Source organism: Herbiconiux ginsengi, from assembly GCF_900107435.1.
Taxonomy (GTDB): domain Bacteria; phylum Actinomycetota; class Actinomycetes; order Actinomycetales; family Microbacteriaceae; genus Herbiconiux; species Herbiconiux ginsengi.
In genome coordinates this window covers 619,780-675,967 of sequence record NZ_FNPZ01000003.1, presented here as the reverse complement: position 1 = coordinate 675,967, position 56,188 = coordinate 619,780, and the positions used below count along the sequence as shown (strand labels likewise).

The following is a 56,188-nucleotide window of genomic DNA, read 5'->3' as shown; positions in this document are numbered from 1 at the left end:
TCAGGAACACCCGGTCGAACCGCTCCTCGTAGGCCGTGTTGCCGGCGGCGATCGCATCGGCCAGGTCGGCGTCGGATGCCTCGGCCGCGGCCTGCTCGCCCCGGCTGAACCGCTGCGACCGCCCGTCGCCCTGGGCGCGTTCGCCGATCCGCGGATGGTGCGCGAGGGCCGCATCGACTTCGTCGGGCGTGAGTGACGCCGCCACCCGATCCGCGGTCGCCAGCAACTCGGCCGGCGTCGCGTACGGCGCCCCGCCGGCGACCTCGGCGACGAACCGCTCGACACCGAGACACGAATGCAGGGCCTCGCGGAGCTCGGCGGAATCGATGACGGCAGCGGAGGAGTCGGCCATGTCGTCCAGCTTACGATGAGGAGGTGACGAGCCCTGCCGATCCCCCGAGCTCGCCGGCGCTGCCCGGAGCGGTGGGTGTGCTGCTCGCGGCCGGCGCCGGGCGGCGGATGGGGCGGCCCAAAGCTCTCGTGGTCGGCGACGACGGCGAACCGTGGCTGGTGCGCGGCGTGCGCGTGCTGCGGGAGGGCGGATGCGCCGATGTCGTCGTCGTGCTCGGCGCCGAAGCGGCACGCGCCCGGGCGCTGCTGGCGGCCTCGACGCCCAGCCGCTCGAGCGGCGCCGGCACCGGCACGGATGCCCGTTCCGGCAACCCGGCCGACGCACCCAGCTCATCCGACACACCCACCGCACCCACCCCACCCGACCAGGCCGACCCACCCACCGCATCCGACCCACCCGATTCGTCCCCTCCGCCCGGCGACATCCGCATCGTCGAGGTCGCGGATTGGCTCGAAGGCATCGGCGCCTCATTGCGCGCCGGTCTCGCCGACGTCCGGAATGCCGGCGAAGCGAGCACCGCCGCCCGCTTCGCGGTCGTCACCCTCGTCGACCTGCCCGAGCTGCGCCCCGAGGCGATCCGCCGCCTGGCCACCGGAGCCACGGAGACCTCCCTGCGACAGGCGTTCTACGCGGGACGCCCCGGACATCCGGTGGTCATCGGCGCCGCCCACCTGGACGCCCTCCGCGCGACGCTCCACGGCGACGTCGGTGCGCGCCCCTACCTCCGGGCCAACGGGGCCGAAGCCGTCGACTGCACGGATCTCGGCGGTGGAGACGACGTGGATGCGCCGCCCCTCCGCGCGGGCTGATGCTCCCCCGCGACTTCCCCGGGAATCGGGAAGTCCGAACCGCCGTCAGGCGTTGAATTGCGACATGACAGCAACCGGACTCACCACCATCGGATTCATCGGCGCCGGCCACATCGGCAGCCAGCTCGCCCGCCTCGCCGTGGCACACGGCTACTCGGTCGTGCTCAGCAACTCGCGCGGACCGGAGACCCTCACCGAGCTCGTCGAGGAGCTCGGTCCGCAGGCCACCGCTGCGACCTCGCAGCAAGCCGCCGCCGCGGGTGATCTCGTGGTCGTAACCGTGCCCTTCAAGAACTACCTCGACGTGCCCGCCGCGCCCCTGGCCGGCACGATCGTGATCGACACGAACAACTACTACTGGGAACGCGACGGCCGCATCACCCCGCTCGAGGAGCAGACCACGACCGTCTCCGAGCTGCTCCAGGCACACCTGCCCGGCGCGAAAGTGGTCAAGGCCTTCAACAACATCATGGCCGCCGACCTCACCGTCGACGGCTCGCCCGCCGGCACTCCCGGCCGCCGCGCCCTGCCGATCGCGGGCGACGACGACGCGGCGAAAGCCACCGTGACCGCCCTCCTCGACGAGTTCGGCTTCGACGCCGTCGACGCCGGTCCCCTCGCGGAGGGCTGGCGCTACCAGCGTGATACGCCCGCCTACGTCACCCGCATGACCGCGGATGAGGCGCGCGAGAAGCTCGCGCAAGCCACGCGATAGCTACTCCAGCTCCCCCAGCCCGTCCAGCAACCCGTTGATCGCCGCGATGCGCGTTCGGCTCTCGCGGGTGCGGGCGGCCAGGGCGTTGCTGGCGAGCACGTTGACGAGGCTCATCGCGCTCGCGTAGCTGTCGAGCGCCGACACGCTGTCGATCGGGCACTCCAACCACACGGCCGCGAACTCCGCATACCGCCGCGCCGACGCGTCGCCGATCAGGATCACCGGCACCCCTCGCGCCGCCACCCCCGCGATGAGGGCGCCGAAGCCGGCCGGACGCCGCCGGAATCCGAACAACACGACGGCGTCTCGCGCATCCCGGTCGGCGAATTCCTCGGCGAGCGTCTGCCCGGGCTGCGGTGCCAGGTGCACCCCGGCGCGCGACTGCGCCAACTGCTCACGCAGGTGCAGCGCGAGCGCGTAGCTGTTGCGCAACCCCACGACGGTCACCGAGCGGCTGCGCACGAGCAGCGAGGTCGTCTGTTCGAGGCGCTCCGGCCCGAGAGCGTCGAGACAGCGCCGCAGGTTCTCCACCTCGCGCACGAGGTGGGCCGACAGGTCGGCGGATGCGCCGGGTGCGATCCCGCCCACCGGAACGCCCGACGACCGCAACGACCGCGCGTGCTCCCGCACCTCCTGCGCGTTCTCGAAGCCGAGCCGCCGGAACAGTCGTGACACCGTGGCCTTCGAGACCCCGCTGCGCTGCGCGAGTTCGGTGCCGGAGTAGACCGCGAGATCGCTGAGGTGATCGAGGATGAAGTCGGCCGCCCGCTGCTCCTGCGGCGACAGCTCGCCGTAGGAGCGGTCGATCCGCTGCCCGATGTTCATGATCTCCGTGGTCATGGCTCAGACTCCGTGCGGCGGCGCAGCCGGGGCGAGCGTCGCCTCCGCCGTCAGGGCGTCCTCCGCATCCGCCAGAGCGAGCACCGCGCGCTCGAACGCGTCGATGGTCTTCGCCACGTCGTCTTCGGTCACGTGCTCGGCCGGGTTGTGACTCACGCCGCCTTCGCAGCGCACGAAGAGCATCCCGATCTCCGCGATCTCGGCCACCGCCATCGCGTCGTGCCCGGCCTTCGAGAACAGAGACATCGGGCGGTGGTCGCCGGTCGAACGGATGCCCTCGGCGATCACCCCGCGCAGCCGCGCGCTGCAGACCGCGGCCGGCGCGGAGTGGGTCTCAACACTCTCCCAGCGAAGGCGGCGCTGACGGCAGATGTCGGAGAGCATGTCCTGGATGACGGTCCAGATACGATCGCGTTCGCTGTCGTACTCGCCGCGCAGGTCGAGGCTGAACTCGACCTTGCCCGGGATGACGTTGACGGCATCCGGAAACACCTCGAGGTGCCCAACGGTGGCGATGAGCTGGGCCGAGCGGGCGATGCGCTCGATGGCGATGATCGCATCCGCTGCTCCCGCGAGAGCGTCGCGACGCCGCTCGTAGGGGGTGCCGGAGTGCCCGGCTCTGCCGATCACGGTCACGAGGAAGCGACGGGCGCCGGCGATCGAGGAGACGATGCCGAGCGCCTTGTTCTCGTCTTCGAGGTATGGTCCCTGCTCGATGTGGGCCTCGAGGTAGCCGATGAGCTCGTCGGGGCGGCGGGCAGCATCTCCGATGCGCGCAGGGTCGAGGCCCCACGCGGTGAAGGCATCGCGCAGCGAGACGCCGTCTTCGCCCCGGAGCTCCCACCACGCGTCGTCCCAGGTGCCGGCGAGGGCACGGCTGCCGAGCAGGGCGCGGCCGAAGCGCGTGCCCTCCTCGTCGGCGAAGGCCACCACCTCGAGCGCGAAGGGCAGGCGGCGGCCGGATGCCTGGATGCGCTGCACGACCGCGATGGCGGTCAAGACGCCGAGGATGCCGTCGTACCGTCCGGCCGAGGGCACCGTGTCGAGGTGGCTGCCGAGCAACAGAGCCGGAAGCCCCGGCACGACACCCTCGAGGCGGCCGCACTGGTTGCCCGCGGCGTCCTGCCAGGTGGTCATGCCGGCCTCGGTCATCCACTCGGCCGCGAGGGCGTTGACCTCGGCGTGCTCCTTCGAGAGGTAGACCCGTTCGATCAAGCCGTCGGGGAGGGAGGAGTGTGTGGCGAGCTCGTCGCAGCGCGCGAGGATGCTGGAGGCGTCTGTCATTTGGCGTCCTCGTAGAGGTCGTAGGCCGCACCGACGCCACCACCGCCGACGACGGGGGCGCCGTGGCGGCGGAGCACCTGCTCGAGGGCGGCGAGGGTCGTGAGCACCGCATCCGTGCGGGCGTTGTAGCCCATGGTGCCGATGCGCCAGACCTTGCCGTGCAGCGGTCCGAACGAGGTGCCGATCTCGATGCCGAAGTCCGTCAGCAGCTCCCCGCGCACGGCGTCGCCGTTCACCGCATCCGGGATCACCACCGCCACCACGTTGTTCATCTTCACCGCGAGATCGCCGAACACCTGGAGCCCCAGACCGTGCACCCCGGCGAGCATCGCGGCGCCGTGCAGCCGGTGGCGCTCGACCGCCGCGTCGAGACCTTCCTCGACGAGCAGTCGCGCGCACTCCCGAGCCCCGTAGAGCATCGTGGTGGCCTCGGTGTGATGGTTGAGGCGCTTCTCGCCCCAGTAGTCGAAGATCATCGCGAGATCGAAGTAGTTCGAGCGGATGCGCGTGTGCGCGATCTCGGCGTCGCTCCCGGCGATACCCGCCTCGATGCTCTTGCGGCCGTTGATCACCTCGACCGCCTTCGCCGAGAAGGTGGCGGGCGCCGATCCCGAAGGACCACCGAGGCACTTCTGGAGGCCCGCGGTCACTGCGTCCAGACCCAGCGCATCCGTCGCGAATGCGTTGCCGCCGAGGGAGGCCGTGACGTCGGTGTAGAACAAGACGCCGTGCTTCTCGCAGAGCTCGCCGAGTCCCTCGAGCGGTTGCGCCACCGTGGTGCTCGTGTCGCCGTGCACGACGGCGAGGAGCTTCGGCCGGGTCTCGACGATGGCCGCCTCGATCTCGGCCTCGGTGAACACCGTGCCCCACTCGCGCTCGATGACGTGCACCTCGGCGCCCACCCGCTCGGCGATCTCGCGCAGGAGGTGCCCGAAACGGCCGAAGATCGGCACCAGCACGCGGTCGCCGGGCGCGACGAGCGACACGATCGCCGCTTCGATGCCGGCGCGAGACGTGCCGTCGATGAGCAGCGTCTGCTCGTTCGCGGTGCGGAACACCGCGCGGTACAGCGCCATGGTCTCGTTCATGTAGGCCGTCATCGCCGGGTCGTACTGGCCCACCAGCTGCGCCGACATCGCCCGCAACACCCGCGGATCGGCGTTGATGGGCCCCGGGCCCATGAGCAGTCGCGGCGGCGGGTTGATCGGCTGGCTGGAAATGGCTGCTCCTCGGGGCGTCGGCGAAATACCTGTTTCTCAGATCCCAGTCTACGAAACGAACGTTTCAGCCGTGTTACGGGTCGCAAGCAGATCGACGCGGGTCACTCCCCTGCCAGCACCTCGGCGACTCCCGCGGCCAGGTCGAGCAGCGCGAGGTCAGCACCCCGCGCGCCGACGAAGCAGAGCCCCACGGGCGCAGACCCTCCCGGAGCCGGCACGCGCATGAGCGGCGCCGACACGGCGGGATAGCCGCCCGTTCCCGCGACGGCGGTCATCCGCAACGTCGCCGCCCGGGCCGCGCCGATCACCTCGGGCGGGGCGTCGAGCGCCGGCGCCGGCGACGACGCCGACGGAAGCAGCAGGATGCGTCCGGCGAGCACGGCGTCGAAGCGGGCCCGGGCCTCCGCGAGTCGCGCCCGTGCATCCGTCTCCTCGGCAGCCGTGATGCGGGAGGCGATGTCGAACCGCTCGGCGATGTCGGCTCCGAGCACACCCGGATGCGCCGCCACCCACTCCCCGTGGCTCCGCCAGGCCTCAGCACCCTGCACCGTCCGGAAGCCGGCGAACACGTCGTCGAGGTCGCCCAGGTCGACGCTCTCGACCTGCCCGAACACCGGATGCGCGACCAGCGCTCCGAACGCCGCCTGCACGTCGTCGTCGCAGCTCGACACCAGGTCGGCCGAGACGACGTATCGCGGTTCGAGCGCGCTCGGCGCTCCCGCCCCCGGCTGCCCGCCGTCGGCGGTGCTGCCCTGCGCGCCTCCGCCCACCACGTCGGCAGCCACCCCGTCACCAGGCCCACCCCCGCCGACGGGCGTCGGGCCGGGGGCGCCCGCGAACGTCGCCGCCGAGGCGGCGCGGAGGGTCTGCGGCGAGCGCGTGATCCAGCCGATCGTGTCGAACGAGGGGGCGAGCGGCAGCAGTCCGCGGGCGCTCACCGACCCGTGCGTCGTGCGCAGTCCCCACAGCCCCTGATACGAGGCCGGCACCCGGATCGATCCGCCCGTGTCGGTCGACAACCCGATGGCGGCCTGCCCGAGCGCGACCGCCGCCGCCGGACCGCTCGACGAGCCACCGGGAATCGCTCCCGGCACGGCGGGGTTCGGCGGGGTTCCGTAGTGCACGTTGCGCCCGGCGATGCTGTAGGCGAACTCGTCGGTCTGCGCGATCCCCTGCACCGACGCGCCCGCCGCCCGCAGCGCCGCGACGGCGTCCGCGTCGGCCGCCGCGAGCGTCGCCTCGGCGAGGAACGCGGGCACGCCCGCCCCCACGGCGAACCCCGCCACCTCGTACAGGTCTTTCACCGCCACACTCAGCCCAGCCAACACGCCCTCACTCGATCGCGCGGACACGAATGGTCGCTCGTGCGCCGAAGTGGCATCATTCGTGCCCATGGGATGCGGCGGCAGGAGCGGCGCGCCCACGACGCGCCAGACGGCGCCGTTCACGGCGGGCGCCGCGCCGGTGACGTGGGCGGCCGCGATCGTCCAGCCCGCGGCATCCGGACTCCGCCGCCAGAGCTGGGTCTGCAGCCCGGTGCCGCCCTTCGCGAAGGCGCTGACCGAGACCACGAGAACCGAGGCCGGGTCGAGCACCCGCAGGTGCAGCTCGACGATCGTGCGCGGCGGCACGCCCCCGCGGAGGCTCCGGAACGCGCTGATGCGGTCGTGACCCACGAGCAGCCCGGAGGCGTCGCCCCGCAGGGTCGCCGGTCCGGGCGCGAACCACCGGTCGAGCGCGTCGAGATCGTTCGCCATGAGTGCCGCTTCGTACCCGCGGAACGCCGCGAGCACCTCGTCGAGTGCCACCGACGACAGGATGCCGGCCCCGTCGAGCGAGGTCACGCCGGCCGGGAGCGCCTCGACGGGGGCACCCGCGCCGGCCTCGGCGGGCAGCCCGCGCTCAGCCACGAGCAACCCCGCCCGACCCCGCGTGCCCTCCCGACGCATGGCCCACGCCCGCGAAGTCGGCCACCCGGATGCGCGCGTGCACCCCCTTCACGATGTCGACCACCTGCGAGATGTCGAAGTCGGTGGCCGCGCTGAGATACGCGTAGGCGAGGGTGCGATCCATCCCCCACCGTGCCTCCAGCAGACCGAGCGCCGCGCGCACGCAGTTCTGCACGGCCACGTCGAGGTCGCGGTCCATGCCGGTCGGCACCAAGAACTCGCTCGTCTCGGCGAGCGGCCCGGCCAGGTCGCCGAAGCTCGCGAGGGCATCCGACCGGTCGACGAGGTCGAACCGCACGGTCACCCGCAACGACGCCTCCATCGCGGTGAGCGCCACTTCGCCGTCGCCTTGCGCGAAATGCGGATCGCCCACATAGGCGAGCGCCCCCGGTACCTGCACCGGCAGATACAGCGACGACCCCACCGTGAGCAGGTTGATGTCGATGTTGCCGCCGTGCGGACCCGGCGGCACCGAATGGGGCCGCTCGGAGCCCGCGACGGCCACACCCATGATGCCGAGGAACGGGTTCAGCGGAAAACGCACCGACCGCTCCCCGCCGGGCACGAGCGGAAGGGTGCCGAAGCGGATGCCGCTCAGCGCATCCTGCACCTCGGCGAAGACGCTCACGTCGGCCGGCCCGAGCGGCATCTCGCCCACCAGGGCGCCTTTGCCGTGCCGGTTCGAGATGACGCCGTACGGCACGCGAGGGGTGGTGTCGAGAACGGTCATCTTGAGGAGGTCGCCGGGCCGCGCACCCCGCACGGCGATCGGTCCGGTGACGACGTGCGGCCCGTCGGCCGAGCTGCGGGGGTAGTCGGAGGCGGCGAGCGCGATGGCGTCTTCGAGCACGAAATCGCGCGAGACCCCGTGCGAACCGAAGAAGGCCACCGGATCGCGTCCCTGGTCTTCGAGAACGCCCTCGTGACTGATGGTGTCGATCGTCACGTCGGTGCCCGGATCGATCTCCAGCACCGGGCGGTCGGTGGCGCAGGGCAGGCGCCCCCAGAGCACGTTGTGGCGGCTGGCCGCGAGGTATTCCGTGGCGCGGATCTCTCCCGCGCCGGGTTGCAGGGCTGCCAGCATCGACATGTCGCTTCCGTTCTCGTCCGAGCGCCCAGGCGAATCCGACTCACCGGCGATCATCCCGACAGTATCGCCCGTTTGCACCGCGACGGATGCACGGGCTACCGTTCAAGGCATTGTTTGCACGGCTGAAACCGGTGTTCACACACACGAAACGTGCACGATCAACACCCGAATCACTTCACCGACAGGACGACCGTGCTTCAGAGACTCCGCGCCAAGCGCGACAACCTCCACCTCGCGCTGATGCTCGCGCTCACCTTCTCCACCGGCATCGTCGACGCGGTGGGCTACCTCGGGCTCGACAAGGTCTTCGCCGGCAACATGACCGGCAACGTCGTCATCCTGGGCATGGCACTCGCGGGGGCCGATGACCTCCCCTGGGTCGGCCCGTTGCTGGCACTGTTCGCATTCATGGGTGGCGCCGTCGTCGGCGGCCGCGTGCTCCGTCCGGTCAAGGCCGGATGGACGACGCGCACCACCGCGACCTTCGCCGTGGTCGGCGCCATCATGGCGGGGCTCGCGATCGCGCTGTTCATCCTGAACGGCAAGCCGCCGCAGCCGTGGGAGCTGCTGGTCACCGTCTTGCTTGCCGGGGCGATGGGGCTCCAGGCCGCCACGGCGCGGCACATCGCGGTGAAAGACGTCACGACCGTCGTCGTCACATCCACGATCACCGGATTCGCCGCCGACTCACGCCTCGCCGGAGGCAAGGGCCAGCCCTGGTTCCGTCGCGCGGCCGCGATCGTGCTCATCGCGGCCGGCGCCGGTGTGGGCGCCCTGCTGCTGAGCCTGCACATCGGCTGGGGTGTCGCCGCCGCCGCCCTCGTCACCCTGGTGGCGGCCCTGATCGGCCACCTCGCCGCCCACGCGAAGCACACGCCTCCCGCCCCCGCAAAGTAGAACTCCCCCGCGCCCCCAAGCCGCTCCCACTCGTCCCGAAGCGGGCAAAAACTCCGGATTTGGGCCGATTAGGGACGAGTGAGCGCGGGCTCAGTGGCGCGAGGACTTCGCGAGGGACAGGTAGTGGGCGCGTTGAGGAACTCGATCAGCCCCGGGCCTCCGGCCGTGCGCACCACCCAGCCCACCGCCTTCTGCACCACGTCGGCGGGGTCGTCGACGAGCATCCGCGCCAGCCGGAATGAGTCGGATGCGCCGAGCGCGCGAGCTCGTCCAGAACGTCGCGCGGGTGGTCGACCAGGTAGTCGCCCAGCACATGGATGGCGCTGCGGTCGACGAGGTCCCAGGTGTCGATGCGGTCGTGCCGGCGCAGATACAGCTCGAACAACTCGTGCCGCCGCGACGGAGTCGTGCTGCGAGCCCGTGCCTGGAAGTCCATCACGCTCACGGCCGCGACGCGGGCCTCGTGCACCGGGCTCTCGAGCAGCACCTCGATCTCGTCGAGCGGCAGGGCCGTACGCTCCTTGGCGAGCGCGAAGATCTCGCCCATCCGCACGCCGATGAACACGTCGTCGCCGCGTTCGGCCAGCGGGAAGTAGCGCTCGTACTTGGCGAGCTCCGCATCCGACCGACGCGCGTCGAGCTCCGAAAGGAAGGCCGCGGCGGTGAGCTCCATGCGCCCAGCCTAGGTTCGGGGCGCACGCGGGCGGTAGGGGCGCTGGTCGCGCGGGCAGAAGTACGACGAGCGGTTCATGAACTGCTCGCGCGTGATGGGCGTGCCGCAGCGCGGGCACGGCTGGCCCTCACGCCCGTAGGCGTTCAGGCTGTGGGCGAAGTATCCGGACACGCCGTTCACGTTGACGTACTGCGCGTCGAAGCTGGTGCCGCCCTCGGCCAGTGCCTTCTCGAGCACGATCCGCACCTCGGTGAGCAACTCGCGGGCCCGTGGCCGCGAGAGCTTGTCGCTCGGGTACTCGTAGTGCACGCGCGCCGCCCAGAGCGACTCGTCGGCGTAGATGTTGCCGACGCCGCTGATCAGCGTCTGGTCGAGCAGCGCGCGCTTGATGCCGGTCTTCTTGCGTGCGAGGGCCGCGAAGAACGCACTGTCGTCGAAGGCCGGGTCGAGCGGATCGCGCGCGATGTGGGCCACCTGCGCGGGAACGGAGGCGCGCCAGGCCTCTCCGTGTGGTTCCAGCCCGAGTTGTGCGGCGAAGCCGAAGTAGCCCCCGTCATGGCCGTCGGACGTGGGGAGGAGCCGGTCGACGGCCATCGAGCCGAAGATGCGCTGGTCGACGAAATTCACCCAGAACTCGCCGCGCTCCGGATGCTCGATGTGCAGCCGGATGCGCAGCAGACCGTCTTCTTCGACACCGGGCGTGCGCAGCAGCACCTGCCCGCTCATGCCGAGGTGGGTGACGAGTGCCTGCGCGGGCGCCCCGCCGCGATCCGACAGCGGGAACCAGAGGAACTTGCCCCGCCGTCCGGCGGCGAGCATCCGCCGCCCTTCGAGCAGCCCGTCGAAGGGGCCCTCGAGCGGGCTGTGCCGCTTGAGCGAGCGCTCGTCGAACACCTCGACCCCGGTGATCAGGGCCCCGGTGACGGCCGGCTCGAGGCCCGCGCGAACGACTTCCACCTCGGGCAGCTCGGGCACGGGTGTCTCCTAGGCCTGATCCGCACCGGCGGATGCGCCGAGCAGCGCGAACGCGGCGGCCGCGGCTCCCGACTCGGCCTGCTTCTTGCTCGACCCGGTGCCGGTCGCCACGACCGGTGTGGGGCCGGCGATGGTCACCGTCGCCACGAAGGTCTTCTGGTGGTCGGGACCGCTCTCTTCGAGCACGTACACCGGCACCTCCAGACCGAGTCGGTTGGCGAGCTCCTGCAGCGAGGTCTTCGGGTCCATCGACACCCCGAACCGCAACGGATCGTTGGCCAGGGGGGCGACGAGGCGCAGCACGAGCGCGGTCGCGACATCCGGACCCTGGTCGAGGTAGGTCGCCCCGATGATGGCCTCGACCGTGTCGGCGAGGATCGACGCCTTGTCGCGCCCGCCGGTGAGCTCTTCGCCCCGGCCGAGCTTGATGTACTCGCCCAGCCCGATGGCGCGGGCGATCTCGGCGAGGGCGACCGTGCTCACCAGGGAGGCCCGCCGCTTCGCGAGCGCCCCCTCGTCGAGGTCGGTGAAGGTGGTGTACAGCATGACCGTGACGGCCTGCCCCAGGATCGAGTCACCGAGGAACTCGAGGCGCTCGTTCGTGGGGATGCCACCGTGCTCGTAGGAGTACGAGCGGTGGGTCAGTGCCAGATCGAGCAACGCGGGGTCGAGCTCGATCTGCAGGGTCGCCAAAAGGTGCGACCCGGTCTCCTCGATTTCAGAAGACACGAATCGCACCCTTCAGCTGACTGCTAAACGTCGGCGACCTTGCGGCCCTTGTACTCCAGGAACAGCGGAGTGCCGGCGGAGTCTTCGACAACCTTCGCGCGGTGCGGGAGGCTGTAGGTCGTCTTGCCGTTCTCGACGGTCTTGACGAGCGTGGGGACCTCGGCCTTCCACTGCGAACGACGCGCGTGCGTGTTGGAACGTGACTTCTTCCGCTTCGGAACAGCCATTGTTTTCTCTCTTCTACTCTGTCGGCACCGTGTTGATGACACCGTGACCGGCGGTCAAGACCCCGTGACTAGTTGTCGTCGGTGTCCGTGTCTCGGGAAGCTGCCACTGTATCTGAACCACGCAGACCGGCGAGCGCCGACCATCGCGGATCGATCACCTCGGGTGCTGGGGCCGCCGCATGATCGGCCAGTCGCTCGCCCGTCACCGGGTCGAGGCCTGGGCAATCCGGCGTGCAAACCGGCTGGAACGGCAGTGCCAGCACCACCGAGTCCCTGATCAGAGGTTCGAGATCGACATGGTCGTCGTGAACCTCGTAATCAAAAGCTTCGTCAGAAGAATACGCGAAAAGCTCCTGGAATTCGAGTTCAAGCGGAATGCGGATGTCGCGGAGGCAGCGCCCGCACTCCCCGGCAGCCTCTGAAGTGACCTCCGCACTGACCAGGATGCCTTCGTGCACCGACTCCAGACGGAGGTCGACGTGCAGGGTTTCGCCGGTTTCGACGGCCACGAGGCCCTCGCCCAGCTTCTCGGTGACGGGGATGTCGAGCGTGTGCTCTCTCATCTCGCCGGGCTTGTGGATGAGATCGCGCACGTTGACCGTGTAAGGGGTCTTCTTGAATGTGCTCACCGAGAGATTCTACCGTCGATCAGACGGGACTCAGCCGATGCCCAGCCGGGCGGGTCGGCGATGGGGCCCCGGCGCGGGGCGGCCTAGGGGCGGGGCGGGTTGCGGTGGAGGTTCGCGGCGACCACCGCATCCGCTTCGGCGCGCAACGCGTCGACGACGGTGCGCACGGCCAACCGTTCGGCACGGTCGGGTCGCATCAGGGCGAAGATGTGACGTTCGGCCACCACTCCCCGCAGGTTCTTCAGCACGATCTCGCTGCGATAGGCGCCGCCCGCCGTGTAGCAGGGCAGGATGGCGATGCCGAGCCCCGCGGCCACGAAGGCCTCGGTCACCCGCGTGTCGCCGAAGCGCTGCACGACGTTCATCGGCGAGCCGGCGGCGGCCGAGATGTCGTGGATCGTGCGCTCGAAGGGGTAACCCCACGGCACGCCGATCCAGCGTTCCCCGATCAGGTCTTCGGGGTCGAGCAGCTCTTTCGCGGCCAGCGGATGCCCCGGCGGCAGAGCGATGTCGAGTGGCTCCGTCATCAGCTTCACGGCCGTGACGTCGGTGGTGGGCCAATTCATGGCGGCGGAGGACGCGGTGTGGGCGAGCACGATATCGAAGTCGGCCGTGAGGGCCGGGAAGTCGTCGCTCTCAGGGTCGCGGTCGGAGCAGTGCAGAGTGAGGCCGCCGACGGCGTCGAGGCGGTTCACGACGCCGGGCAGCAGCATCTGGCCGCCGGTGGGGAAGGTGGCGAGCGACACCTCGCCGGTCGGGTCGTTGCGGAACTCGTCCCAGAGCGCCGTCGCCTGCTCGATGGCCACAGCCACGTCGGTGGCGCTGCGGGCGAGCGCCCGGCCGGCATCGGTCAGCACGATGCCGCGGCCGGCCTTCTCGGTCAGCGGCAGGCCCGCCTCCCGCTCCAGGATGCGCAACTGCTGCGAGACCGCGGAGGGCGTGCGGTGCGTCGCGCGCGCGACCTCGGTGATGCTGCCCCGCTCGGCGAGTTCACGCAGCAATTCGAGGCGACGCAGATCCATGTAGGGACTCTACAGGAATAGCAAAGAACTCTGCGATTGTTCTACAGCTCTCGCGCTGCCATCGTGGCTCTGAGCCCTCCGACGGGGTTCACGAGGAGGAGTTCACCATGGTCATCGCGCTCCTGCTGTTCGGCGCCCTCGGGGCATGCGGTATCGCGGCGAGCGTGGTCGTGATCGCCCGCGACGGCTACCGGGCGGCCCCCACGCGGGGCACCGCCCGGGCTCAGTCGACGTCGCCGACCGCGCCGAACGCCTCGTCGTAGATCGCCAGCGCCCGCTCGACCTCGGCATCCGTCACGACGCAGGGCGGCACCACGTGCAGCCTGTTGTCGGCCGTGAAGGGCAGCAGCCCACGCGCGAGCAGAGCGGCTTTGAGGGCGCCGACTCCCCCGGCCGAGAGCGGCGCCCGGGTCTCCGGGTCGCTCACCAGGTCGAGTGCCCAGAAGACGCCGACCCCGCGCACCTCGCCGATGATCGGGTACTTCGCCGCAAGAGCCGCGAGCCCCGGCTCGAGCAGGTCGCGCCCGATGTGGGCGGCGTTGTCGACGATCCCTTCGTCTTCCATCGCGTCGAGCGTGCCGACGATCGACGCCATGGCGAGCGGATGCCCGGAGTAGGTCAGGCCGCCCGGGAAGACGTTGTCGTCGAAGATGTCGGCGATGGCGGGCGAGATGATCACGCCGCCGGCCGGCACGTAGCCCGAGTTCACGCCCTTCGCGAAGCTGATCAGGTCGGGCTCGACGAGTCCGCCCTCCTGCTCGGCGAGGGCCTGGAAGGCGAACCACGACCCGGTGCGGCCGAATCCGGCCATCACCTCGTCGAAGATCAGCACGATGCCGTACTCGTCGGCCAACGCTCGCACACCCGCGAGGTAACCGGGCGGGGGCACCAGCACGCCGGCGGTGCCGGGGATCGTCTCGATCAGGATCGCCGCGATCGAGGTCGGCCCCTCGGCCTGGATGACCCGCCGAAGGTGGTGCAGCGCCCGCGCCGACTCCTCCTCGACCGAGGCCGACCAGAACTCCGACCGATACGCGAACGGCCCGAAGAAGTGCACGTGCCCCCGCGCGTACTCGTTCGGCACCCGCCGCCAGTCCCCCGTGGCGACGATGGCCGCCCCCGTGTTGCCGTGATAGGAGCGATAGTGCGACAGCACCTTGTCGCGCCCCGTGTACAGCCGCGCCATCCGGATCGCGTTCTCATTGGCATCCGCCCCACCGTTGGTGAAGAACACCTTGCTGAACGTGTTCCCCGCCCGCGCCAAAATCCGCTGGGCAGCCTTCCCCCGAGTCAGATTCGCATGAGCCGGAGCAACAGTGGTGAGGACATCCGCCTGCTCTTTGATCGCAGCCACCACAGCCGGATGCTGATGCCCGATGTTCGTGTTCACCAACTGCGAAGAAAAGTCGAGGAATTCGTTCCCCTCGAAGTCCCACACCGTCGACCCCAGTCCCCCGGCGATCACCATCGGCTTCAGAGTCGCCTGAGCCGACCAGGAGTGGAACACATGTGCACGATCCAGTTCGAGCGCAAGCTGCTGGTCTGCCGGGTCAAGATTCATGGTGCTGCCTGTTTCTCTCTCTCGTTCGATGTTTCTTGGTAGTCGATTCCGGGGCGGTGTTCGCCCTCCGCCGCCTTTGAGCTCCGCTCAACCCTTAGGCGGAGGGTGAATACCGCCCCGGAATCGACGGGCGTGACCTACTGGCCACCCTCCTTGAGAGTGACCGTGATCGGCTTGAAGTCCGCCCCGTTCACGTCCACCCCTTCATCCTTCAGCTCCGAGAGCGCCTTCTCCACGTACTCGTTCGAGAACGCGGTCTCCGGCGGGTCGGACGTGATGATGGTCGCGCCCGTCTCGTTCTCGGTGCCCTTGGCGATGGAGACCGTCTGGTCCCATTCGTCCTGGTTGATCATGCCGACGCCGTTCTCGGAGGGCCAGATCAGTTTGTTGACCTCGTTGGTCATCCAGAGCTGGTGGCTCTCGCCGAGCTGCGATCCCGACGCGGTCACGATCTTCGCGGCCTCTTCGGGGTTGTCGCGGGCGTAGGCCCAGCCCTTGATCGAGGCCTTGATGAACTTCACGGCCGTGTCGGCGTAGTCGGAGTCGCTGGCGAGGCGGTCGGAGTCGGCCCAGATGGCGTCCTGGAGCATCGCGGTGCCTTCGTCGTTCCAGTTGATGACGTTCAGCTCCTCGGGCGTGTACAGCTCGCCGGTGGCGGGGTTGACCGTCTCGAGCACCTGAGCGTACTCGTTGTAGGTCATCGCCTGAGCAGCCTGGATGTCGCCGGCCAGGAAGCCGTTCATGTCGAAGGCCTGCTGCACGAGTGAGATGTCGCCCACGTTCACGCCGGCCTTCTGCATCCCGGCGAAGAGCTCCCACTCGTTGCCGTAGCCCCAGCTGCCGACCGTCTTGCCCTTGAGGTCGGCGGGCGAGGTGATGTTCGCATCCTTCATCGAGATCTGCGTGGTGCCGCTTCGCTCGAAGATCTGCGCGATGTCGGTGACCGCGGCGCCCTGCTCGATCGAGCCGAGCACCTTCGGAACCCAGGAGATCGCGAAGTCGGCGTCGCCGCCGGTGAGCACGTCGATCGGGACGATGTCGGCGGCGCCTTCGAGGATCGAGACGTCGAGGCCTTCATCCTCGTAGTAGCCCTGGTCGAGGGCCGCGTAGTAGCCGGCGAACTGGGCCTGCGAGTACCACTGCAGCTGCAGGCTGACCGGGGTGAGGTCGCCGGAGTCGGCCGAGTCGGTGGAATCGCTCGAGCCGCCGCTCGAACAGCCCGCGAGCGCGAGCGCGGTGACGGCGAGGGCGCCGACGCCGCTGATGAGACGGGTGCTGTGTTTCATGTTGCTCCTCCTTCTTGGTGGTGCCGGATGGTGCAGACCTAGGTGTTCGGGCTGTAGTGCCGCGTCGCGATCTTCTCGATGGCGAGGGTGACGCAGTAGAACACGAGCCCGACGATGATGGCGCCGAGCACGTAAGCCCAGGCGAGGCTGTAGTTCGAGCCGCTCGCAGCGGAGGTGATCGACTTGCCGAGACCGCCGATGGGGCCGCCGAAGTATTCGGCGATGAGGGCGGAGATCACGGCGAGGCTCGACGCGATCCGGAGCCCCGTGAAGATGAACGGCAACGCGCCCGGCACGGTCACGGTGCGCGTCGTCTGCCACGCGGATGCCGCGTACACGCGCATCAGGTCGCGATGCACGGGCCGCACCTGCCGCAGTCCCCGCAGGGTGTTGATGTAGACGGGGATGAACACGGCGATCGCGGCCACCAGTTGCCGCCCGGTCTCGGCCGCCGCGCCGAACATCGTGTAGAGCACGGGCGCAAGGGCCACGATCGGCACCACGGCGATCGCGGCGACCACGGCGGCGCTCAACTCGTCGATCACGCGCACGAGGGCGGCGATGATGGCGAACAGGATGCCGGTGACGCCGCCGATGACAAGCCCCACCAGCGCGTTGCCGCCCGTGACGAGCGCGCCCTGCAGCACCGTTGAGAGGTTGGCGCCGAACTCGGTGCCGATGGCGATTGGGCCCGGCACGATGAACGCCTTGATGTCGAAGGCGACGACGAGCAGCTGCCACAGCGCGAGTGCGACGAGGCCGAGCAGCACCGGGGCGAGCACGGTGCGGTAGATGCCGGCAGAGCTCCTCATCGGGTCTCGACCCCCCGGATGCCCACCGGCGCCTCACCGTGCAGCAGTTCGCGCACCTTGCTGACGTTCTCGAAGAAGGCCTCGTTCTCGCGCAGCTCCTCGGTGCGCTCCTGCGCAGTGCCGAGCGAGACGGTGAGCACGTCGCGGATGCGTCCGGGCCGAGGCGACATCACGACCACCCGGTTCGAGAGGTAGACGGCCTCGGGGATGGAGTGGGTCACGAACACGACGGCCGCCCCGGTCTCGCCGGTGATGCGCACGAGCTCGGTCTGCATCCGTTCGCGGGTCATCTCGTCGAGCGCCCCGAACGGCTCGTCCATGAGCAGCAGGCGCGGGCTCTCGGCGAGGGCCCGGGCGATCGCCACACGCTGCTGCATGCCGCCGGAGAGCTGGTCGGGGTAGCTCTCGGCGAAGTCGGAGAGCCCGACCAGGGCGAGCAGCTCGCTCACCCGTGCCTTGCGGGCGGCGCCGCCGACACCGTGCAGTTCGAGCGGCAGCTCGATGTTGCCGGTGACGGTGCGCCACGGCAGGAGGCCGGCCTGCTGGAAGGCGATGCCGTACTCCTGGTCGATGCGGGCCTGACGCGCCGTCTTGCCGAACACGGTGACGGTGCCCGTGGAGGGCGTGTCGAGATCGGCGATCAGGCGCAGCAGCGTCGACTTGCCGCATCCCGACGGCCCGATCAGCGAGACGAACTCGCCGGGCGCCACCGTGAGATCGATGGACTCGAGGGCGGTGACCGTGGCCTTCTTCTTGCCGGTGAAGATCTTGTCGACCCCGGAGACCTGCACGGCGGCATCCGGAACGACAGGCGCTGTGGCGGGTGCGGTGGTGATGTCGGATGCGTCGCTCATGCGGGCACTTCCCCTCGACGGTAACGGCGGAGCAGCACTCCGAGCAGGGCGATGAATCCGGCGGCCACGAGGCCCACCGCGACGGCGCCGAAGATCGGCGCCCAGGTCTTGGCCGGGTCGCCCGAAGCCTGCTGGGCGTACTCGATGATCATGCGGCCGATGCCGCCGCGCAGGCCGATTGAGACCTCGGCCACCACGGTGCCGATCACCGCGTTGGCGGCGGCGAGCCGCAGGGCGGGCAGCAGATAGGGCACGCTGGCCGGCAGGCGCAGCACGAACAGGGTCTTCCACCAGCCCACGCCGTAGCTGCGGAACAGTTCGACGTGGATGGTGTCGGGCGAGTTCAGCCCGCGGAGCGCGCCGATCGACACCGGGAAGAAGGCTAGGTAGGAGGCGATGACGGCCACCGACATCCAGTTCTCCCAGCTGAAATCGCCGAACTCGAGCTGCGAGCCCCAGCGCCGCACGAGTGGTGCTATGGCGATGAGCGGCACGGTCTGGCTGAGGATGATCCACGGCAGCACGGCCGACTCCGCGGTGCGGAAACGCTGCATCAGGATGGCCAGGAGCAGCCCCACGACCACGCCCACCACCCAGCCCACGGCCGCCACGCCGAGACTGAACACGGAGGCCTGCACCACCGCGAGCCACACCGGCATCGCGTCGCGCCCGCCGCCGGTGGGTTCGAACAGGCGGCCGATCATGTCCCAGACGTGCGGCATGGCGAGATCGGTGGTGCGGGGAAGGATCGTGAGGTCGCCGACCACCACCCCGGTCGCCGGGCCGAGCGCCTTGTAGAGCTCCCAGATCGCCACGAGCAGCACCACACCCCCGACGCCGAAGGCGATCCGCTTCGCCGTCTGGTTGGTGCGCGGGCCGCTCGAACCCGCTCGGGAGCGTTCGCTCATGCCTTGGCCGTGATGTGGTCGCGGAGAGCGGGCATGACGGTCTCGCCGTACACGCGGAGGGTCTCCTCCTTGAAGTCGTGCTGCAGGTAACCGGCGAACTGGGTGACCCCGATGTCCTTCAGCTGCTTGAGCTTCTCGATGTGCTGCTCGGCGGTGCCGAGCACGCAGAACCGGTCGACGATCTCATCCGGCACGAAGCTCGTGTGCGTGTTGCCCGCGCGGCCGTGCTCGTTGTAGTCGTAGCCCTCGCGGTCTTTGATGTAGTCGGTCAGCGCCTGTGGAACCTCGCTGTGCTCGCCGTACTTGGCCACGATGTCGGCCACGTGGTTGCCCACCATGCCGCCGAACCAGCGGCACTGGTCGCGCATGTGCTCCCAGTCGTCGCCGATGTACATCGGAGCGGCCACACAGAACGCGATGTCGTCGGGATTCCGCCCCACGTTCTCGGCGGCGGCGCGCACCGAGGCGATCATCCACTTCGCGATGTCGACGTCGCCGCACTGCAGGATGAAGCCGTCGCCCACCTCCCCGGCCACCTTGAGGGCCAGCGGGCCGTAGGCGGCCACCCACACGTCGAGCTGCGATCCGTGGCTCCAGGGGAACTGCAGCGTCGCCCCGTTGTATTCCACCGAGCGCGAGTTTCCGAGCTCACGGATGACGTGGATCGACTCCCGCAGCGTCTTCAGCGTCGTGGGCGCCCCGTTGGTGACGCGCACCGCGGAGTCGCCGCGGCCGATGCCGCAGATGGTGCGGTTGCCGTACATCTCGTTGAGCGTGGCGTAGACGGATGCCGTGACCGTCCAGTCACGGGTGGCCGGGTTGGTGACCATCGGGCCGACCTTGATCTTGTGCGTCTCGGCCAGGATCTGGCTGTAGATGACGTACGGCTCCTGCCAGAGCAGGTGCGAATCGAAGGTCCAGAAGTAGTCGAAGCCGTACTGCTCGCTGAGCTTGGCGAGCCCGACCGTGCGGGCCGCCGGAGGATTGGTCTGAACGACCGCGCCGAATTCCATGTGCTGTGTCTCTCTTTCGGGCGAGTGGGCGGATGCGCCTGCCGGATCGCAGAACAGGCTCAGATCAAATACTGGCTCAGTCCGCGCTTGAAGTACGCGCCATCGCCCTTGCGGCCGAGGTACTGGTTCTCGTCGACGATCTTGCGCCCGCGGGAGAACACGGTGTCGACGTGGCCGTCGATCTCGAATCCCTCCCAGGCCGAGTAGTCCATGTTCATGTGATGCGTCTTCTCGAGCCCGATGGAGGTGTGACCGTTCGGGTCGTAGATCACGACGTCGCCGTCGGCGCCAGGCTGGATGACGCCCTTCTTGCCGTAGACCCCGAACATCCGCGCCGGCGTCGTGGAGGTCAGCTCCACCCAACGCGGCAGGCTGATCTCGCCCATCACCACGCCCTGGTAGATCAGGTCCATCCGGTGCTCCACCGAGCCGATGCCGTTCGGGATCTTCGAGAAGTCGCCGAGGCCCATGTCCTTCTGGCCCTTCATGCAGAACGGGCAGTGATCGGTGGAGATCACCTGCAGGTCGTTCGTGCGGAGGCCGCGCCACATGTGGTTCTGGTGGCCCTCGTGCTTCGACCGCAACGGAGTGGAGCACACCCACTTCGCGCCCTCGAAGTCGCCCCACTCGGGGCTGGATGCGCCGAGCTGGTCTTCGAGGCTCAGGTACAGGTATTGGGGACAGGTCTCCGCGAACACGTTCTGCCCGTTGTCGCGGGCCGCCGCGATCTGCTCCACGGCCTGCTTGGCGCTGACGTGCACGATGTAGAGCGGTGCGCCGGTGAGGTTCGCGAGCATGATCGCCCGGTGCGTGGCCTCCTCCTCCGCCTGCCACGGCCGCGAGACACCGTGGTAGTAGGGGGTGGTCTCGCCGCGCTCGAGGTGCTGCTTCACCAGCAGGTCGATGACGGAGCCGTTCTCGGCGTGCATCATTATGAGCGACCCGTTGTCGCTCGCCCGCTGCATCGCCTTCACGATCTGGCCGTCGTCGCTGAGGAACACACCTTTGTAGGCCATGAAGAGCTTGAACGAGGTGACGCCCTCGTTGATCAGCTCATCCATCGCCGTCAACGACGAATCCTGCACGTCGGAGAGGATCTGGTGGAACCCGTAGTCGATGGCGCAGTTGCCCGCCGCCTTCTCGTGCCACAGCTTGTATTGGTCGAGGATGTTCTCGCCCGCGTACTGCACCACGAAATCGATGATCGACGTGGTGCCGCCGTGCGCCGCCGCCCGAGTGCCTGTCTCGAAGGTGTCGCTGGCCTCGGTGCCGCCGAACGGCATCTGCATGTGGGTGTGCGCGTCGATGCCGCCCGGGATGACGTATTTGCCCGACGCATCCACGACCTCGTCGACGTTGCCCGCGAGGTCGAACCCCAGGAGGGTGCTTCCCGGGGCGAGCACCGCCGCGATCGTGTCGCCGTCGATGAGCACGTCCGCCTGAGCCGTGCCCGTCGCGTTCACGACGGTGCCGCCGGTGATGAGGGTCTTCATGGCGTCTCCCCCTCCTACGGTGCCACGATCTCGCCGTAGGCGTCGGGCCGGCGATCGCGGTAGAACTGCCAGTCGTCGCGGGTGTCCCGGATGGCGTCGAGGTCGAGATCGCGGATCAGTACCTCTTCGTGCTCGCTCGACCCCAGCTCGCCGACGTAGTTCCCGCGCGGGTCGACCACGTAGGAGGTGCCGTAGAAGTTCACGGCGAGGTCGCCGTACTCGTTGTCCTCCTTGCCCACGCGGTTCGGCACGAGCACGAAGTACTGGTTGGCGCCGGCGGCCGCCGGGCCCTCGAGCTCCCACAGGCGGTTCGACAGGCCGGGCTTGGAGGCATTGGGGTTGAACACCATCTGCGCGCCGTTCAGGCCCAGCTCGCGCCATCCTTCGGGGAAATGACGGTCGTAGCAGATGTGAACGCCGATCTTGCCGACGGCGGTGTCGAAGACGGGGTAGCCCAGGTTGCCGGGGCGGAAGTAGAACTTCTCGTAGAACGACTCCAGGTGCGGGATGTGGTGCTTGCGGTACTTGCCGAGGATGGTGCCGTCGGCATCCACGATCACCGCGGTGTTGTAGTAGACGCCGGTCTGCTCCTCCTCGTAGATCGGGAGGATCGCCACCATGTGCAGCTCCTTCGCCAGCGCCGCGAAACGCTGCACGATCGGGCCGTCGGCCGGCTCGGCGTAGCGGTAGTACTTCTTGTCCTGCGTGATGCCGAAGTACGGCCCGTAGAACAGCTCCTGGAAGCAGATCACCTGTGCGCCCTGCGCCGCGGCATCGCGCATGAACTGCTCGTGCTTGTCGAGCATCGACTCCTTGTCGCCCGTCCAGGTGGTCTGGGTGATCGCAGCGCGTACGGTCGTCATCGGCAGTTCCTTTCGAACGACGACCGGAGTGTCCTCGACACCCCGGTTTTGTTATTATTCGGTTTGAACATTTCTCGTGTGTTTCAGCGTGTGACGCGAGCGTAAATATGTCAAGAGTTCCGAGCAAGACATCCACTGATACCCCTCGAAGAATCGGACACGGATGCTCGATCAGATCGTAGACGCAGTCGAATACCGCACACCGGAAGGCATCGCCGCGGCCATCTCGCGGCTGATCCGCTCGGGCACACTGAGCGCGGGCGACCGCCTGCCCACCGTGCGCGACGTCGCCGCCATCCTGGGGGTGAGCCCGGCCACGGTGAGCAACGCCTGGCAGGCGCTCTCGGGCGTCGGGCTCATCACGTCGCGCGGCCGGGCCGGCAGCTACGTGCTGCAAGCGGCCACGGCCTGGATGCCGCCGCACTTCGGAGAGCTCGCCGGATCGCACGTCAGCGCGCGGCTCGATCTCTCGACGGGCACGCCCGACGGCGAGCTCCTCCCCGACCTCACGGCCGCCCTCACCCGCGTGCCCACCCGCGCCGACACCGCCAGCTACCTCAGCGCGCCGGTGCTGCCCGAGCTCGAACTGCAGCTGCGGGCGTCGTGGCCCTATCCGGTCGCTGCGCTCACCATCGTCGACGGCGCACTGGATGCGATCTCCCGCGCCCTCGAGACGCTGGTGCGCTACGGCGACCGGGTCGTGGTCGAGAACCCGGGGTTCCCGCCCTTCTTCGACCTGCTGGAGCACCTCGGTGTCGAGCGCATCCCGGTCGACGTGGATGCGGAGGGCCTGCGGCCCGACCAGCTCGCCCGGGCGTTGCTGCTGAACCCCGTGGCGATCATCCTGCAGCCTCGGGCACACAATCCCACGGGCGCGTCGTTCACCGCGGAGCGGGTGCGCGAGCTCGCCCGGGTGCTGCGCGCGCACGAGCACCTCGGCGATCCGGTGGTGATCGAAGACGACCACTCCGGTGAGATCTCCAGCGCGCCCGCGTTCAGCATCGGCACCTGGCTGCCGCAACGCACCCTGCACGTGCGCAGCTACGCGAAGTCCCACGGGCCAGACCTCCGGATCGCGGCGATCGGCGGCCCCGAGCTCCTGATCGACCGCATCGTGGCCCGGCGGATGCTCGGACCGGGCTGGACCTCCCGGATGCTGCAGACCATCCTGCACGACCTGCTCACCGCGAGTTCCTCGGTCTCGACCGTGCACGACGCGCGGCGGATCTATCAGGCACGGCAGCGGCAGCTCGCCGAGGCGCTGGTGGCGCACGGCCTGCCGCACCCCCCGTCCGATGGCATCAACACCTGGATCCCGGTGGCCGACGAGAAGGCGGCGATCGTGACCCTCGCGGCCGGGGGCATCCGGGTGGCGGCCGGATCGACGTTCGCGGCGGGCGGGCCACCGGCCGGCTCAGGCCCCGACCACGGCACCGGCCAGTTCCTGCGGGTGACCGCGGGCCGCGTGCGCGACGAGTTCGACCAGGTCGGCGCGCTCCTCGCGAGCGCCGCCCGCGCCACCTGAGGGGTGCCGGCCATCCGTCCGGGAAGGGGGCGGCGATGGGGTTGAATGGGGGCGTGAAGGTTACGGTTCTCGCGGGCGGCGTCGGAGGGGCACGGTTCCTGCGGGGGCTGCGCACGCACCTGAGGTCGCGGTATCCGAACGGCGACGGCGGCTCGACCGCCGAGATCACCGCGGTGGTGAACACCGGCGACGACATGTGGCTGACCGGGCTCCGGGTGTGCCCCGACCTCGACTCGATCATGTACACCCTCGGCGGCGCCAACGACGACGAGCGCGGCTGGGGCCGGAAGGACGAGAGCGAGCGTGTGAGCGCCGAACTCACCGCCTACGGCGTCGGCTGGCCTTGGTTCACGCTCGGCGACCTCGATCTCGGCACCCACATCGCCCGCTCCAGCTTTCTCCGCGACGGCCTCACCCTCACCGAAGCCACCGCCCGCCTCGCGGAACGCTGGAACCCCGGGGTGCGCCTGCTGCCGATGAGCGACCAGCCCGTGGAGACCCACGTGGCCATCGAGGTCGACGGCCAGCGCAAGATCGTGCATTTCGAGGAGTGGTGGGTGAAGTACCGCGCGAACGTGCCCGCGCAGCGCTTCATCCAGGTCGGCGTGGATGCCGCCAAGCCCACGCCACAGGTGCTGCACGCCATCGAGCACGCCGACGTCATCCTGTTGGCGCCCTCCAACCCCGTCGTGTCGATCGGCACCATCCTCGGCGTCAACGGGGTGCGCTCGGCTCTCCGAGCGGCCCGGGCCCCGATCGTGGGCGTCTCCCCGATCATCTCGGGCTCCGCCGTGCGCGGCTACGCCGACGCGTGCCTCACCGCCATCGGCGTGGAGACCACGGCCGCCGCCGTGGCGAAGCATTACGGCTCGCGCCAGCGCTCCAGCAACGGCCTCCTCGACGCGTGGCTCGTCGATGAGACGGATGCGGTGAGCGCCCCGGTTCTCGAGGCGGCCGGCATCCGCACCTCCGTCGTTCCGCTCTGGATGCGCGACCCCGCGACCAGTGCTCAGCTCGCCTCCGACGCCCTCGCCGCCGCACTTCACTGAGCCGAGTTCGTTTCGGGAGGAGCTGGGACGAACCGACACCGTATTCGACCTCGGTTTCGCTCAGCTCCTCCCGAAATGACGCGTCAGCCGCTCTGCGCGATCACGAAGATGCAGAAGGGGTGGCCGGAGGGGTCGGCGAGGATCGAGATCGGCTCGTCGGGGTCGTCGAGTTCTTCGCGCAGAATGGTCGCCCCGAGTTCGAGCGCCCGGTCGCGATGCCGCGTCAACTCGTCGAGGTCGGGCACCGAGAAGTCGAGGTGCAGTTGCTGCGGGCGCGGCCCCTCGGGCCAGGTGGCAGGAGCCAGACTCGCCACCTGCTGAAACGCGAGCAGACGCTTGCCGTCAGGTCCGAGCAAGACCAGCCAGTCCTGCCCGTCGGTGTCGGGCGATCCATCGACGGGCGGCTCGTCGCCCGCCTCGTAGGCGAGGCCGAGAAGGTGATGGTAGAACTCGGCGAGTTCGCGGGCGTTCTCGGTGTCGAGCACGACCTGACGGAAGGCGGGATATCCGGTCGATGTCATCACCCCATCGTGGCGCGCCTACCCCCGCAGCGCCAGCAACCCGGCGTAGACCGCCATCGACACGATGTAGAGGGCGATGATGATCGCGTAACCGGCCGCATGCACGCGCGCCGGCTGGTTGCGCTTCACCCACCAGCCGAAGAGCTTGAAGGCCCACGGCACGAAGAACCAGCCGAGCAGCTGCGTCGACACCACGTTGCCGATGAACAGCGACAGCCAGAACGGCACCCCGTGATCGGCGAACAGCGGATCGGCGATGAAGTAGCCCCAGAGGAACACGATCGGGTAGAGCATGAGCAGCACGAGGAGGTTGCTCTTGAACACCGGATCGGGCAGGTCCTTGCCCTTCTGCCCCGACCAGAACCCGAACCCGTAGCTGGCGCGGGTCAGGGTGAGCTGCTCGTTGTAGTCGCGGCCGGCGGCGAGCAGCGCTTTGCGCTCCGGCGACTCGATCCACTTCTCGAGGTGCTCGGGGGTGTCGAAGCTGAGCGCCACCACCCAGTCCTCCTGCACGCCCGGGATCGGGCGCTCGATCTTGTGGCCGAGAAAGCCGTCGAATCGAGACTCGGCGGCCGAGATCTGACGCTGCCAGTCGAGAAAGGCCCCCTCGTCGGCTTCGGGCACCCGGCTCGAGATGAGCACCGACGCCGCTTCGGCCGGCTTCTCGGTGTCCTCGGTGAACAGGTGCACGTCGTCGTTGCCGACGAAGTGGCCCTTGATCTCGTCGAGCAGGGCCAGCCGGTCGGCGCTCTGCAACCAGCCGCGCGCCGAATCGATGTCGCGGAAGCGCTGCACGATCACCCAGTCCACCTGGAGTGGCGGATCGGGCCGGATGACGCGGCGATCGAGGAATCCCGGCCACGTCTCGATCCGTCGCCCGACCTTCTCCTGCCAGGCGGCGTATTCGGCGTAACTGTCCTCGGCCAGTCGGCGGTGCACCACCAAGGCGACCGTCATGCTCAGGCTTTCTTGTAGGCGCGCTCGCCCATCACCCAGGTCTCGTCGACCGCACGCTCGTCGCTCACCATCATGATGCCGAAGAGGAGATCGGAGGCTGCCTCGAGCGTGAGCTCGCCGCCGTCGTGCAGCAGGCTCTGGTGCCACGCGGTGGCGGGCGGGCCCGCGGTCCAGTCGAGGGCCACGAAGTCGGCCTCCTTGCCGATGTCGAAGGTGCCCACCAGGTCGTCGATGTAGAGCGACTCGGCCCCGCCCCTGGTGAGCGAGTAGAAGGCACGGAACGGCGAGAGCTTGTTGCGCTCCGACTCCGCCAGGTCTTGATCGCTCGGGATGATGGAGCCGTCGAGGATGGTGTTGTTGAGCATCCCGACCTTATAGGCGTCTTCGAGCGTGTTCAGCAGGCTGAAGCGGTTGCCGCCGCCCATGTCGGTGCCGAAGTTGAGCAGCACGCGGTGCTCGGGATCGGTCGCCTTGCCGAGACGGAACAATCCGCTGCCGAGGTAGAGGTTCGACGAGGGACAGAACGAGACGGCGGCGCCGGAGTCGGAGAGGCGACGGAACTCGTCGTTCGAGAGCCACACGCCGTGCCCGCCGGTGAACTTCGGTCCGACGAGGTCGTATTTCTCGTAGACGCCGAGATAGTCGTGGCAGTCGTCGTGCAGCGCCAGCACGCCGTGGATCTCGGCCGGGTTCTCGGAGATGTGGGTGTTGATCCAGAGATCCGGATGCTCTTCCTTGAGCTTCTGGCAGGCCGCGAGCAGCTCGTTCGAGGCGCCGAAACCGAAGCGGGGGGTGATGGCGTAGAGGTTGCGGCCCACCCCGTGGAACTTCTCGATCAGGGTCTTCGAGTCGTCGTAGAACTGCTCGGGCGTGTTCGCGAAGTAGTCGGGAACGTGACGGTCGATGCCGGTGAGGCCGCCGATCATCCGCATGTTGCGCTTCGTGGCCTCTTCGAAGAAGACCTCGTTGCAGGTGAGGTTGCCGGTGGTGAAGGTCTGCGCGGTCGTGGTGCCGGAGGCGAGCAGGTTGTCGAAGAAGTGCTTGGTGCCCTCTTCGGCGTAGGCGCGGTCGGCGTACTTGTGCTCCTCCGGGAATACCCACTTCTGCAGCCATGGCAGCAATTGCTCGCCGTAGGCACCGAGCACGCGGGTCTGCGGCAGATGGATGTGGCCGTCGATGAATCCGGGGAGGATGATGCGGTCGCGGATCTCGGTGATCGCGACCCCGGGATGCTTCGGCGCGACCTCGGCGTAGGGACCGAAGTCGACGATCTTGCCCGCCTCGACGACGAGCAGACCGTCGGCGTGGAAGCGCACCGCGGCTTCCTCGTTGCCCACGTGCTTCCACGGGTCGTCGATGAAGTCCAGGAAAGTGCCGCGGATAGCTGTCTCAGCCAAGTCGATCCCCATTCGTCGTGATGGGGCCATCGTGCCACAGCGACCCCGGGGGCGGGTGGTTCGATCGTGCTCCAGAACAGGGGGTAGGCTCGTTCTATTCTGGTTCTGGGTCTGGCTTTGGGCCCTGCTCTCTTCTTATCTCTTTCGATACTTCGAGGTCGTCGCCCATGCCTGCTGATCTGCCCACCCCCACCCGTCGCAAGGCCGAACCGCAGCCGATCGTGCAGGCCTTCGTGCCGAACGCCTCCGCGATCCGCCGGGCGCTGAAACGCGCCGACGAGGGCGTCTCGCTGAACGCCACGGAGGCGGAGACGCTGCTGCACGCGCGCGGCGACGACCTCGACCGGCTGCTCACGGCCGCTTCCCGGGTGCGGGATGCGGGGCTCGAGATCGCCGGTCGCCCGGGCGTCATCACCTACTCGCGCAAGGTGTTCATCCCGCTCACGCACCTCTGCCGCGACCGCTGCCACTACTGCACCTTCGTGCAGACGCCGGGCGGCCTCGCCAAGCAGGGCAAGGCTCCCTTCATGTCGCCCGACGAGGTGCTCGAAGTCGCGCGCCAGGGCGCGGCGCTCGGCTGCAAGGAGGCGCTCTTCACCCTCGGCGACCGCCCCGAAGACCGCTGGCCCGCCGCCCGCGAGTGGCTGGATGCGCACGGCTACGACTCCACCATCGCCTACCTCCGCGCCATGGCCATCCGGGTGCTCGAGGAGACCGGCCTCCTCCCCCACCTCAACCCCGGCGTGATGACCTGGGAGGAGATCCAGCGGCTGAAGCCGGTGGCGCCCTCGATGGGCATGATGCTCGAGACCACCGCGACCCGGCTCTGGACCGAGAAGGGCAACGCCCACTTCGGTTCGCCCGACAAAGATCCGGCGCTGCGCCTGCGCGTGCTCGAAGATGCGGGGCGTTCGAACGTACCCTTCACCACGGGGCTGCTGCTCGGTATCGGCGAGAACTACGAGGAGCGGGTCGACGGGATGTTCGCCATCCGTTCGGCCGCGCGTCGGCACGGGCACGTGCAGGAGGTCATCGTCCAGAACTTCCGGGCGAAGCCGGCCACCGCGATGATGGGCGCCGACGACCTGGAGACGCAGGAGTACGTGGCCGCGGTTGCCGTGGCGCGACTGGTGCTGGGGCCGAAGGCGCGCATCCAGGCTCCGCCGAACCTCACGGATGCGCGCGAGCTGTCGCTGCTCGTGCGCGCCGGCATCGACGACTGGGGCGGCGTGTCGCCGCTCACGCCCGATCACGTGAACCCCGAACGGCCGTGGCCGCACATCGACGACCTGGCGCGGCTCACCGCCGAGGCAGGGTTCACCCTGCGCGAGCGGCTCACCGCGCATCCGCACTTCGTGCGCGCCGAGGAGCCGTGGATCGACCCGCGGGTGCTGCCGCACGTGCGGGCGCTCGCGTCGGAAGACGGGCTGGCCGTCGAGAGTCGCATCCCGGTCGGCCTGCCGTGGCAAGAACCGGAGTGGGGCTCGTCGGGCTCCGGTCGCACGGAGCTCCACACCGAGATCGACACGATCGGGCGCACGGGCGACCGCCGCAGCGACTTCGACGACGTCTACGGCGACTGGTCCGAGCTGCGCGAGCACGTCGGGGCCAACGCCGCCAACGCCACCCGCGCATCCGGCGACCCGGCGGTGCGTTCGGCGCTGCTGCGAGCATCCGTCGACCCCGCCGGACTCACGGATGCCGAGTACCTCACGCTGCTCGGCGCCGACGGCCCCGACCTCGAAGCCCTCGCCGCCCTCGCCGACGAGGTGCGGCGCGCCACCGTCGGCGACGAGGTGGGCTACGTCGTGAACCGCAACATCAACTTCACGAACGTCTGCTACACGGGCTGCCGGTTCTGCGCCTTCGCACAGCGCCGAAACGACGCGGACGCCTACACCCTGTCGATGGAGCAGGTCGGCGACCGCGTCGACGAGGCCTGGTCGATCGGGGCCACCGAGATCTGCATGCAGGGCGGCATCCACCCCGACCTGCCGGGCACCGCCTACTTCGATCTGGCGCGCACGGTGAAGCAGCGGCAGCCCGACATCCACCTGCACGCGTTCAGCCCGATGGAGATCGTGAACGGGGCGGCCCGTACGGGGCTGTCGTTCCGGGACTTCCTGCTCGAGGCGAAGGCGGCGGGGCTCGACACCATTCCGGGCACGGCCGCCGAGATCCTCGACGACGACGTGCGCTGGGTGCTCACCAAGGGCAAACTGCCCGCGGCGCAGTGGATCGAGATCGTCTCCACCGCGCATTCGGTGGGGCTGCGTTCGTCGTCGACCATGATGTACGGGCACGTCGACAACCCCACGCACTGGGTGGGGCACCTGCGCACGCTCTCGCGCATCCAGGACGAGACGGGCGGGTTCACCGAGTTCGTGCTGCTGCCGTTCATCCACATGAACTCCCCCGTCTACCTCGCCGGTGTGGCGCGGCCGGGGCCGACGGTGCAGGAGAACCGGGCCATCCACGCGGTGTCGCGGCTCATGCTGCACGGGCGGATCGACCACGTGCAGACCTCCTGGGTGAAGCTCGGCAACGGCGGAACCCAGCAGATGCTGCAGGGCGGTGCCGACGACCTCGGCGGCACCCTGATGGAGGAGACGATCAGCCGCATGGCCGGCGCCGACAACGGCTCGGAGAAGACGGTCGACGAGCTGGAGCGCATGATCGCCGAGATCGGGCGCACCCCCGTGCAGCGCACCACGACCTACGGGCGTCCCACCCCCGAGCGCGTGGCGGTCGCCCGCGAGTTCGCGTCGCGCGGATTCGCGGCCACCGGCAAGTCGCTGCGCCTCCTCCCCATGGCGTAGCGCCCACCGAGTCGCCAAGACACGCCGCAACGACGAGCCGGATTCCGACAAAATCTGGCGACTCGACGGCGCGCGCCACCGCGTGCGGCGTAAGGTGGCGCGCGAGGAGGGCATGATGGCCGAGTCGCAGAGATCCTACCCGCAGGGCGTCAGCTGCTGGATCGACACGGAACAGGGCGATCCGGATGCCGCGGTCGCGTTCTACGGCGGCCTGTTCGGGTGGACCTTCGAGAACGCCATGCCTCCCGACGCGCCGGGCGTCTACCTCATCGCGCAGCTCGACGGCAGCGACGTGGCCGCCATCGGGGCGGGTGTGCCCGGATCGGTGGCCACGTGGAACACCTACTTCGCCGTCGACGACGTGGATGCCGTCGCGCCCGAGGTCGTGCGGGCGGGTGGGCTCGTGACATCCGGCCCCGAAGACGCCGGCCCCGGCGGCCGCACCGCCACCTGCCGGGACTCGCAGGGTGCGGAGTTCCGCCTCTGGCAAGCCAGGCGTCGGCTGGGCGCTCAGGTCGTGAACGTCCCGGGCGCCTGGAACTTCAGCAACCTCCGCACCGGCGACATCCCGGCGGCGAAGAGCTTCCACGAGCGGCTCTTCGGCTGGAAGTACCTCGACCTCGGCGAGAGCGTGGAGTCGATGATCGCCGTCGAGGGCTACGGCCACCACCTGGCCGACACGGTCGACCCCGAGATCTACGAGCGCCAGGCGGGCGCCCCCGAGGGCTTCGCCGACGTGATCGGCGCCATCCAGCCCACCACCGGCTCCGAGCAACCGAACTGGCAGGTCGTCATCAGCGTCGCCTCCCGCACCGACAGCGTGCGGCGGGCCAAACGGCTGGGCGCGACCCTGCTGAGCACGGAGGATACGCCGTGGACGGATCTGGCGCGGATCGAAGACCCGCAGGGGGCGATCCTCACGCTGAGTGAGTTTCACGAGCCTCGGTAGTCGTACGTCCGTGGCCGGCGGGTGCCGATTCGCCGCTTCCCGCGATGCGCGGCCTGCGGTCGCGCGTCGCTCGCTGCTCGCGCCGCCGCTTCTGCGGCGCGAGGCGACATGTTCGCGTGAGGTCGCTGACGCGGCCTCGCGCTCACCCTGGGTTGTCGAGAAAGGCCCGCAGCCCGCCGTCTCGTCCCGATGTCTCTGGGCGGTTCAGCGGGCTGCGGGCCTTGTCGTTGTGGGGCTAGTTCACGTCGGCGTCGACCCAGTCGAAGGTCTTCGTGACGGCCTTCTTCCAGTTGCGGAGCTGACGGTCGCGCTCGGCGTCGTCCATCTGCGGCGTCCAGCGCGAGTCTTCCTGCCAGTTGGCGCGCAGCTCGTCGAGGTTGGCCCAGAAGCCCACCGCGAGGCCTGCCGCATACGCGGCGCCCAGAGCCGTGGTCTCCGCGACGACGGGGCGCACCACGGGCACGCCGAGGATGTCGGCCTGGAACTGCATGAGGAGGTTGTTGGCGATCATGCCGCCGTCGACCTTCAGTTCCGTGAGGTCGACGCCGGAGTCGGCGTTGACCGCATCCAGCACCTCGCGGGTCTGGAACGCGGTCGCCTCGAGAGCGGCACGCGCGATGTGGCCCTTGTTCACGTAGCGGGTGAGGCCCACGAGCGCACCACGAGCATCCGGCCGCCAGTACGGGGCGAAGAGGCCCGAGAACGCCGGCACGAAGTAGGCGCCACCGTTGTCCTCCACCGTCTTGGCCAGCTCCTCCACCTCGGGGGCCGAAGAGATGATGCCGAGGTTGTCGCGCAGCCACTGGATGAGCGACCCGGTCACCGCGATCGATCCCTCGAGCGCGTAGTGCGCCGGCTGGTCGCCCAGCTTGTAGCCGAGGGTGGTGAGCAGTCCGTTCTTGGAGTGCACGATCTCGGTGTCGGTGTTGAAGATGAGGAAGTTGCCGGTGCCGTAGGTGTTCTTCGACTCGCCCGCGTCGAACGCCGCCTGGCCGAAGGTGGCGGCCTGCTGGTCGCCGAGGATGCCGGCCACCGGCACCTCGCGCAGCAGGTTCGACGGCTCGACCGTGCCGTAGACCTCGGAGGACGACTTGATCTCCGGCAGCATCGACTTCGGAACCCCGAAGGCCTCGAGGATGTCGTCGCGCCACTGGAGCGTCTCGAGATCCATGAACAGGGTGCGCGAGGCGTTGGTGACGTCGGTGGCATGCACGCCACCCTCGGTGCCTCCGGTGAGGTTCCAGAGCACCCAGCTGTCGGTGGTGCCGAACAGCAGGTCGCCCGCCTCCGCCGCCTCACGGGCGCCGTCGACGTTCTCGAGGATCCAGACGATCTTCGTGCCCGAGAAGTAGGTGGCGAGCGGAAGGCCCACGATCTGCTTGAACCGCTCCACGCCGCCGTCGGCCGCGAGGCGGTCGACGATGTCCTGCGTGCGGGTGTCCTGCCAGACGATGGCGTTGTAGACGGGCTTGCCGGTGTTCTTGTTCCACACCACCGCGGTCTCGCGCTGGTTGGTGATGCCGACCGCGGCGATGTCGTGGCGGGTCAGGTCGGCCTTCGAGAGTGCCTGGCCGATGACCTCGCGCACGTTGTCCCAGATCTCGATCGGGTCGTGCTCGACCCAGCCCGCCTTCGGGAAGATCTGCTCGTGCTCCTTCTGCCCCGTCGACACGATGGTGCCGGCGTGGTCGAAGATGATGGCTCGTGAACTGGTTGTGCCCTGATCGATGGCCAGGACGTATTTCTGTTCGGACACGTCTAACTCCTTTGTTATTGATTGGATTCTTGCAAGAACGGAGGCGCTTGTCAGCCTTTGATCAGGTCAGGATCGGAAGTAGCGGGATGGCGGCCCATCCGGCGATCAGTCCGCCGATGATCGGACCCACCACCGGAACCCAGGAATAGGCCCAGTCGGAGCTCCCCTTGCCCTTGATCGGGAGGAAGGCGTGAGCCAGGCGCGGCCCGAGGTCACGGGCCGGGTTGATGGCGTAGCCGGTCGGGCCACCGAGCGAGGCGCCGATCGCGATCACCAGGAGGGCGACCGGGAGGGCGCCGAGCGCGGCGAGGCCGCCCCCGTCGGCGTTGCGGCCGAAGCCGATCACGACGAACACCAGCACGAAGGTGCCGATGATCTCGGTCACCAGGTTCCAGCCGTAGCTGCGGAGCGCAGGGCCGGTGGAGAACACGCCGAGCTTGTTCGCGGCATCCGGTTCCGCGTCGAAGTGCTGCTTGTAGGCGAGCCAGACGAACACCGCGCCGATGATCGCACCGATGAGCTGCGCTCCGATGTACGCGATCACCGTGAGGAAGTTCACGTCGACCAGGGTCGCTTCGGAACCGAAGGTCTTCGCTCCGTTCGCCACCAGTCCGAGTGTCACGGCCGGGTTGAGGTGCGCCCCCGAGGCGTACGCGACGATGACGCCGGAGAAGACCGCGAGGCCCCAGCCGATGTTCACCATCAGGAATCCGCCGTTGAAGCCCTTCGTACGAACCAGCGCCACGTTGGCGACCACCCCGCAGCCGAGGAGCACCAGCAGGGCGGTGCCCACCAGTTCTGACACGAAGTCGATACCGAGATTGTCCACATTGACCTTCCTTCAGGGGCGGCAGCGACGCCGCCCGACTCAGTTGACGGCAGCTGCCGTCGTGTTCGCCGCTTCCAGCACGATGCCGTGGAAGAAGCGGAGATTCTCGGCCGCCTGGGCGCGCTCGTCGGCCAGGCGCTCGGGCGACCAGCCCGCCGCCTCCGCCGCGATGCCGCTCAGCTCGTCGAAGACGCCCTGGTCGAGCGCTCCGACGAAGGCGATGATGCTGCGTCGCAGCACCAGGTCGCTGAGGTGCACGGCGTGCTCCTCGGTCATCAGGTAGGCGATCTCGGCCACGCTGTAACCCGGGAGGGTCGCGAGCGGGGCGTCGGTGACCGTGTCGCCGGAGGTATCGGTGTGGGCGACGATGAAGTCGATCACGGCCGCCGCCTTCGTGCCGTAGCGGCCCAGCAGGATGCGGGCGCGCGCTTCACCGAGATCGGCACCGTGCGCCTTCACCCAGTTCGCCTCCGCCGCCGGGGTCTGCGGAAAGCCGACGCCGCCGCCGATCGCGAGATCGGTGGTGCTGACGGTGCGCTGGCGGCCCAGGAGGGCGAGCGTGTCGTTGGCGAGGTGCTCCGAGAGCGCGCGGAACGTGGTCCACTTGCCACCCACCAGACTGAGCTGCTTCACCGTGGCCGAACCCGCGAAGGAGCCGTGCTCGATGCGGTAGTCGCGCGAGACGAATCCAGGAGCGGTGTCGCCGTGACCGGGCAGAGGGCGGATGCCGGAGTACCGGTAGACGATCTGATCGCGGTCGACGTGGATGGTCGGGAAGACGTGCTTCACGAGTCCGAAGAAGTAGTCGATCTCCTCGTCGGTGGTGACGCTCGGCTCGGCCGGATCGGCTTCGAGGTCGGTGGTGCCCACGAGCACACGCCCGTTCAGCGGGTAGATCAGCACGATGCGTCCGTCGTCGTTCTCGAAGAACACCTCGCCGCCGGCCGTGGCGTCGAACAGCTCCTGGTTGTCGAGCACGATGTGCGAGCCCTTGGTGCCGCCCATGAACTTCGTGACCTGGCCGAGCGCCGCGTTGGTGAGGTCGGTCCAGGGGCCGGAGGTGTTCGCGACGACGTCGGCGGTGACCTTGAAGGTCTGGCCGCTCAGCACGTCGCGCAGCACCACGGCGTCGCCGTTCGCGCCGATCGCCTCGACGTAGTTGGCGGTGCGGGCCTGCGGGCCGGTCGCCAGCGCATCCTGAACCAGGTCGAGCGCCAGACGCTCGGGGTTCTCGACGGCCGCGTCGTAGTAGGTGGCGGTGTACTTCACATCGGGGCGCAGCTTCGGCAGCTTCTGCAGCGACTTCTTGTGGCCCACGAACTTGTGGCGCGGCACGCTGCCGCCGTCGCGCGAGAAGGAGTCGTATCCCAGCAGGCCGAGCTTGATGAGCAGGGCGCCGCGCTCCTTCGGCTTGCCCTGCTTGTGGGTGAGGAAGCGCAGCGGGGCCGAGAGGATGCCCGAGAAGGTCGAGAAGATCGGAATGGTGGTGGGCAGCGGCTTCACGTAGTGCGGAGCGAGGCGGAGGAGGCGGTTGCGCTCCTGCACGCTCTCGCGCACGAGCCGGAACTCGCCGTTCTCGAGGTAGCGCACGCCGCCGTGGATCATGTGGCTCGACGCGCTGGAGGCGCCGCTGGCGTAGTCGCCGCGCTCGACCAGGATGACGTCGACGCCCTGCAGCGCCAAGTCGCGGAACGTGCCGATACCGTTGATGCCCCCGCCGATGATCAGAACCTGTGCCTTGGGGTTCGAACGGATGGCTGCGACCTCGGGCCGGATGTCGGATTCGTGGGTGCTCACTGTGTACTCGCCTTCGTGCTCTCGTGAGGGTTGCGTTGAGGCAATCCATGCGACGGCTACTGTTGTACGACTCTTTTCACATATGATCAAGCGCATTGCACATATGTGCAGATCGGTCGGAGAGGATGCGACGCAGCATGGCGAACGAGGGTCTCGGCAGCGACAAGGTGCGCGACGCATTGCGCGCCGCCCACCTGTACTACATGCAGGATCTGACCATGGAGGCGATCGCCAGCGAGCTGCGCACCTCCCGCTCCTCGGTGTCGCGATTGCTCGGATTCGCACGCGAGATCGGCCTGGTCGAGATCCAGGTGCACTCGCCGGCCGACCGGATCTCCTCGGTGCAGGAGCGCATCCGCGACCAGTATTCGGTGACCGCCCACGTCGTGCCGGTTCCGGATTCGACCAACGAGATCGATCGGCTGGAGCGCGTGGCGATGAGTGCTGCACGGATTCTCGGCCCGTTCTTCGACTCCAACATGACGATGGGCATCGCCTGGGGCTCGACCCTCTCGGCCGTCTCCCGGCACCTCCAGGAGAAGGTCACCCACAATTCCCAGATCGTGCAGCTGAACGGGGCGTCGAACGCGCAGACCACCGGCATCGGCTACGCCAGCGAGATCATGAGCCGGTTCGGCCGGGCTTTCGGCGCCTACGTGCAGCAGTTCCCGGTTCCGGCCTTCTTCGACGACCCGCGCACGAAGGAGGTGCTCTGGCGCGAGCGCAGCATCCGGCGCGTGCTCGAGATCCAGAAGCGCATGGACATCGCGCTGTTCGGGCTCGGCTCCGCCTTCGCCGACGTGCCGTCGCACGTGTACGTCGGCGGATATCTCGACGATGCCGATTTCGAGCAGCTCACGCACTCCGACGTGGTGGGCGACGTGGCCACGGTGTTCTACCGCGCCGACGGGTCGAGTGACGACATCCCGATGAACGCGCGCTCCTCCGGGCCCTCGCTCTCGTTGCTGTCGAAGGTATCGCGGCGCGTGTGCGTGGTGTCGGGGCGGTCGAAGTTGCCCGCGCTCCGTGGGGCCCTGGCGGCGGGCGTGATGACGGATCTGATCGTCGACGAGGCGACCGCGCACTCGCTGCTGGAGGCGTAAGGGGGCGGGCGCACCCGGCGGAGGGGGCTGGACAGCGGCCGGGCCGGACCGGACCGCGGTGGGTCGCTCCGCGCCTCGCCAGGCCCGAGCCGCCGCTCAGGCCCAGACGGCTCGCGTGTGCGGTCCGACGCCGCGAGACAGGGCCGCCGCGAGATCCTCCTCGGTGTCGACGTCGAGTCGCAGCGTCGAGGCGGGAGGGACGTCGAGCACCACATGGCCGGCCGCCGCGTGCCGGGCGGCCGACCCGACGCCGAAGCGCGGCACCAATGCGATGCCGGGCAGGGCGGTGATGAGCGTCGTGCCGCCGCCCTCGGCATCGGGCACCACGGCGAGCGGATGCGCCGAGGCGCGGGTGAGCGCGTCATCGACGTCGGCCGTCACGAGGCACGGGAGGTCGCCGAGCAGGGCGGCGACGGCCACGCCTGCGTCGACGCCAGATGTGGCGGCGGCGCGCCCGTCGACAGCCTCGGCGCGAGCCGCGCGCGTGGCGCGAGCCGCCTCGATCCCGGCCGCCACGGCCGCGTTGAGACCCGCGCCCGGATCGGCGACGATGTCGGCCCCGAGAGCGCGCAACGAGCCGGAGAGCTCGGCCGCGGCATCCGTCACCACGATCACCCGGTCGACCAGCGCCGAGGCGGAGAGCGCCGAGACGGCGTCGAGCGCGAAGGCCTCGACGAGGAGCATCCGTTGCCGCTGATCGAGGCCGGGCGCCATCCGGGTCTTGCCGGCGGCGGTTCCCTTCACGGGAACCACCACGGTCCAGGTCTGTCGGATGTCGCTCACCGGTTCGATTATCCCGCACTACTCGGGGCGGACCGAACGAGACAGAACGATCGGTTCGTTGTGCCCATTCTCAGGAATGATGCACATGCATTGTTTGTTGTAGACAACGTGAGCAGAACATTCCTAGAGATCGAGGGCGAACGCGGAGTCGTTTCGCGGTATCGCCGCCACCCCAACGGCAAGGGATACGTCGCAGTCGGAGCGGAAGTGGACGCGACGGCCTACGTCGACCCCACGACCTACGTCGAGACCGGCGTCCACATCGGACAGAAGGCCTGGCTCGGGTCGGGCACCTGGATCGAGAGCGGTGCCGCGATCGGAGCCGGCGTCTTCGTCGGCGCCAACGTGCACGTGGGCGAGAACGCGCGCATCGGCCGGCGCTCGAAGATCGGGAGCCACACCAAGATCGGCGCGAACGCGATCATCGCCGACGAGACCCTGATCGACAGCGATTCCACGATCGTGCCGGGTGCCCGAGTGGGCCGCGTCGGCGCAGGCTCGGGGTCGTCTTCGGGTTCGACCGAGTCCGATTACGCCAAGGCTGCCTGACCGGCCGGCATCCTGATGAGCATGCCGGATGCGCTCCACGGCGCATCCGGCATCGCCCCTGTTGAAATCGGCCGGTGGCGGCTAGCCTCGGACGATGCGTTCCGAGCACGAACTGCCGGGGAATCCGTGGCCGCACGACATGATGCTCCGCATCGATCCAACGCCGTTCGGGCTGATCGAGCTGCTGTTCGCGCGGGAGCTGTGGCGGTTCGAGATCCGTGAGGTGCCCCCGCTCGACCCGGTGCCCTCGCTCGGCGCGAGTTCGCGTCTGGCATCCGGACCGCGGCTCGGTTCGGGAGAGATGGCCTCGCTGTGGCGGCGGGATTGGGCGCGCGCATGGGAGCAGTTCGATCCGCCCAACCCCGAGGCGACCGGCCCCGACGCCCGCACCGCACGGATGCTCGCGACGCTCGACGACGCGCAGCTGGCGCAAGCGGTCTCGGGAGTGCCCTCCGAGTTCTGGAGCCGGGGTATCGACCGTGGAGCCCTCGGGGCCTGGCGACAGCGGCTCACCGAATCGGATCACCATCCGACGAGCCTCGACGCGACGCCTGAACGGCGATCTCTGCCCGCGCTCATCGCGGCGTGGCAGACCGGCCTGACGGACATCGTGCAGCTGCCGTACGCCGGCTTTTTCGCTGAGCGCATCAACAGCCGCACCCTGGTGGTCTCGGCCACGACCCGCTTCGAGCCGGCACTCTTCACCCGCGCCCTGGCGACACCGTTGCGCGGCGCCGGCCCCGGCCCCGGTCCTGACCCCGACCGCTGACCGGCGCGGCCCAAGCCGCTGAGCCGTTCGGCGACCGCGCGCCGAGCTGCGCGACGGCGGGTGGGCACCGCTCGGGCCCGTCAGCCGAGGCGCCCCACCCTGCCCTCCGAGCTGCGACATCCGGTGCACCTCCCGGTGCCGGCTGGGCAGGCTGACTGCGCGCCGGGCGCTCGACGGGGTATCCTCGCAGCATGACGGCGGAGCGGATGCGCGACAGCGGCTCAGCCGTGTGGCGCGCTCTGGCCGTCGCGTTCGGCCTCGGAGTCGCGTGGCTCCTGACGGCGAACATCGTCGGTGCCGGTGTCGGCGCATCCGCGACCGCAGGTCCAGGCGCCGGCGCCGGAGCGGGCGCCGGCCTGATCGCTGCCGTGGCCCTCGTCGCGGCCACGACGGTCGCCGTCGTCGCGCTGTCGGCCACGCTGCGCATCCTGATCGCCACCATCGTGGCGCTCTCGGGCGCATCCGTCGCGCGCGCACCCGCCGAACGCATCGATCTCCCCGCCACGATCACGCAGAGCCGACCCGACGCCCCCGGGCGTCCGCAACCGCGCGCTCCCGGCCGCCGGCTCGCGGCCGCCTAGGAGCCTCTCCGCGCTTCGCTCGCGCCTCCCCGCCGTCGACCGGCGTGGACGACCGAGACCGAGCATCCGGATGCCCGCGTTCACGCGAACGCACTCCTCGACGACCGCACGTCGGTGTCCTCATCCGTGCTTTCCTGCTCGTCTGGAGTGTCTGTGAACATCTATGCCTTCGGCCCCGTCGCGGCCGCGCTCGACGGAGCGTATTCCGTCGTCCTGTTCTTGTCCGACCTGCTCGTGCCGTTCGCCGGGGTGAATGCCGCAGCCCTGGCGGTCGTGCTCATCACGATTCTCGTGCGCCTCGCGCTCATCCCCGTGGGGCTCTCGCAGGCCCGCGCTCAGCGGATGCGGCGACGCCTCGCCCCGCGCCTCGCCGAACTCCGGCGGCGTCATGCCTCGAACCCGGAACGCCTGCAGCGTGAGACCATGGCGCTCTACGCCTCGGAGAACGCGTCACCGCTGGCCGGATGCCTGCCGCTGCTCATCCAGGCGCCCGTCCTGTCGCTGATCTACGGCCTGTTCCTGCTGCCGGCCATCAACGGGCACCCGAACGAGTTGCTCGGGCACACGCTCGCCGGCGCGCCGCTCGGCACGAGCTTCGCGACGGCGGTCACGAGCGGGAGCGATCCGGTCGGGGTCGCGGTGAGTGCGGTGATCCTGGCGGTGATCGCGGGGATCGCCCTGCTGTCGCGCCGCCAGGGGCTGCGCGCGGCGCTCCTGGTCGCGCCGGGGGCGCCGGGTGGCAGTTCGGCCGGCCGCGGCGGCGCGGGCGGGAGCGGTGCGCCTGTTCCCGCCTTCGCCGGAGGCGGGGATGCCGGAGCCGGTGCGCTGGCGGCGTTCGCGCCGGGCGGGACGGCCACGCGCATCCTGAGCTGGCTGCCACTCATCACGGTGGTGTTCGCATCGTTCGTGCCGCTGGCGGCCAGCCTCTACCTGCTGGTGACCACGGCCTGGACGTTCGGCGAGCGCGAGATCCTGCGCCGCGTCATCGTGTGACCGGCGCCGCCGGGTCGACCGGACTCGACCCGAGCAATCCGCCATCGCGCGCACTCGTCGCATCGACGCTCCTCGGGAGGCCGTTCGTGCCTCGGGAGGCTATTGCTGCCTCCCGAGGCACGAACTCACACCCTCGGACTCACGATGGGCGTCGGCACATTCGGCCTCCCGGACACGAGGCCCCGCGGGCGGGCTCCGAACGGAGCGTCGGGGCCGACGCGAACGAGCGCGGACGGTCGGCGGGGGTCAGCAGTCGAGACCGCGAGCCCAGCCCTCCGCGAGACCCCGCTCGTAGCCCTCGGTGAAGCCCGATTCGCGACCGTCGAGGAGCCCGGCCGAGCGCCCCTCGGCATAGCCCGCTTCCCACCCCTCGGTCAGACCGGCACGCCGCCCCTCGGTGAACGCCGCTTCCTGGGCCGCTGCCAGGGCTGTCTCGTTCTCGCGTGCCAGCGCCTCATCACCACGCAGCTCAGCCAACGCCTCAGCCCGCACCTCCGCGAGAGCGGCCGCACGCGCCTCGGCGAGCTCAGCCTCACGAGCCGCGGCAAGCGCCCGCGCCTCGTCAGCCGCCTCCGCCAGCGCGGCCGCACGACCCTCCGCACGACCCTCTTCGCGGCCGAGGGCGATCGCCTCGTCGGTGCCGAGCCGGAACATGTCTTTCTCGCCCGTGCGGCTGAGCGCACGCGCGGGCGTGTCGAGGGTGTCGACCACGGCGTGACCGTAGCCACGCACCAGAGCCACCGGCATCCCGCTCGCCTTGCCCTTCACCAGATCGGCGGCGGAGGCGAGTTCGTCGCCGACGGCCGCCTGCGTCACGAACAGCTCCTGCCCGAAACTGTCTCGGCTGCCCCTGAGGTCGTCGAGCACGTTCACTCCGGCGGCGCCGATCGCGAGGTCGACCTGGCCCTCGCGCCAGGCGCGGCCGAGCGTGTCGGACACGATGACCCCGAGCCGCACCCCGAACCGCGACCGCAGCCCGGCGGCAAGAGCACGCGCCGACGCATCCGGATCGACCGGCAGCAGCAGCACCGTTCCCGACGGCGTGTTGCTCGAGTCGACTCCGGCTGCGGCCTGCACGATCCCCTGCCGGTTCTCGACGATGCGGGTCACCCCACCGGGATAGGCCCGCGTGGCCACCACCCGCACCGTCTCGGCGGTGATCGCGTCTTCGCGGTCGGCCGCCGCGATGCGACGCCCCTCGGCCTTCGACAGGATCTTGCTCGTCACCACCAGGATGTCGCCATCGGCCGGCCCCAGCTCCGCCGCCACCAGCGCGTCGCCGATCAGCGCCACGAGATCGGCGCCCTCCTCGATCTCGGGGAGGCCGCCGAGGCCGACGATCGTGACGCCGCTCATCGGTGCAGCTTCGGGAGCACGTCGCGGCCGAACACGTCGATCCACTCGCGCTGATTGCGGCCGACGTTGTGCAGGTAGATCTTGTCGAACCCGAGATCGGCGAACCGCTGGATGTGGGCGCGATGCGCATCCGGGTCGCTCGAGATCACGAGACGCCCCTCGAAGTCCTCCGGCCGCACCATCTTGGCCATCTGCTCGAATTCGAAGGGGCTCCGGATGTCGGCCTTCGGAAAACGCATGCCGCCGTTCGGCCACTCCCGCAGCGCGTTGGCCATGGCCTCCTCGTCGGTGGGCGCCCAGGACAGGTGCAACTGCAGCACCCGAGGCATCGTCGACGGATCTTTGCCCGCTTCGCGCGCCCCCTCGTCGAACTTCGTGAACAGCCCGGAGATCTTCTCCAGCGGCGCGCCCACGGTGATCAGCCCGTCGACCGTGCGCCCGGCCCGCCGGGCGGTGACGGGACCCGCCGTGGCGACCAGGATCTCGGGCGCCTGTTCGGGCATCGTCCACACCCGGGTCGACTCCAGCTTGAAGAACGTGCCCGAGTGCTTCACGTCTTTGCCGGCCAGCGACGCGGTGAACAGCTTGTTGATGACGTCGACGGCCTCGAACATGCGGTTGATGCGCTCCGGCGCCTCGGGCCAGTAGCCGCCCACGATGTGCTCGTTGAGCGCCTCGCCCGACCCGAGCCCGAGCCAGTGCCGACCGGGATACATCGCTCCGAGCGTGGCCGACGCCTGCGCCACCATGGCTGGATGCCAGCGAAAGCTCGGCGAGGTCACGCCCGGCCCGAAATCGCCCCGCGTGCGCTCCCCCACCGCGGCGAGCACGTTCCAGACGAACGACGACTGACCCTGGCGCGGAACCCAGGGCTGGAAGTGATCGGCCGCCATCACCCCGCTGAACCCGTGCTCCTCGGCGTAGGCCGAGAGGGCGACGGCTTCGCTCGGATGGAACTGCTCCAGCATCGCGGCGTAGCCGACCTGAATGTTCGACATCGGTGACCTTCCGGTTGTTCTCCTTCGACTATAGGTCGCGGGCGTGCACCGGTTCGCGCCCCGGCCGAAGCTGTGGAGAACGTCGGGAGATCAGTCGGTCGTGTGCTTGAGGAACTCCGCCACCGCCGAGGGCACGTACGGCGCCACGTCACCGCCGAGCGCCGATACCTGCCGCACCAGGGAGCTCGAGACGTGCGCGTGCGCCGGATCGGGCAGCAGGAAGATCGTCTCGACTCCCGCGAGATTGCGGTTCACGATCGCCATGGGCGTCTCGTAGGCGACATCCACCTGCGAACGGATGCCCTTCACGATCGCCGAGGCTCCGACGTCGGTGCAGTAGTCGACCAGCAGCCCCACGCTCCACGAGTTGATGATGATGTTGCCGTTCGCGAGCCCGCGCTCCTCGAGCGACTTCTCGATCAGTGCCACCCGGTGCGCGATCGGGATGAGGGCGTGCTTGTCGGGGTTGTGCACCACCACGACGTGCAACTCGTCGAACAGTTTCGCGGCACGTTCGATCACGTCGATGTGACCGAGGGTGATGGGGTCGAAGGAGCCGGGGACCACGGCGACACTGCTCATGGTCCCAGGCTATCAACGCGGGAATTCCTCCGGTCACATATGACGGGTGAAGTCCCTCCGAGCTTCGGTCGGCACCGGCTCCTCCTCCGCCGGTTGCGCGGATGCGGATGCCACGGCCGCCGCAGCGCTCGCCTCCTCCTGCTCCCGGGCCACGAAGTCAGCGCAGAGCGCGATGGTCGACTCCAGCAGCGCGTGGAGCCGCTCGTCGGGGAACGGGGCGCAGGCGGAGCGCACTCCGTCGACCGACATCGCGATCGTGACGTGCGTCTGCCGGGCCGAGATCTCCGCCCGCCGCCACCGCACGTTGCGGTCGAGGAAGCGCCGGGCCCAGGCCTCGGCCTCGGGCGCGGCGTCGAGCGCTTCGCGGAGCGGCGTGTCGACGTCGATCGGCCCGCTGCCGCCCGCGCGCTCCAAGGCGTCGTGGCACACCAGGGCGCCGACGGCGAGGGCGTGCTGACGATCGATCGACGCGATCGGGATCGCCGCCGACGCGGCCGTGACCGCGATGATGAGATCGAGCCGAGGGTCGTCGGTCGTCAGCCCGATCACCGAGGGGATCAAGGGCGCGAGCGCACTCCGCCCCTCGTTCGACGTCAGGTCGTTGACGGCGCGGGCCATGTGAGCGAGCCCGGCATGCGTGCAGGACGGATGATCGCTCCAGCGCTCACCCGCCAAGAACGACGCGAACTCCATGAAACAAGCGCCCGAGCGCGGGGAACGATGCCGCCCCGCGGAGAGCACCGGCATGATGTCGGGCTGCAAGGCTGCAGGCATCCGGCGTGACTTCAGGGTCTTCATAGCCACCTCATCTCCACTGGATTCCACTGTGCTCCCGTGCGGAGGATATTTCAATGGGTGCGCCGGGAAATGCGGGATCCCGCGCGTTCTTCGACCTGCCCTTGCGGATCTCGCGCGTGAGGGGGTCAGGTCTTGGCCAGGAAGCTCCGCTCCGTCTCACGCAAGCGCCGCTCGAGCGCGTCGCGGAGGGCTGGATGCTCGTCGAGGGCCGGATCGTCGCTCACGATACCGGCGGCGACGGCCCGCGCATCCTGGATCACGTCGGCGTCTTTCACCACCCGCAGCAGCCGCAACGACGACCGGCCGCCGGACTGCACGCTGCCCAGAACGTCGCCTTCGCGCCGGAGCTCGAGGTCGATCTCGGCCAGAGCGAAGCCGTCGAGGGTGGAGGCCACGGCGTCGACCCGCTCGCGGGCGAGCGAATCGGCCTCGGCATGCGTCACGAGCAGGCACAGCCCCGGCACCCCGCCCCGGCCCACCCGGCCGCGCAACTGATGCAGCTGGCTCACACCGAACCGGTCGGCGTCGAGCACCACCATCGTGGAGGCGTTCGGCACGTCGACTCCGACCTCGATCACGGTCGTGGCCACCAGCACGTCGATCTCACGGGCGGCGAAGGCACGCATGAGCGCCTCCTTCTCCTCGCTCGGCAGCCGGCCGTGCAAGGCCTCGATGCGCCGCCCGGCGAGCAGCGGGGTCGCGCGCAGCTGCTGGAGGGTCTCGACCACGTTGGCTTTCGGGGGCGGCGGAGGCCCGGCATCCTTCGAGCCCTGCTCGTTCCCTTCGTCGGGGTCGTCGAGCCCGTCGCCCTTGTCGTCGGCCGGATCGATCGCCGGGCACACCACGAAGGCCTGCCGCCCGGCGGTGAGCTCCTCGGCCACGCGTTGCCAGATGCGGCCCGCCCAACCCGGTTTGTCGGCGAGTGGAACGCTGAAGCTCTCGATGCCTTTGCGGCCGGCCGGCAGTTCGCTGATGGTGGAGACATCGAGGTCGCCGAAGACCGTCATCGCCACCGTGCGCGGGATGGGCGTGGCCGTCATCACCAGCACGTGCGGGGGCGTGGCGCCCTTCTGCCGCAGGGTGTCGCGCTGCTCCACGCCGAAGCGGTGCTGCTCGTCGACCACCACGAGTCCGAGGTCGTAGAACTGCACCACGTCGGAGAGCAGCGCGTGGGTGCCGACGACGAGCTTCGCCTGACCCGACACCATCCTGAGCAGCGCCTTCTTGCGCTCGGCGGTCGGCAGCTGACCGGTGTGCAGCGTCGGCACGAGTTCGGCGGCGAGGTCGGGGCCGAGCACCTTCACGATCGAGCGCAGGTGCTGCGAGGCGAGCACCTCCGTGGGAGCGAGCAGCGCCGACTGCCCGCCCGAGTCGGCCACCGCGAGCATGGCGCGCACGGCCACGAGGGTCTTGCCCGAGCCCACCTCGCCTTGCAGCAGTCGCATCATCGGTGTCGAGGCGGCGAGGTCGCGGGCGATCTCCGACCCCACGAGCTCCTGATCTGCTGTCAACCGGAACGGCAGGGCCGCGTCGAACCGCTCCAGGTAGCCGCCCGGCTTCGGCGAGCGGGCGGCGGTGTGCACGGCGTGCGACTCGGCGCGCTGCTTCACCAGCGCGGTCTGCAGCACGAATGCCTCGTGGAAGCGCAGGGTGTCGCGGGCGCGCATCCACTCGGCGTCTTTCTGCGGGCGATGGATGCCTTCGTAGGCGCGCTGAGCCGTCATCAGCCCGCGCTCCTCGCGAACGTCGTCGGGCACCGGATCGGGGATGGCGCCGCGCAGGCCGTCGAGCACGAGCTCGACCGATTTCGCGATCTGCCAGCTGGCGAGCGACGCCGTGGCGGGATAGATCGGGATCGGCATCTCGGCCCAGCGCTTGGCCTCGGCGTCGTCGAGCGCCTCGCCGGCGCCGGCCGCGAGCGCGAGGTCGTCGAGCACCTGGTAGTTCGGATGCGCGAGCTGCAGGGCTCCCTTGTAGTTGGAGACCTTGCCCGCGAAGATCGCGCGCACTCCGGGTCGCAACTCCCGCGCCCGCCAGGCCTGGTTGAAGAAGGTGAGCGTGAGGAAGCCCTGGCCGTCGGAGATCGAGACCTCGAGGATGTTTCCGCGCCGCGCCTTCATCTGCCGCTCGCTGACGGTGCGCACCTCCGCCACGATGGTGACGTTCTCGTCGATCGGGAGCATGTCGATGGCCGTGAGCTCGCCGCGCCGGGCGTAACGGCGGGGGTAGTGGCTCAGCAGGTCGGCGACGGTCTGGATGCCGAAGGCCTTCTCGAACGCCGACGCCGTGCGCCCGCCGAGCGTGCCCGACAGCTTCGCGTCGAACGCGGCGCGCCCGCTCGCGCTCGCCTCGGGGGCTGACACGCGAACCGGGTTGCTCATGCGTAAATCCTATGTCGCCCCGCCGACACGCCACGTGGGAGGTCGGTCACTCGCGAGGTCGCGCAAAGTGCCGCCTCGCGACGCCCTTTCCCGCACTTCGCGTGACCTCGCGGGCCTCGGTACGACGAGGGAGCGGCCGGCGGGCGGTAGGGTGCTGGGGTGCCCCGCATCATCGCCGGATTCGCCGGATCGCTCAGCCTCGCCGTGCCCCGCTCGGGCACCCGGCCCACGAGCGACCGGGTGCGGGAGGCGATCTTCTCCGCGCTCGAGGCCCGCGGCGGTCTCGAGGGGCTGCGCGTGCTCGACCTCTACGCCGGATCGGGCGCCCTCGGCCTCGAAGCGGCGAGCCGAGGCGCGGCATCCGTCGTGCTGGTGGAGAAGAACGCGGCCGCGGCACGCATCGCCCGGCAGAACGCCGAGATGGTGACCAAGGCGGCGGCACGGGATGCGCGCCCGCGGGTCGACGTGCCCGTTCAGGCCGTGCTGCCCTACCTCCGCGCGGTGCCGGTGGTCGTGGGCGCCGGATACGACGTCGTGTTCATCGATCCGCCCTACGAACTGCCGGAGGCGGAACTCACCGAGACGCTCACCGCCCTCGTGCCCCTGCTCGCGCCGGATGCCACGGTGCTCGTCGAGCGCAGCAGTCGCACCCCCGAGCCCGCGTGGCCGGCCGGCCTCGCCCACGACCGCACCAAGACCTATGGCGAGACCACGCTCTGGTGGGCCTCCCCGTCTTGAGCCCCTTCGCCCTCCACGCGACCCGCCAATTTCCGCCCTCTCCGGGCCATTTCTGGGGCGGATATTGGCGGGTCGCGAAGAGGAGGAGGGAGGAGGACGGGTGTCAGCCTGCGTGGCCGTCCCAGTCGGCGTAGGGGTCCCAGCCGGCGCGGTCGTCGTAGGGGCGATCGCCGAGGAGCACGTCGGGGCTCGCGACCGGGGGCACCGCCGCGACCTCGCCGAGCGGGCGGAAGCCGTCGGGCAGCGCCGTGCCGAGCGGGAACGTCGCGAGCAGCGCGTGGTCCTCACCGCCGGCGAGCACGAAGTCGGGGGCGTGATCGCCGACGACCGCGTCGAGGTCGATCAGGGCACGCGCCTCGCGAGCGATCGCGGCGGGGTCGAGGCGGATGACGCATCCGCTGGCCTGGGCGATGCGCCGCGCGTCGAGCACGAGACCGTCGGAGACGTCGAGCATGGCGGTCGCTCCTCCGAGAGCCGCCACCACCCCGGATGCGATGGGCGAGGTGGGCGCGAGCTGCGCCTCGAGCAGGTCGGGGTGCTCCCGTCGCAGCACGGCCCCGAGCACGGCGTCGGGTTCACCGGATGCGCGGGACTCGCCGGACTCGGCGAACACGCCGGGTTCGTCATGCGGGTGCGATCCGACGCCCGCGTTGCTCCCGTCGGACGTGACGCGCGCGCCGTCAGCCCGCACGCTGCCGACACCAGGTCCGTGCCGCACCACGCCGTCGCGGAAGAGCAGCCAGATGCCGGCCCCCGCCCGCCCCAGCGCGCCCGCCACCGCCACCGTGTCGCCCGGCCGCGCCCCCGCGCGCGTGACCGGCGCCCGCCCTTCCAGATCGCCGAAGGCGGTGACGGCGAGCGTGAGCGTCGCCGAGACGGACAGGTCTCCCCCGGCCACGCCGCATCCGGGAGCAGCGGCCGCACAGGCATCCCGCAGACCGTCGGCGATGCCGAGCAGAACCTCCACGGGCGTGTCGAGCGGGGCCGCGATCGCCATCACCAGCGCGGTCGGCCGCGCGCCCATCGCGGCGACGTCGGCGAGGTTCGTCATGGCGGCCTTCCAGCCCAAGTCATGAGCCGTCGACCACGCGGCCCGGAAGTCGGGACCGTGGATCATCATGTCGGTCGTGACGACGTAGCGCCCGTCGGGCGCCGCCAGCACCGCGGCGTCGTCGCCCGGGCCGAGCAGTTCCGCCGACGCGTGCGGCAACCGCGGGAAGATGCGTCGCAACGTCTCGACCTCGCCGACCTCCGCAAGGGTCTCCGGGCGGGCGTTCGCAGGTAAACCGAAGTCGAGGGCCACCTCTCAACGGTAGCCTGAACAGCGATGCCCGCTCGTACCCGTCTCCCCTCGGCCCGTTCCCTCTCGGCCCCCTCGGCCCGTCGCCGCACCGCCGGCATCCTGTCGCTCGCCTTGCTGGCAGCCGCGCTGCTGAGCGGATGCGCGGGAGCGGTCGCCCTCGACCCCGCCGCCGACGCGACCAACCCGTCGTGCGCCGACGTGATCGTGCGCTTGCCGGACACGGTCGCCGACCTCGCGAAGCGGGAGACGGATGCGCAGGCCACCGGCGCGTGGGGCGACCCCGCCTCCGTGCTGCTGCGCTGCGGCGTGCAGCCCTACGGGCCCACCACTCTGCCCTGCGACAACGTGAACGGTGTCGACTGGATCCGCGACGACAGCGACGCCCCGATGTACCGCTTCACCACCTTCGGTCGCACGCCCGCCGTGGAGGTCGTGCTCGACAGCGACGCGGTGTCGAGCTCGTCGACGCTGGTCGACCTCGCGAACGCGATCTCGTCGATCCCGCAGACCCAGCAGTGCCTGAGCCTCGACGACGGCACGGGCACGTCCACGGGCACCCCCGTCCCGATCCCCGCCGACTGACGCCCGCCTCGACGCGACCCGTCGATTTTCGCCCTAAGAGGGCGCGTTTAGGGCCAAAATCGACGGGTCGCCAAGAGGATTCAGCCCTCCAGGGCCAGCGCGATCAGCTCGTCGATGATCTGCGGGTAGCTCATGCCCGACGCGATCCAGCACTTCGGGAACATCGAGATCGGCGTGAATCCGGGCATCGTGTTGATCTCGTTCACCACGAACCCCGTCGGCGTGAGGAAGAAGTCGACCCGCGCGAGTCCGGCCCCGTCGATCGCCGTGAACGCACGCGCCGCGATCGACTGCATGGTGGCGAGCTCGTCGGGCGTCAGCACCGCCGGGCACACCAGCTCGACGCCCGGGGCATCCAGGTACTTCGCGTCGAAATCGTAGAACTCGCGCGTGGTCATCACGATCTCACCGGCCACCGATACCCGCGGCGAGCCGCCGCCGCGCCCGCCGAGCACACCGCACTCCACCTCGCGGCCGGCGATGCCGCGCTCGATCAGCACGCGCGAATCCTCCCGTAGCGCCACCTCGATGGCGGCCGGCAGCTGGTCGAGCGACGAGACCTTGCTGACCCCCACCGACGAACCGGCCCGGGCGGGCTTCACGAACAACGGCAGGCCGAGCGTCGACGCCGACGCGGTGATCGCATCCGGAGCCGCCGCCCACTCGCGCGCCGTCAGCGTGCGCCAGGGCGCCACCGCGATGCCCGCCTTCTCGAGCACGGTCTTCGTGTAGTGCTTGTCCATGCCGAGCGCCGAGGCGAGCACGCCCGAGCCCACATACGGCAGACCGATCAGCTCGAGCAGCCCCTGCACCGTGCCGTCTTCGCCGTAGGGCCCGTGCAGGATCGGGAACACGACATCCACGTCGCCGAGCGAGCGCACTGAGCCGCCTGCCGACCGCACGGAGAGCTCCCGGGTGTCGATCGAATCCGGCCAGAGGATGCGCGAGCCGTTGTCGAGCACCTGCGGCAGAGCGGTCACGTCGAGCCGGAATTTCGCCGGATCGTCGTCTTCGAGCACGAACGCGCCCTCGCGGGTGATCCCCACGGGGATCACGTCGAAGCGCGACCGATCGATCGCCTCAAGAACTCCGCCCGCGGTGGCGCAGCTGATCGAATGCTCGCTTGAGCGACCTCCGAAGAGCAGAACCACCGTCGTCTTGCCTGGCATCGAGAGTCCTTTCGCCCTGCGGTCCCGAATCGTCGTCGGTCGTCAGGTGGGGGGCTATGTCTTTCGGATCGAGCGTACCGGCCAGCACCTCGCTCACCTGACGGCAGATGGGCATGTCAACGCCCTTGGCCGCCGCGAGCGCCAGAACGGGGGCGACGGATGCCAGCCCCTCGGCGGTCTGCTGCATCGACTTCACGACGTCGGCGAAGCTGTACCCCTGCCCGAGCAGGCGGCCGGCCGTGTTGTTGCGGGAGAGCGACGAACCGCTCGTGGCGATGAGGTCGCCGAGGCCGGCGAGGCCCGCGAGGGTCTCCGGATGCCCGCCGTAGGCCACCGCGAAATCGGTCATCTCCACGAGTCCACGCGTGATGATCGAGGCCTTCGTGTTCTCGCCATAACCGACGCCGTCGACGATGCCGATCGCCACCGCGATCAGGTTCTTCAGCACGCCGCCGAACTCGGTGCCGATCACATCCGTGTTCACGAACGAACGGAAGTAGCGGTTGGTGGCGACCTTGGCCACCGCCTCCGCCGTCTCGAGACTGGTCGAGGAGACCACGGCCGCGGTCGGCTGCTCCTTGGCGATCTCGAGCGCGAGATTGGGTCCGGAGGCGACGGCGATGCGATCGCGGTCGATCTGCAGCACCTCCTCGAGCACCTCGCTCATCCGGAGCCCGGTGCCCTTCTCGACGCCTTTCATCAGGCTGATCACGGGCACCTCGGCGGGGATGAGGTCGCGGATCTGCTCGAGGTTCTGCCGGAGCGACTGGCTCGGCACGGAGACGAAGACGAACTGGGCGTCTCTCAGCGCTGCCGCGACATCCGATGTCGCCGTCACGGCGAGCGGCAGGTTGACGCCGGGGAGGTAGTCGCTGTTGCGCTTGGCCTCGCGGATCTCCTTGGCCACCTCGGGCCGGCGGGCCCAGATGGTGACGTCGGAGCCGCCGTCGGCGAGCACCTTCGAGAACGTGGTCCCCCAGCTCCCGGCGCCCAGGACGGTGATCCGCGGCCGCACCGGCACGCGAGCGGACGCGCGGCTCACTCGGCGGCCTCGCCGTCGCGGGCCTCGATGCGCCCGAACTCGGTCTGGTTGTGCGCCGCCGGGTTCCAGCGCTCGGCCGGGGCCTTCTCACCGCGCAGGCCCTCGAGGAGGCCGGTGATCGCGCTCATCAGCCGATCCGTCGCCTCCACCAGCGACTTCTGGTCGACCGGCCTGCCACGCAGGTCGTCGAGATCGACCGGGTCGCCGAAGACGATCCGAATGGTCTTGCGCGGAAAGACGCTGAGCTTCTTCGAGTAGCGCGGCAGCACCGCCTGCGTGCCCCAGTGCGCGGCGGGGATGAGCGGGATGTCGTGCTCCAGCGCGATCCGGGCCGCGCCGGTCTTGCCGCGCATCGGCCACATGTCCGGGTCTCGGGTGAGGGTTCCCTCGGGATACACGATGACCCCCTGCTGGTGGTCGACCAGCTGGGTCGCCGCCGAGATGGGGGCGTTGGTGCGGTTGCCCCCCGCACGGTCGACGGGGATCTGACCGCTCTTGCGCAGGAGGAAGCCGGCCACCGGGATGCGGAACAACGACGCCTTCGCCAGGAACCGGGGCGCCCGCCCCAGCTTCCACACCGCCCAGGCCATGATGACCGGATCGATGTTGCTGTAGTGGTTCGGGCTCAGGATGAAGGCGCCCTTGACCGGGAGCTTCGCCGTGTCGTGCATCTCGAGCTTCGCGATGACGTTCAGGAACGGTATCGCGAGCGCCTCGAGCACGCGGAAGGACACCGTCTTCTCGGTGTTCTTCCGCTTCTGGACGTCGACGTCCGTCTGCTCCCCCGGTTTCGCCATCGGCCCTACTCCGCGAAGTAGAAGTCTGCTCCGAGCTTCTCCAGCTTGCCGACGAAGTCGCCGTAGCCGCGGGCGATGAGGCCCACGTTGCTGACGGAGGACTGCCCCTTTGCGGTGAGCGCCGCGATGAGGTGGCTGAAGCCGCCGCGCAGGTCGGGCACTTCGAGCTCGGCGCCGTGCAGCTGCGTGGGGCCGGTGATGACGGCGGCCTGCTCGAGGGCGCGGCGCGGAACGCGGCGGTTCGGGTCGGCCAGCCCGTCTTTGTGCACCTCGATGTTGGCGCCCATCTTGATGAGCGCATCCGTGAAGCCGAAGCGGTTCTCGTAGACCGTCTCGTGCACGATCGAGGTGCCGTGCGCCTGGGTCAGGGCGATGATGAGCGGCTGCTGCCAGTCGGTCATGAAGCCGGGGTGCACATCCGTCTCGATGACGACGGGCTTGAGCTCGCCACCGGGGTGGTAGAAGCGGATGCCCTCCTCCTCGATGTCGAACGCGCCGCCGATCTTGCGGAACACGTTGAGGAAGGTCATCATCTCGGACTGCTTGGCACCCGTGGTGAAGATCGAGCCGCCGGTCGCGAGCGCGGCGGAGGCCCAGGATGCGGCCTCGTTGCGGTCGAAGAGCGCGCGGTGGTTGTAGCCGTTGAGGCTCTCGACGCCCTCGATGAAGATGGTGCGGTTCGGCTCGACCGAGATGATCGCGCCCATCTTCTGCAGCACGGCGATGAGATCCATGATCTCGGGCTCGATGGCCGCGTTCTTGAGCTCCGTGGTGCCCATCGCACGCACGCCCGTGAGCAGAACCTGCTCGGTGGCGCCGACGCTCGGGTAGGGCAGCTCGATGTTCGCACCGCGCAGGCCGTTGGGAGCGGTGATGTTGATGCCGCTCGGCAGCTTGTCGACGATCGCGCCGAAGGCACGGAGCGCATCGAGGTGGAAGTCGATCGGACGGTCGCCGATGCGGCAGCCGCCGAGGTCGGGGATGAAGGCGTGACCGAGGCGGTGCAGCAGCGGGCCGCAGAACAGGATCGGGATGCGGCTGGAGCCGGAGAGCGCGTCGATCTCGGCGCTGGTGGCCGTGGCCACGTTCGCCGGGTCGAGCTGCAGCACGCCGGTCGCGGCGCTGCCGGTGATCTTCACCCCGTGGATCTCGAGCAGGCTCGCCACCACGTGCACGTCGCTGATGTCGGGGACATCGCGGAGGGTCGAGGTGGTGTCTCCGAGGAGCGACGCCACCATCGCTTTGGTCACGAGGTTCTTGGCCCCCCGGACGTCGATGGTTCCCCGAAGGGGCCGGCCGCCGTTGATGACGATCGTGTCGGACTTGAGCCCGACTCGCTCGGCGGCATTGCGCGCATCCTGTACGAGACTGTTCACTGAATCACCTGCACTGTCTGATTTGACGATATTTCGCGCTCAGGGTGCCGGTCGTGTCGGCGCCCTTCGCTATTTGACGGGAAGAGTTCGAGGTCTCCAACTCGCTCGTCGGCTCTCGAATTCCGTGATGGCCGCCTCGTCGCGGAGAGTGAGCCCGATGTCGTCCAGACCTTCGAGCAACCTCCACCGAGTGTAATCGTCGATCGCGAAAGAGACTGTGAGGTCGCCGACCGTGGCGGTTTTCTCGATCAGGTCGACCGTGGCCTCGATGCCCGGCTGCGCCTCGATGGCGGCCCAGAGCCTCTCGATGTCGGCCTCGTCGACCTGTCCCGTGAGCAGACCCTGCTTGCCCGAGTTGCCCCGGAAGATGTCGCCGAAACGCGCGCTCAGTACGGCCGTGAAGCCGTAGTCGCGGAGCGCCCAGACGGCGTGCTCGCGGCTCGATCCGGTGCCGAAATCGGGCCCGGCGATGAGCACCTTTCCGTTCTTGTACGGCTCCTGGTTGAGCACGAACTCGGGGTCGCCGCGCCAGGCGGCGAACAGGGCGTCTTCGAAGCCCGTCTTCGTCACGCGCTTGAGGTAGACGGCCGGGATGATCTGGTCGGTGTCGACGTTCCCGCGCTTCAGCGGCACGGCGACGCCGGTCAGAGTGCTGATCTTCTCCATGGTCAGGCTCCTACAGTCTCGCGCTTGGCGTCTTCGTTGAGGTCGGAGACGCTCGAGAGCGTGCCCCGGATGGCGGTCGCTGCGGCCACCAGCGGCGACACCAGGTGGGTGCGGCCGCCCTTGCCCTGACGGCCCTCGAAGTTGCGGTTGGAGGTGCTGGCGCAGCGCTCCCCCGGCGCGAGCTGGTCGGGATTCATGCCGAGACACATCGAGCAGCCCGCGAAGCGCCATTCGGCGCCGAACTCCTCGACGATCTTGTCGATGCCCTCGGCCTCGGCCTCGATGCGCACGCGTGCGCTGCCGGGCACCACCATGACGCGCACGCCGTCGGCCTTCTTCTGACCCTTGATGACGCTCGCGAAGGCACGCAGGTCTTCGATGCGGCTGTTCGTGCACGAGCCCATGAAGACGGCGTCGACCTTGATCTCCTTGAGCGGCGTGCCGGCCTCGAGGTCCATGTACTCCAGGGCCCGCTCGGCGCTCGCGCGCTCGTTGGGGTCGATGATGGTCGACGGATCGGGCACGCTCTCGCTCAGCGACACGCCCTGCCCCGGGTTGGTGCCCCAGGTGACGAAGGGCTCCAGGGTGTCGGCGTCGAGGAAGACCTCGGCGTCGAACACCGCGTCGTCGTCGGTCTGCAGGGTGCGCCAGTAGGCGACCGCGTCGTCCCAGTCCTGCCCGGCTGGCGCGTGCGGGCGGCCCTTCAGGTAGTCGAACGTGATGTCGTCGGGGGCCACCATGCCCGCGCGGGCGCCGGCCTCGATCGACATGTTGCAGATGGTCATCCGGCCCTCCACGGAGAGCTGACGGATGGCGCTGCCGCGGTATTCGAGCACGTAGCCCTGCCCGCCGCCGGTGCCGATCTTGGCGATCACGGCGAGGATGATGTCTTTCGCGGTGACTCCGGGGCGCAGGGTGCCCTCGACCGTGATGGCCATGGTCTTGAAGGGCTTGAGCGGCAGGGTCTGGGTGGCGAGCACGTGCTCGACCTCGCTCGTGCCGATGCCGAAGGCCATGGCGCCGAACGCGCCGTGCGTGCTGGTGTGCGAATCGCCGCAGACCACCGTGATGCCGGGCATCGTGAGGCCGAGCTGCGGGCCGACGACGTGCACGATGCCCTGCTCCAGGTCGCCCAGGGAGTGCAGCCGCACGCCGAACTCCTTCGCGTTGGCGCGGAGGGTGTCGATCTGGGTGCGGCTGGTGAGGTCGGCGATCGGCTTGTCGATGGCCAGGGTGGGGGTGTTGTGGTCTTCGGTCGCGATGGTGAGGTCGAGGCGTCGCACCGGGCGGCCCTCCGCGCGCAGGCCGTCGAAGGCCTGGGGGCTCGTGACCTCGTGCACCAGGTGCAGGTCGATGTAGAGCAGGTCGGGGCTGCCGTTCTCGCCCTTCACGACGAGGTGGTCGTCCCACACCTTCTCGGCGAGTGTGCGCGGGCGTCCGGCACCGGCGCCCGTGTCCTGCGCGTCGAAGGCGGGTGCCGGGTCCGCGGCGGGCGTGGCGTCGGCCGCCTCCGCTGCGGCGGCATCCGTGGCGTCGAGGTCGGTGTCGGCGAACTCGGCCTCGGCGGCGGCCGCTTCGGCATCCGCCCTCAGCAGCTCGCGGATGTCGATCGCGACGGTGTCGATCGCGACGGTGTCGAGCGAGGCGGAGTCCGCCGCCGCGGTGTCGACGCCCTCGGGGGCGTTGTCAGAGGATTCGTTGGGTACTTCGGAGCCCGCGCCGGGTGCCGAAGACGATGGGGTGCTCATGGAATCGCGTGTCCTTCGAAGAGTAGGGGGTCAGCCATCGACAAACTCCGCGACGAGGGAGGCCTGGAACTAGG

The 56,188-nt window shown here is 69.5% G+C and carries 54 protein-coding genes (1 of these 54 cut by a window edge); 15 read left to right on the top strand and 39 right to left on the bottom strand.

Going from position 1 to position 56,188, the window contains the following annotated elements; translation table 11 throughout:
- Positions 1–352 carry the 5' portion of a 2-oxo-4-hydroxy-4-carboxy-5-ureidoimidazoline decarboxylase gene (gene uraD / locus BLW00_RS15985; protein WP_092555890.1) on the bottom strand. 146 nt of this gene lie to the left of the window's left edge, so the window shows 352 of its 498 coding nt (coding positions 1–352); it begins with the start codon at positions 350–352; its stop codon lies off the left edge, out of view.
- 23 nt (positions 353–375) lie between these two features.
- Between uraD and BLW00_RS15980 the strand changes: the two genes are divergently transcribed.
- Both BLW00_RS15980 and BLW00_RS15975 read left to right on the top strand, forming a co-directional pair.
- Positions 376–1,161 carry a nucleotidyltransferase family protein gene (locus BLW00_RS15980; RefSeq protein WP_139256743.1) on the top strand — a complete coding sequence of 262 codons (786 nt, stop codon included), beginning with the start codon at positions 376–378 and terminating at the stop codon, positions 1,159–1,161.
- Positions 1,162–1,225: 64 nt separating this feature from the next.
- Positions 1,226–1,876, top strand: a complete 651-nt coding sequence (locus tag BLW00_RS15975) for an NADPH-dependent F420 reductase (protein ID WP_092555889.1) — start codon at positions 1,226–1,228, stop codon at positions 1,874–1,876.
- On the opposite strand, the gene BLW00_RS15970 is transcribed toward BLW00_RS15975, so the two are convergent.
- The 5 genes from BLW00_RS15970 to BLW00_RS15950 form a co-directional block, all read right to left on the bottom strand.
- A complete protein-coding gene (locus tag BLW00_RS15970; protein WP_245741625.1) occupies positions 1,877–2,716 on the bottom strand; it encodes a MurR/RpiR family transcriptional regulator in 840 nt (279 codons plus the stop codon).
- Between the two features lie 3 nt (positions 2,717–2,719).
- Positions 2,720–4,000, bottom strand: a complete 1,281-nt coding sequence (locus tag BLW00_RS15965) for an allantoate amidohydrolase (RefSeq protein WP_092555888.1) — start codon at positions 3,998–4,000, stop codon at positions 2,720–2,722.
- A complete protein-coding gene (locus tag BLW00_RS15960) occupies positions 3,997–5,181 on the bottom strand; it encodes a pyridoxal-phosphate-dependent aminotransferase family protein (protein WP_092555886.1) in 1,185 nt (394 codons plus the stop codon). The genes BLW00_RS15965 and BLW00_RS15960 overlap by 4 nt, the downstream gene beginning before the upstream one ends.
- Positions 5,182–5,321: 140 nt before the next feature.
- The gene (locus tag BLW00_RS15955) at positions 5,322–7,130 is read right to left on the bottom strand and encodes an AtzH-like domain-containing protein (protein WP_245741624.1); all 1,809 of its coding nucleotides are present in this window, start codon (positions 7,128–7,130) and stop codon (positions 5,322–5,324) included.
- Positions 7,123–8,259 carry an acetamidase/formamidase family protein gene (locus BLW00_RS15950; RefSeq protein ID WP_092556194.1) on the bottom strand — a complete coding sequence of 379 codons (1,137 nt, stop codon included), beginning with the start codon at positions 8,257–8,259 and terminating at the stop codon, positions 7,123–7,125. Before BLW00_RS15950 ends, BLW00_RS15955 begins: the two co-directional genes overlap by 8 nt.
- A gap of 192 nt (positions 8,260–8,451) precedes the next feature.
- On the opposite strand from BLW00_RS15950, the gene BLW00_RS15945 reads away from it, so the two are divergent.
- Positions 8,452–9,156 carry a YoaK family protein gene (locus BLW00_RS15945; protein ID WP_245741623.1) on the top strand — a complete coding sequence of 235 codons (705 nt, stop codon included), beginning with the start codon at positions 8,452–8,454 and terminating at the stop codon, positions 9,154–9,156.
- Positions 9,157–9,301: 145 nt separating this feature from the next.
- Here the strand turns inward: BLW00_RS15945 and BLW00_RS15940 are convergent, their stop codons facing one another.
- The 6 genes from BLW00_RS15940 to BLW00_RS15915 all read right to left on the bottom strand — a co-directional run bounded on the left by BLW00_RS15940 (position 9,302) and on the right by BLW00_RS15915 (position 13,411).
- On the bottom strand, positions 9,302–9,829 hold the full coding sequence (locus BLW00_RS15940; protein WP_092555882.1) for a DNA alkylation repair protein: 528 nt from the start codon (positions 9,827–9,829) through the stop codon (positions 9,302–9,304).
- A gap of 9 nt (positions 9,830–9,838) precedes the next feature.
- A complete protein-coding gene (mutM, locus tag BLW00_RS15935) occupies positions 9,839–10,804 on the bottom strand; it encodes a bifunctional DNA-formamidopyrimidine glycosylase/DNA-(apurinic or apyrimidinic site) lyase (RefSeq protein WP_092555880.1) in 966 nt (321 codons plus the stop codon).
- Positions 10,805–10,813: 9 nt separating this feature from the next.
- Entirely contained in the window at positions 10,814–11,533 is a 720-nt protein-coding gene (gene rnc / locus BLW00_RS15930; protein WP_245741622.1) for a ribonuclease III, read from the bottom strand.
- Positions 11,534–11,556: 23 nt separating this feature from the next.
- Positions 11,557–11,760, bottom strand: a complete 204-nt coding sequence (gene rpmF / locus BLW00_RS15925) for a 50S ribosomal protein L32 (RefSeq protein ID WP_085019985.1) — start codon at positions 11,758–11,760, stop codon at positions 11,557–11,559.
- A 68-nt stretch (positions 11,761–11,828) separates the two neighbouring features.
- Positions 11,829–12,323: a YceD family protein gene (locus tag BLW00_RS15920; RefSeq protein WP_092556188.1), complete on the bottom strand. Its 495-nt coding sequence runs from the start codon at positions 12,321–12,323 to the stop codon at positions 11,829–11,831.
- A gap of 149 nt (positions 12,324–12,472) precedes the next feature.
- A complete protein-coding gene (locus BLW00_RS15915; RefSeq protein WP_092555878.1) occupies positions 12,473–13,411 on the bottom strand; it encodes a LysR family transcriptional regulator in 939 nt (312 codons plus the stop codon).
- A 107-nt stretch (positions 13,412–13,518) separates the two neighbouring features.
- Between BLW00_RS15915 and BLW00_RS23515 the strand changes: the two genes are divergently transcribed.
- Positions 13,519–13,674, top strand: a complete 156-nt coding sequence (locus tag BLW00_RS23515; protein ID WP_175494315.1) for a hypothetical protein — start codon at positions 13,519–13,521, stop codon at positions 13,672–13,674.
- Here the strand turns inward: BLW00_RS23515 and BLW00_RS15910 are convergent.
- The 8 genes from BLW00_RS15910 to BLW00_RS15875 all read right to left on the bottom strand — a co-directional run bounded on the left by BLW00_RS15910 (position 13,635) and on the right by BLW00_RS15875 (position 22,201).
- Positions 13,635–14,972 (bottom strand): aspartate aminotransferase family protein, encoded by a 1,338-nt coding sequence (locus tag BLW00_RS15910; protein ID WP_092555876.1) that lies wholly within the window; start codon positions 14,970–14,972, stop codon positions 13,635–13,637. The two genes, BLW00_RS23515 and BLW00_RS15910, sit on opposite strands and share 40 nt — an antisense overlap.
- Positions 14,973–15,109: 137 nt before the next feature.
- Complete coding sequence (locus tag BLW00_RS15905; protein WP_092555874.1) at positions 15,110–16,258, bottom strand: ABC transporter substrate-binding protein; 1,149 nt, start codon at positions 16,256–16,258, stop codon at positions 15,110–15,112.
- Positions 16,259–16,296: 38 nt separating this feature from the next.
- Positions 16,297–17,070, bottom strand: coding sequence for an ABC transporter permease (locus tag BLW00_RS15900; protein ID WP_092555872.1), 774 nt, complete (start codon positions 17,068–17,070; stop codon positions 16,297–16,299).
- Positions 17,067–17,924 carry an ABC transporter ATP-binding protein gene (locus BLW00_RS15895; protein WP_092555870.1) on the bottom strand — a complete coding sequence of 286 codons (858 nt, stop codon included), beginning with the start codon at positions 17,922–17,924 and terminating at the stop codon, positions 17,067–17,069. The genes BLW00_RS15900 and BLW00_RS15895 overlap by 4 nt, the downstream gene beginning before the upstream one ends.
- A complete protein-coding gene (locus BLW00_RS15890; RefSeq protein ID WP_092555868.1) occupies positions 17,921–18,832 on the bottom strand; it encodes an ABC transporter permease in 912 nt (303 codons plus the stop codon). The genes BLW00_RS15895 and BLW00_RS15890 overlap by 4 nt, the downstream gene beginning before the upstream one ends.
- Positions 18,829–19,845 (bottom strand): TIGR03842 family LLM class F420-dependent oxidoreductase, encoded by a 1,017-nt coding sequence (locus BLW00_RS15885; protein ID WP_092555866.1) that lies wholly within the window; start codon positions 19,843–19,845, stop codon positions 18,829–18,831. Before BLW00_RS15885 ends, BLW00_RS15890 begins: the two co-directional genes overlap by 4 nt.
- A gap of 59 nt (positions 19,846–19,904) precedes the next feature.
- Positions 19,905–21,338: a dihydropyrimidinase gene (hydA, locus tag BLW00_RS15880; RefSeq protein ID WP_092555864.1), complete on the bottom strand. Its 1,434-nt coding sequence runs from the start codon at positions 21,336–21,338 to the stop codon at positions 19,905–19,907.
- 14 nt (positions 21,339–21,352) lie between these two features.
- Complete coding sequence (locus BLW00_RS15875; protein ID WP_092555862.1) at positions 21,353–22,201, bottom strand: nitrilase-related carbon-nitrogen hydrolase; 849 nt, start codon at positions 22,199–22,201, stop codon at positions 21,353–21,355.
- 163 nt (positions 22,202–22,364) lie between these two features.
- Here BLW00_RS15875 and BLW00_RS15870 point away from each other — a divergent pair, with 163 nt between their 5' ends.
- Positions 22,365–23,726, top strand: coding sequence for an aminotransferase class I/II-fold pyridoxal phosphate-dependent enzyme (locus BLW00_RS15870; RefSeq protein ID WP_092555860.1), 1,362 nt, complete (start codon positions 22,365–22,367; stop codon positions 23,724–23,726).
- Between the two features lie 53 nt (positions 23,727–23,779).
- Positions 23,780–24,775: a 2-phospho-L-lactate transferase gene (cofD, locus tag BLW00_RS15865; RefSeq protein ID WP_245741621.1), complete on the top strand. Its 996-nt coding sequence runs from the start codon at positions 23,780–23,782 to the stop codon at positions 24,773–24,775.
- 83 nt (positions 24,776–24,858) lie between these two features.
- Here cofD and BLW00_RS15860 read toward each other — a convergent pair whose 3' ends face one another.
- From BLW00_RS15860 to guaD, 3 genes are read right to left on the bottom strand one after another with little or no spacing between them, the layout of a single operon-like run.
- A complete protein-coding gene (locus tag BLW00_RS15860; RefSeq protein ID WP_092555856.1) occupies positions 24,859–25,296 on the bottom strand; it encodes a VOC family protein in 438 nt (145 codons plus the stop codon).
- 18 nt (positions 25,297–25,314) lie between these two features.
- On the bottom strand, positions 25,315–26,253 hold the full coding sequence (locus BLW00_RS15855) for an antibiotic biosynthesis monooxygenase (RefSeq protein ID WP_092555854.1): 939 nt from the start codon (positions 26,251–26,253) through the stop codon (positions 25,315–25,317).
- A gap of 2 nt (positions 26,254–26,255) precedes the next feature.
- Positions 26,256–27,650, bottom strand: a complete 1,395-nt coding sequence (guaD, locus tag BLW00_RS15850; protein WP_217634395.1) for a guanine deaminase — start codon at positions 27,648–27,650, stop codon at positions 26,256–26,258.
- A 167-nt stretch (positions 27,651–27,817) separates the two neighbouring features.
- On the opposite strand from guaD, the gene BLW00_RS15845 reads away from it, so the two are divergent.
- Together BLW00_RS15845 and BLW00_RS15840 are read left to right on the top strand one after the other, a co-directional pair.
- Entirely contained in the window at positions 27,818–30,469 is a 2,652-nt protein-coding gene (locus tag BLW00_RS15845; RefSeq protein ID WP_092555850.1) for a bifunctional FO biosynthesis protein CofGH, read from the top strand.
- Between the two features lie 115 nt (positions 30,470–30,584).
- Positions 30,585–31,418, top strand: coding sequence for a VOC family protein (locus BLW00_RS15840; protein WP_092555848.1), 834 nt, complete (start codon positions 30,585–30,587; stop codon positions 31,416–31,418).
- Between the two features lie 235 nt (positions 31,419–31,653).
- On the opposite strand, the gene glpK is transcribed toward BLW00_RS15840, so the two are convergent.
- The 3 genes from glpK to BLW00_RS15825 all read right to left on the bottom strand — a co-directional run bounded on the left by glpK (position 31,654) and on the right by BLW00_RS15825 (position 35,800).
- Positions 31,654–33,174 (bottom strand): glycerol kinase GlpK, encoded by a 1,521-nt coding sequence (gene glpK / locus BLW00_RS15835; RefSeq protein ID WP_092555846.1) that lies wholly within the window; start codon positions 33,172–33,174, stop codon positions 31,654–31,656.
- Between the two features lie 61 nt (positions 33,175–33,235).
- Positions 33,236–34,003 (bottom strand): MIP/aquaporin family protein, encoded by a 768-nt coding sequence (locus BLW00_RS15830; protein WP_092555844.1) that lies wholly within the window; start codon positions 34,001–34,003, stop codon positions 33,236–33,238.
- Between the two features lie 39 nt (positions 34,004–34,042).
- Positions 34,043–35,800 carry a glycerol-3-phosphate dehydrogenase/oxidase gene (locus tag BLW00_RS15825; protein ID WP_245741620.1) on the bottom strand — a complete coding sequence of 586 codons (1,758 nt, stop codon included), beginning with the start codon at positions 35,798–35,800 and terminating at the stop codon, positions 34,043–34,045.
- Between the two features lie 137 nt (positions 35,801–35,937).
- Between BLW00_RS15825 and BLW00_RS15820 the strand changes: the two genes are divergently transcribed.
- Positions 35,938–36,903: a sugar-binding transcriptional regulator gene (locus BLW00_RS15820; protein ID WP_092555840.1), complete on the top strand. Its 966-nt coding sequence runs from the start codon at positions 35,938–35,940 to the stop codon at positions 36,901–36,903.
- 96 nt (positions 36,904–36,999) lie between these two features.
- On the opposite strand, the gene cofC is transcribed toward BLW00_RS15820, so the two are convergent.
- Positions 37,000–37,686 (bottom strand): 2-phospho-L-lactate guanylyltransferase, encoded by a 687-nt coding sequence (cofC, locus tag BLW00_RS15815; protein ID WP_245741619.1) that lies wholly within the window; start codon positions 37,684–37,686, stop codon positions 37,000–37,002.
- Positions 37,687–37,794: 108 nt separating this feature from the next.
- Between cofC and BLW00_RS15810 the strand changes: the two genes are divergently transcribed.
- The 4 genes from BLW00_RS15810 to BLW00_RS15795 all read left to right on the top strand — a co-directional run bounded on the left by BLW00_RS15810 (position 37,795) and on the right by BLW00_RS15795 (position 40,578).
- A complete protein-coding gene (locus BLW00_RS15810) occupies positions 37,795–38,235 on the top strand; it encodes a DapH/DapD/GlmU-related protein (RefSeq protein WP_175494314.1) in 441 nt (146 codons plus the stop codon).
- A gap of 94 nt (positions 38,236–38,329) precedes the next feature.
- Positions 38,330–39,004, top strand: coding sequence for a hypothetical protein (locus tag BLW00_RS15805; protein ID WP_092555838.1), 675 nt, complete (start codon positions 38,330–38,332; stop codon positions 39,002–39,004).
- A 191-nt stretch (positions 39,005–39,195) separates the two neighbouring features.
- Positions 39,196–39,585: a DUF6412 domain-containing protein gene (locus BLW00_RS15800; protein ID WP_092555836.1), complete on the top strand. Its 390-nt coding sequence runs from the start codon at positions 39,196–39,198 to the stop codon at positions 39,583–39,585.
- 153 nt (positions 39,586–39,738) lie between these two features.
- Positions 39,739–40,578: a YidC/Oxa1 family membrane protein insertase gene (locus BLW00_RS15795; protein ID WP_092555834.1), complete on the top strand. Its 840-nt coding sequence runs from the start codon at positions 39,739–39,741 to the stop codon at positions 40,576–40,578.
- 246 nt (positions 40,579–40,824) lie between these two features.
- On the opposite strand, the gene cofE is transcribed toward BLW00_RS15795, so the two are convergent.
- The 5 genes from cofE to BLW00_RS15770 all read right to left on the bottom strand — a co-directional run bounded on the left by cofE (position 40,825) and on the right by BLW00_RS15770 (position 46,693).
- Complete coding sequence (cofE, locus tag BLW00_RS15790) at positions 40,825–41,934, bottom strand: coenzyme F420-0:L-glutamate ligase (protein ID WP_092555832.1); 1,110 nt, start codon at positions 41,932–41,934, stop codon at positions 40,825–40,827.
- Positions 41,931–42,932, bottom strand: coding sequence for a TIGR03557 family F420-dependent LLM class oxidoreductase (locus tag BLW00_RS15785; protein ID WP_092555830.1), 1,002 nt, complete (start codon positions 42,930–42,932; stop codon positions 41,931–41,933). The genes cofE and BLW00_RS15785 overlap by 4 nt, the downstream gene beginning before the upstream one ends.
- 90 nt (positions 42,933–43,022) lie before the next feature.
- Complete coding sequence (coaD, locus tag BLW00_RS15780; protein WP_092555828.1) at positions 43,023–43,514, bottom strand: pantetheine-phosphate adenylyltransferase; 492 nt, start codon at positions 43,512–43,514, stop codon at positions 43,023–43,025.
- Between the two features lie 33 nt (positions 43,515–43,547).
- Positions 43,548–44,312, bottom strand: coding sequence for a hypothetical protein (locus tag BLW00_RS15775; RefSeq protein WP_092555826.1), 765 nt, complete (start codon positions 44,310–44,312; stop codon positions 43,548–43,550).
- 125 nt (positions 44,313–44,437) lie between these two features.
- The gene (locus BLW00_RS15770; protein WP_092555824.1) at positions 44,438–46,693 is read right to left on the bottom strand and encodes an ATP-dependent DNA helicase RecG; all 2,256 of its coding nucleotides are present in this window, start codon (positions 46,691–46,693) and stop codon (positions 44,438–44,440) included.
- A gap of 159 nt (positions 46,694–46,852) precedes the next feature.
- Between BLW00_RS15770 and rsmD the strand changes: the two genes are divergently transcribed.
- Positions 46,853–47,431, top strand: coding sequence for a 16S rRNA (guanine(966)-N(2))-methyltransferase RsmD (gene rsmD, locus BLW00_RS15765; RefSeq protein ID WP_092555822.1), 579 nt, complete (start codon positions 46,853–46,855; stop codon positions 47,429–47,431).
- Between the two features lie 103 nt (positions 47,432–47,534).
- Here the strand turns inward: rsmD and BLW00_RS15760 are convergent, their stop codons facing one another.
- Positions 47,535–48,734 carry a thiamine-phosphate kinase gene (locus tag BLW00_RS15760; RefSeq protein ID WP_092555820.1) on the bottom strand — a complete coding sequence of 400 codons (1,200 nt, stop codon included), beginning with the start codon at positions 48,732–48,734 and terminating at the stop codon, positions 47,535–47,537.
- Positions 48,735–48,758: 24 nt separating this feature from the next.
- Between BLW00_RS15760 and BLW00_RS15755 the strand changes: the two genes are divergently transcribed.
- The gene (locus BLW00_RS15755) at positions 48,759–49,316 is read left to right on the top strand and encodes a DUF3515 family protein (protein ID WP_092555818.1); all 558 of its coding nucleotides are present in this window, start codon (positions 48,759–48,761) and stop codon (positions 49,314–49,316) included.
- An 80-nt stretch (positions 49,317–49,396) separates the two neighbouring features.
- Here BLW00_RS15755 and BLW00_RS15750 read toward each other — a convergent pair whose 3' ends face one another.
- The 6 genes from BLW00_RS15750 to leuC form a co-directional block, all read right to left on the bottom strand.
- The gene (locus BLW00_RS15750; protein ID WP_092555816.1) at positions 49,397–50,485 is read right to left on the bottom strand and encodes a D-alanine--D-alanine ligase family protein; all 1,089 of its coding nucleotides are present in this window, start codon (positions 50,483–50,485) and stop codon (positions 49,397–49,399) included.
- The gene (locus BLW00_RS15745) at positions 50,397–51,527 is read right to left on the bottom strand and encodes an NAD(P)H-dependent glycerol-3-phosphate dehydrogenase (RefSeq protein WP_245741618.1); all 1,131 of its coding nucleotides are present in this window, start codon (positions 51,525–51,527) and stop codon (positions 50,397–50,399) included. The genes BLW00_RS15750 and BLW00_RS15745 overlap by 89 nt, the downstream gene beginning before the upstream one ends.
- A complete protein-coding gene (locus BLW00_RS15740; protein WP_092555814.1) occupies positions 51,524–52,324 on the bottom strand; it encodes a lysophospholipid acyltransferase family protein in 801 nt (266 codons plus the stop codon). Before BLW00_RS15740 ends, BLW00_RS15745 begins: the two co-directional genes overlap by 4 nt.
- A gap of 5 nt (positions 52,325–52,329) precedes the next feature.
- Positions 52,330–53,700 carry a UDP-N-acetylglucosamine 1-carboxyvinyltransferase gene (gene murA, locus BLW00_RS15735; RefSeq protein ID WP_092555812.1) on the bottom strand — a complete coding sequence of 457 codons (1,371 nt, stop codon included), beginning with the start codon at positions 53,698–53,700 and terminating at the stop codon, positions 52,330–52,332.
- 69 nt (positions 53,701–53,769) lie between these two features.
- Positions 53,770–54,366: a 3-isopropylmalate dehydratase small subunit gene (gene leuD, locus BLW00_RS15730; RefSeq protein ID WP_092555810.1), complete on the bottom strand. Its 597-nt coding sequence runs from the start codon at positions 54,364–54,366 to the stop codon at positions 53,770–53,772.
- Positions 54,367–54,368: 2 nt separating this feature from the next.
- Entirely contained in the window at positions 54,369–56,114 is a 1,746-nt protein-coding gene (leuC, locus tag BLW00_RS15725) for a 3-isopropylmalate dehydratase large subunit (RefSeq protein WP_245741617.1), read from the bottom strand.
- Positions 56,115–56,188 lie beyond the last annotated feature (74 nt).

Coding starts and splice junctions, on each gene's coding strand:
- BLW00_RS15975 (WP_092555889.1), top strand. CDS start 1,226: ATGACAGCAACCGGACTCACCACCATCGGATTCATCGGCGCCGGCCAC.
- BLW00_RS15970 (WP_245741625.1), bottom strand. CDS start 2,716: ATGACCACGGAGATCATGAACATCGGGCAGCGGATCGACCGCTCCTAC.
- BLW00_RS15965 (WP_092555888.1), bottom strand. CDS start 4,000: ATGACAGACGCCTCCAGCATCCTCGCGCGCTGCGACGAGCTCGCCACA.
- BLW00_RS15960 (WP_092555886.1), bottom strand. CDS start 5,181: ATGGGCCCGGGGCCCATCAACGCCGATCCGCGGGTGTTGCGGGCGATG.
- BLW00_RS15950 (WP_092556194.1), bottom strand. CDS start 8,259: ATGTCGATGCTGGCAGCCCTGCAACCCGGCGCGGGAGAGATCCGCGCC.
- BLW00_RS15940 (WP_092555882.1), bottom strand. CDS start 9,829: ATGGAGCTCACCGCCGCGGCCTTCCTTTCGGAGCTCGACGCGCGTCGG.
- rpmF (WP_085019985.1), bottom strand. CDS start 11,760: ATGGCTGTTCCGAAGCGGAAGAAGTCACGTTCCAACACGCACGCGCGT.
- BLW00_RS15920 (WP_092556188.1), bottom strand. CDS start 12,323: ATGAGAGAGCACACGCTCGACATCCCCGTCACCGAGAAGCTGGGCGAG.
- BLW00_RS15915 (WP_092555878.1), bottom strand. CDS start 13,411: ATGGATCTGCGTCGCCTCGAATTGCTGCGTGAACTCGCCGAGCGGGGC.
- BLW00_RS23515 (WP_175494315.1), top strand. CDS start 13,519: ATGGTCATCGCGCTCCTGCTGTTCGGCGCCCTCGGGGCATGCGGTATC.
- BLW00_RS15910 (WP_092555876.1), bottom strand. CDS start 14,972: ATGAATCTTGACCCGGCAGACCAGCAGCTTGCGCTCGAACTGGATCGT.
- BLW00_RS15905 (WP_092555874.1), bottom strand. CDS start 16,258: ATGAAACACAGCACCCGTCTCATCAGCGGCGTCGGCGCCCTCGCCGTC.
- BLW00_RS15900 (WP_092555872.1), bottom strand. CDS start 17,070: ATGAGGAGCTCTGCCGGCATCTACCGCACCGTGCTCGCCCCGGTGCTG.
- BLW00_RS15895 (WP_092555870.1), bottom strand. CDS start 17,924: ATGAGCGACGCATCCGACATCACCACCGCACCCGCCACAGCGCCTGTC.
- BLW00_RS15890 (WP_092555868.1), bottom strand. CDS start 18,832: ATGAGCGAACGCTCCCGAGCGGGTTCGAGCGGCCCGCGCACCAACCAG.
- BLW00_RS15885 (WP_092555866.1), bottom strand. CDS start 19,845: ATGGAATTCGGCGCGGTCGTTCAGACCAATCCTCCGGCGGCCCGCACG.
- hydA (WP_092555864.1), bottom strand. CDS start 21,338: ATGAAGACCCTCATCACCGGCGGCACCGTCGTGAACGCGACGGGCACG.
- BLW00_RS15875 (WP_092555862.1), bottom strand. CDS start 22,201: ATGACGACCGTACGCGCTGCGATCACCCAGACCACCTGGACGGGCGAC.
- BLW00_RS15870 (WP_092555860.1), top strand. CDS start 22,365: ATGCTCGATCAGATCGTAGACGCAGTCGAATACCGCACACCGGAAGGC.
- BLW00_RS15860 (WP_092555856.1), bottom strand. CDS start 25,296: ATGACATCGACCGGATATCCCGCCTTCCGTCAGGTCGTGCTCGACACC.
- BLW00_RS15855 (WP_092555854.1), bottom strand. CDS start 26,253: ATGACGGTCGCCTTGGTGGTGCACCGCCGACTGGCCGAGGACAGTTAC.
- BLW00_RS15845 (WP_092555850.1), top strand. CDS start 27,818: ATGCCTGCTGATCTGCCCACCCCCACCCGTCGCAAGGCCGAACCGCAG.
- BLW00_RS15840 (WP_092555848.1), top strand. CDS start 30,585: ATGGCCGAGTCGCAGAGATCCTACCCGCAGGGCGTCAGCTGCTGGATC.
- BLW00_RS15820 (WP_092555840.1), top strand. CDS start 35,938: ATGGCGAACGAGGGTCTCGGCAGCGACAAGGTGCGCGACGCATTGCGC.
- BLW00_RS15805 (WP_092555838.1), top strand. CDS start 38,330: ATGCGTTCCGAGCACGAACTGCCGGGGAATCCGTGGCCGCACGACATG.
- BLW00_RS15800 (WP_092555836.1), top strand. CDS start 39,196: ATGACGGCGGAGCGGATGCGCGACAGCGGCTCAGCCGTGTGGCGCGCT.
- cofE (WP_092555832.1), bottom strand. CDS start 41,934: ATGAGCGGCGTCACGATCGTCGGCCTCGGCGGCCTCCCCGAGATCGAG.
- BLW00_RS15785 (WP_092555830.1), bottom strand. CDS start 42,932: ATGTCGAACATTCAGGTCGGCTACGCCGCGATGCTGGAGCAGTTCCAT.
- coaD (WP_092555828.1), bottom strand. CDS start 43,514: ATGAGCAGTGTCGCCGTGGTCCCCGGCTCCTTCGACCCCATCACCCTC.
- BLW00_RS15775 (WP_092555826.1), bottom strand. CDS start 44,312: ATGAAGACCCTGAAGTCACGCCGGATGCCTGCAGCCTTGCAGCCCGAC.
- BLW00_RS15770 (WP_092555824.1), bottom strand. CDS start 46,693: ATGAGCAACCCGGTTCGCGTGTCAGCCCCCGAGGCGAGCGCGAGCGGG.
- BLW00_RS15755 (WP_092555818.1), top strand. CDS start 48,759: ATGCCCGCTCGTACCCGTCTCCCCTCGGCCCGTTCCCTCTCGGCCCCC.
- BLW00_RS15750 (WP_092555816.1), bottom strand. CDS start 50,485: ATGCCAGGCAAGACGACGGTGGTTCTGCTCTTCGGAGGTCGCTCAAGC.
- BLW00_RS15740 (WP_092555814.1), bottom strand. CDS start 52,324: ATGGCGAAACCGGGGGAGCAGACGGACGTCGACGTCCAGAAGCGGAAG.
- leuD (WP_092555810.1), bottom strand. CDS start 54,366: ATGGAGAAGATCAGCACTCTGACCGGCGTCGCCGTGCCGCTGAAGCGC.
- leuC (WP_245741617.1), bottom strand. CDS start 56,114: ATGAGCACCCCATCGTCTTCGGCACCCGGCGCGGGCTCCGAAGTACCC.